This is a genomic window from Barnesiella sp. ET7, from assembly GCF_024733785.1.
Classification (GTDB): Bacteria; Bacteroidota; Bacteroidia; order Bacteroidales; family Barnesiellaceae; genus Barnesiella; species Barnesiella merdigallinarum.
Window position 1 is genome coordinate 1 of record NZ_JANRHM010000009.1, and the last position, 57,671, is coordinate 57,671.

Sequence of the window (57,671 nt, forward strand, 5' to 3'; positions counted from 1 at the left end):
CGGCTATATCGGTGAGTTGCGGTCTCTCGACCCGCAGCTTATTTTTTGGTCATCTCGGCAATTACGGCCATCACGCCGGCAGCAGCCTCTTCGGCCAATTCGGGTGTGCGGGCCTCGGAATAAACCCGGATAATCGGCTCGGTATTCGACTTGCGCAGGTGTACCCAGCTGTCGGGAAAGTCTATCTTCACACCGTCGATGTCGGTGATGTCGTACTGGGCATACTTGCTCTTCACGGCAGCCAGCAGGGCGTCCACGTCGATGTCGGGGGTAAGCTGTATCTTCTGTTTAGCAATGCTGTAAGCCGGATAGGTAGCTTTCAACTGGCTGACGGTTTTGCCCGATTTGGCCAGGTGCGAAAGGAACAGGGCGATACCTACCAACGCATCGCGACCGTAGTGGCTGGCGGGATAGATGACTCCACCGTTGCCCTCGCCGCCGATAACGGCTCCGGTCTGTTTCATCAGGGTAACTACATTCACCTCGCCCACGGCCGAGGCGTTGTATTGCTGTCCGTACGAACGGGTCACGTCGCGGAGAGCTCTCGACGAGCTGAGGTTCGACACCGTATTGCCGGGCGTGTGTTTCAGTACATAGTCGGCCACGGCAACCAGCGTATACTCCTCGACAAACATGTCGCCATTCTCGCAAACGATAGCCAGACGGTCTACATCGGGGTCAACTACGAAACCGACATCGGCACGACCCTCTTTCATCACCCCGGCTATCTGGGTGAGGTTCTCGGGCAGCGGCTCGGGATTGTGGGGGAATTTGCCATCGGGCGTGCAGTTCAGTTCGATGATATTCTTCACGCCCAGAGCCTTCAGCAAAGCGGGGATAACGATACCGCCCACCGAGTTGACGCAGTCGATGGCCACGGTAAAGTTGGCCTTGCGGATAGCATCGACATCGACCAGGTCGAGAGCCAGTACGCTCTCGATATGTTTCTGGGTGTAGGTATTGTTCACATACAGTTGGCCCAACTCGTCGACTTCGGCAAACTCGAAGTCCTCGGCCTCGGCGATGCGCAGCACCTCCTGTCCCTCGGCAGCATTCAGAAACTCGCCCTTCTCGTTAAGCAGCTTCAAGGCATTCCACTGCTTGGGGTTATGGCTGGCCGTCAGGATAATACCGCCGCAAGCCTTCTCCATGGTAACCGCAATTTCGGTGGTAGGCGTGGTGGCCAACCCGATGTTTACCACATCGAAGCCCATACCCATGAGGGTACCGATTACGGTGTGTTTTACCATTTCGCCGGAAATACGGGCATCGCGTCCTACTACAATCTTATTGGTCTTTACCGGTGAATTTTTACGAATAAAGGTAGCATAAGCTGCCGTAAACTTGACGATATCGAGCGGATTGAGCCCTTCGCCGGCTTTCCCTCCGATCGTACCGCGTATTCCTGAAATAGATTTAATAAGAGACATATAGCTTTATTATTTTGATTTATTGTATTGTACATAGTATAGATAAGGCATCACGGTCGAGGTCTCGGCAGTAAATCCGGCTTTGGCCCGGATGAGCAGATTGACCCGGCATTCATTCCCCAGGAAGTACATGGGGTACTGTATGCCCGTACCGTATTGAGTGGTCGACGACAGGGTAGTTTCGCCGAAGCGAATCGTAATGTAGTCGGAGGGGTTGGTATTCCCTACCGGCGAAGGATTGCTGCCGGCCACCAGCGCTTTCAGGTCGTAACGCAGGAAGCGCAGATTCACGTCGTTGCCCTTCTCGAAACGGTCGTTCATATCGCCCGGCTCGAGCACCTGCATGTAGACATTGCCGTCGGTATCGAGTTTGTAGTATGGTACCGCCAACGTGTCGTTGTTGGGGACATCCTGCAAGGAGATGAATACCGAGTCGGCCGGTATCTCGTTGATGACTATCTTGTCGGCCAGAAACGTTTTCACGGCCTTGTCTTCTTCTTTCAACAAGTCGGCATACGACTTGCCATCGTTACACGACGACAAAAGGGTTACGCCTGCGAACAAAACAATTAAAACTTGTGCTAACTTATTCATAATTTATCAATCGATTATTCTTTGTCTTTTGCCATATATTTGTCATAGAGGGGCAAGATGCTGCGCAGCAGAGCCTGAGCCTCTTCCATCGTTCCGTGAAATTCGCCGCCGGCCGCATTCAGGTGACCGCCGCCGTTGAAGTGTTCGGCTGCTACCTTGTTGACCGGGTAGAATCCCTTGGAGCGCATCGATACCTTGATATACTCCTTGTCTTCCCGCAGAAAGGTCGAGAAGCGGATACCCTCGATGCCCAGCGGCACATTGACCAGCCCCTCGCTGTCGCCCTTGTGGTAGTCGTATTTTTTCAACTCCTCACGAGTGAGCGAAATCAGAGCCGCCTTGTATTCGGGAAATATCTCCATCTTCTCACTCACGGCATAGCCGTTCAACCGTATCTTGTCGACCGTATTGGTATTGTAGACCAAGGCATAGATGCGGTCTTTGTTGATACCCAGTTTCACCAGTTCGGCAATGATGTAGTAAATTTCGGGAGTATTGGAGTTGTAGGTAAAGTTGCCGGTATCGGTCATCATGCCCGTATAGATGGCTTCGGCCGAGTAGAGGCTCATGCGGTCGAACATGCCCATGCGACAGATAAGGCGGAATATCAGCTCGCTGGTCGATGCCACCTCGGGATGCGAGATGGTGATGTCGCAAAACTCCTCGGGATTGAGGTGATGGTCGATGAGCACCTTCTTGGCTTCGGAGAGCGATACCGACTTTTGCAGGCGGTCGATGCGGTTGAGCGCATTGAAGTCGAGACAGAAAATGAGCTCGGCCTCGGTTATCAGTTTTTCGGCAAACTCGGGATAGCGCGTATAGACGACAATCTCTTTCGAACCCTTCAGAAAAAGCAGGTTCCTCGGCAACAGATCGGGAACGACCACGTTCACCTCCTTGCCCAGCCCATCGAGAAAATGATACAACCCCAACGAAGCTCCTATGGCATCGCCATCGGGAGAAACGTGGCAAGTAATGACGATCTTTTCTTTCTTCTCTATCAGTTTGCGTACTTGCTGTATTTTTTCTTCCGCAATTATTTTGTTAATCATCTATCGTTTTTAACGGGTTCTTACTCTTTTTATTTTGCACAAAGATAGCGCAAACGCCGACAATACCCAATAAAAAAACAGGCTATTCTGCCGGGTTCAGCTACATCTTTTCATTCAAGGCAAAGGTAAAAATTATTATCCACATATCGAATACTATTTTTGTTCATCTACATATTTTATCTATTATTACCCAAATCATATCGGTCAATCGGTTTTTCATTTGGCAGATAAAAGTTATCTTTGCCCCACTAAAACAGAGTTGTTATGAGAAAAAATTTGCTCCTATCGATTGTGAGCCTATTCCTCTGCATAGGCGTTCAGGCACAGATACTGGAACCGGTCAAATGGAAAGTCTCCCTGCAAGGCGAAGGCCAAGAGAAAGAAATCGTTTTTCACGCCTTTATCGAGGACGGATGGCATCTCTATGCCACCGACATTCCCCAGGGCGGACCTATCCCCACGTCGTTTTCGTTCGACGAACTGTCGCAGGTATCGCTGAAGGGTGAGGTGACACCGGCTCAACGTCCGCACGAAGAGTACAGCTCGCTGTTCGACATGAAGCTGGGATGGTACAACTCCAAAATCGATTTCAAACAGGCCCTTACCATCGACGACCCCGACAACTTCAAGATTACCGGCTATATCACCTACCAGGCCTGTAACGACGTGACCTGTCTGCCACCGACCAAATATGAATTTTCGTTTGGCGAAAGCCAGGCCGAGGCCGCTCCGGCCCCGGTCATGACGCCGGTCGCCTTCAACACCAAATCATCGTCGAGCCGGACCGACCAGCCGGGCTGGCAACCGGTTATCGAGCAGATTCAATCCATGGACAGCGACGGCGTACATCACTCCGACTCCCTCTGGTTCATCTTCCTGTCGGGTTTCGTAGGCGGTCTGCTGGCGCTGCTCACGCCCTGCGTATGGCCCATGATTCCGCTCACGGTGAGCTTCTTCCTCAAGAAACAGCAAAGCCGTCGTAAAGCCATCGGCGAGGCCATTCTCTACGGGCTCTCCATCATTGTCATCTACGTGGGTGTAGGGTTGCTCATCACCTTGCTGTTCGGAGCCAGCGCCTTGAACGACCTGGCCACCAACGCCCTCTTCAATATACTCTTCTTTGCTCTGCTGGTACTCTTTGCCGTCTCCTTCTTCGGAGCCTTCGAGATTACTCTGCCGGCATCGTGGAGTAACAAGCTCGACCGTAAGGCCGACACCGCTACCGGCATCATCGCCATCTTCTTCATGGCCTTTACGCTGGTTCTGGTCTCCTTCTCCTGCACGGGTCCCATCATCGGCACCCTGTTGGTCGAGGCTGCCTCGTGGGGTGGCAAGCTGGCCCCGGCTGTGGGTATGGGTGGTTTTGCCATCGCCCTGGCCATACCGTTTGCTCTCTTCGCCATGTTCCCCTCACTGATGAAACAGATGCCCAAATCGGGCGGCTGGTTGAATATGGTCAAAGTGGTGCTGGGTTTTCTGGAACTGGCCCTGTCGCTCAAATTCCTCTCGGTGGCCGACCTGGCCTATGGCTGGCACATCCTCGACCGTGAGACCTTCCTGGTACTCTGGATTGTCATCTTCGCCCTGCTGGGATTCTATCTGCTGGGCAAAATCAGTTTCTCGCACGACTCACCGGTAAAATATGTGTCGGTACCCCGGTTGTTCCTGGCTATCGTATCGCTGTCGTTCTCCATCTACATGATTCCCGGCCTGTGGGGTGCTCCGCTGAAAGCCATCAGCGCATTCGCTCCTCCCTTGTATACTCAGGACTTCAACCTCTACGATCAGGAGGTGCACGCCGCCTTCAACGATTACAACGAGGGTTTGGCTTATGCCCGCAAAGAGAAGAAACCGATTCTGATCGACTTCTCGGGCTATGGTTGCGTCAACTGCCGCAAGATGGAGGCTTCGGTCTGGACCGACCCGAAAGTAAAAGAGATTCTCGAAAAGCAGTATGTACTCATCACCCTCATGGTCGACGATAAGGAGAAACTGAGCAAACCTATCACCGTGACCGAAAACGGCAAGCAGGTGAAGCTGACCACCGTGGGCGAAAAATGGAGCTTCCTGCAACGCTACAAGTTCGGGGCTAATGCCCAACCCTACTACGTGATTATCGACGACAAGGGCGAACCGTTGGCAGCTCCTTACGGATATGACGAAAGCGTGCCTCGCTTCGTCAAATTCCTGCAAAGCGGATTGAAAGCATTCAATAAATAAAAAACGATTATGTCACACACCAGAGAAGAAAAGACAGAAGCATTCGGTCGCCTTATCGACATACTCGACATTTTACGCGAGAAATGCCCCTGGGACCACAAGCAGACCAACGAGAGTCTGCGACCCAACACCATAGAAGAGACCTACGAGTTGTGCGATGCCCTCATTCGTCACGACAACGAGGCTACCAAAAAAGAGCTGGGCGACGTGTTGCTGCACATTGCATTCTATGCCAAGATTGGCGAAGAGAACGGCACATTCGACATTGCCGACGTGTGCAATGCTCTTTGCGACAAACTCATCTACCGCCACCCGCATGTGTTCGGAACTACCCACGTCGAAGGTTCGAACGAGGTGGAGCAGAACTGGGAACAGTTGAAGCTGAAAGAGAAAGGCGGCAACAAAACGGTGCTCGAAGGGGTACCTTCGGCTCTGCCGGCCCTGATCAAGGCCTACCGCATACAAGACAAGGCCCGCAACGTGGGGTTCGACTGGGAAGAGCGGTCGCAAGTCTGGGACAAGGTCCACGAGGAGTTCGACGAGTTGAAAGAGGAAATCGACCACATGAATCCCGAGAATATGGAGAGTGAGTTCGGCGACCTCTTCTTCAGCCTGATTAACGCGGCCCGGCTCTACGGCATCAACCCCGAGAATGCCCTGGAGCACACCAACCAGAAATTTATCCGCCGGTTCAACTACCTCGAGCACGAAACGCTGCAAAAGGGACGAAATCTCAAGGATATGACACTTGCCGAGATGGATGCCATCTGGGACGAAGCCAAACAAAAAGGGCTCTAATCGGCCCCACGGGTGAACCTGTAAAGGCTCTCGTTTGTTTACTCGATACACACTTGTACGAATAAACGATGAGAGCTTTTTTATTACTCCTCCTCTCGCTGGGCTCGGCCTGGCTCCAGGCCGCCGAACATACCTGGATAGCCCCGGCGTGGACAGCCCGCAATACGCCGGTAGTTACCGTCGACAGTATCTTGCTGCGCGACACGTTGAGCCGACTCTACATCACCCTGAAACAACCCCCTCACACCACGCTTACCCTGCACGACGACTGGGTGATACAAGACAGTCTGGGCAACTTCACGGCCCGGATAAAAGATGTGGACGGGGTCGACTTCAACCGCATATTCCAGTTCGATGACGACAGTACCGTCGCTGTCGAGATGGATTTTCCACCCCTGCCGGCTTCGTGTAGCGAATTCGACCTGATAGGCAACAAACCATCGGGCGAGATACGAGTCATCGGCCTCTCACTCAATCGGCAGCAATCGCCCGTCGCCCTGCCGCCGCAACCGGCCACACGCCCCAGCCCACCACTGCCGGTCATCACCTTCGAACCCGACACCGCCTGGCTGCAAGGTCGCTTCATCGGGTACCACCGGCGGCTGAATTTGCCCGCCGGAAAGATTGTACTGACCGACCTGCTCACCCGGCAGCAAACTACCATCGAGGTTCCTGTTGCCGACGATGGCACTTTCGCCGTCCAGCTGCCCCTCTGCCATCCTGTGCAGCAAAAGTTGATTTTGGGCGACCGATACATCCCCTTCTATATCGAGCCAGACGACACGCTTTCTCTGCAAATCCCGCTTGATGAGCTGTTGGCCCCTTATCGAAATATCCGTGAAATAGAACAGAACTGTACCCACTTGATTTATCAGGGACGAAATGCACAAGCCAACTACGAGTTGCGGCAGATACGCCTGCAAGAGGCCGAGACAGACAGCAATTGGATGCAGGCACTACGTACGCTATCGCCCTCTCTCTACTACCGGTCTGAAGAGAATAAACTTAAAGTAAAACTTGAACGATTGAATCGTGACTGGCAGGCACAAAAACTCTCGAGTAAGGCCTACCTCCTCTCCATTCTCAACAATTACTATCTATTTATTTCGCATTTGATTGTATATAATACAATTAAAAATTTAAATACAGATAGCGAATACTCAAGATACAGAAAAATAGAAATATCATTCGCTACTATTTATCCCCTGAAAGAACCTCTCTCGGTGGTTTCGGAATACTATCTTCCTTTCATCACCCTGTTGGAGAACCAAGCCAACAGTACCACGCCCCCCGACTGGACGAGCGTCGAATTTATCGAAGCTCTCGAAGCCCGGAACGTCGACCTCTTGCCCGAGGAAAAAGAGGCGTTACGGCTTGCTTTAGATGGAAATACCGCTATCACCCCACAGACCCAAGCAGTAATTCAGCAACTGAACAACAGGTGTGAAAAGGAACAAATATCGATGCGGGAAGAGAAACTGAGGCAATGGAGCGAAGAGAGTTATCGGAACCGTTTCGGCTCGCCGGACGACTTCACCCGGCAACTGCTCGATGCTCGCCGGGTCGTCAGGCTCTGGCAATCGCTGCATCGGGCATTGACCATCCGGGAACAGTCGGAGTTTACGATTACAATCATCGACCCGCCGTTGAGGTTTGCCGTCAAACGCATCACCTCTCGACCCGACCGATAAAGGGAGGCGTGGAAAAGTCGAGGCCGAATGAAAATAAAAACGTACCTTTGCACTCGTTAAACTTCAAAAAGAAACGAGACCCATTATGAAAGTGTGCGTTGCCGAAAAGCCCAGTGTTGCCAAAGAGATTGCCGATATTGTAGGCGCCAAAAGCCGACACGACGGCTACTTCGAAGGCAATGGCTACCAGGTGACCTGGACCTACGGACACCTCTGCACCTTGAAAGAACCCCACGAATATACCGACCAGTGGAAGCAGTGGACCCTGCGGTCGCTCCCCATGATACCGGCCCGTTTCGGCATCAAGCTGATACCCGACCGGGGCATCGAAAAACAGTTCGGCATTATCGAGTCGCTCATGTCGAAAGCCGAGGTCGTGATAAACTGCGGCGATGCCGGCCAGGAGGGAGAGCTCATTCAACGGTGGGTCATGCAGAAAGCGGCCTGCAAATGCCCCGTATACCGGCTCTGGATTTCGTCGTTGACCGAAGAGTCCATCCGGGAGGGATTCCAGAATCTCAAACCGCAGGCCGAGTTCGACTCGCTCTACTATGCCGGCTTGTCACGGGCCATCGGCGACTGGCTGCTGGGCATGAATGCCACCCGGCTCTATACCCTCAAATACGGGCAGAACCGGCAGGTACTCTCCATCGGTCGGGTACAGACCCCTACGCTGGCCCTGATTGTCAACCGGCAACTCGAAATAGAGCATTTCGTTCCCCAGCCTTACTGGGAGTTGAAAACCGTCTACCGCGACACCACCTTCTCGGTAACCAAGGGGCGGTTCCAAAGCGAGGAGGAGGGAAAAGATTTCCTGCAGAAAATCGAGGGCTTCCCCTTTACCGTGACCGATGTCACCACCAAACAGGGGAAAGAGGCCCCACCGAGACTCTTCGACCTGACCAGCCTGCAGGTCGAGTGCAACAAGAAATTCTCCTATTCGGCTGAAAATACGCTGAAGATTATCCAGTCGCTCTACGAGAAGAAGGTAACCACCTATCCGCGTGTCGACACCACCTTCCTGAGCGACGACATCTACCCCAAAGTACCGGGCATACTGGCAGCCCTGGTCGACTACCAACCGTTGACAGCTCCTTTCCAGACCGGGAAGATCCCCAAGAGCAAGAAGGTGTTCGACAACTCCAAGGTGACCGACCACCACGCCATCATTCCCACCAACGTAAAGGCCGTGAACCTCACCACCGAAGAGCGTAAGGTCTACGATCTGGTGGCCCGCCGTTTTATTGCGGCATTCTACCCCGATTGCCTCATTGCCAATACCACCGTGCTGGGCGAAGTCAATCAGATTGAATTCAAGGCGACCGGCAAACAGATTCTTTCACCGGGTTGGCGCATCGTATTCGGGAAAGAGGAGGAGAACAGCGACGAGAACGAAAGCACCCTGCCCGCCTTCACCAAGGGCGAGACAGGGCCGCACACCCCTTCGCTGGCCGAGAAGTGGACACAACCGCCCAAGCTCTACACCGAGGCTACGCTGTTGCGGGCCATGGAGACTGCCGGAAAGCTGGTCGAGGACGAGGAGCTGCGCGATGCCCTCAAGGAGAACGGTATCGGACGTCCCTCGACCCGAGCCGCCATTATCGAGACGCTCTTCAAACGGCACTATATCCGCAAGGAGCGGAAGAACCTCATTGCCACACAAACGGGGATAGAGCTTATCGGGACCATCCGCGACGAACTGCTCAAGTCGGCCGAACTGACAGGAATCTGGGAAAACAAGCTACGCAAAATCGAGCGCAACGAGTACCGGGCCGCCGACTTTCTGGAAGAGCTGAAAAAGATGGTCGGCGAAATTGTGCTGCATGTGCTCAGCGACAATTCGGGGCGCATCACGGCAGCCACTCCTCCGGTAGAGCCCCCCAAGAAAGAGGCCAAGAAAAAAGCGGCCGCACCCGCCAAACCCCGCAAGAAGAAGGCGACCAAAGGCGACGAGACACAAACCCCGGCCCCGACCGACAAACAGCCCCTGATATGCCCGCTATGCCACAAGGGCGAAGTGATACAGGGCAAGGCGGCTTACGGTTGCAGCCGATGGCGCGAGGGTTGCGGCTTCAGACTGCCTTTCGGCGAGAATGGTCAACCGCTCGACGAAGCGACCTTGCAGCAACGGATTCAAGAGTACAAACCCAACCCCAATACAGAGAATCATGAGTAACGAAGAGTGGTTTCCCCTGATCGACGAACAGGGGAAGGTCATCGGGAAGGCTACCCGACGGGAGTGTCACAACGGTTCCAAGCTGCTGCACCCGGTCGTGCATCTGCACATACTCAACCCCGACGGCGAGCTGTACCTGCAAAAGCGCTCGATGAGCAAGGACATACAACCGGGCAAATGGGATACGGCCGTGGGCGGACACGTAGACTACGGCGAATCGATTGAGGAGGCGTTGACCCGCGAGGTGCGCGAAGAGCTGGGCATCACCCGCTTCACACCCCACCCGCTCATTACCTATATCTTCGAATCGGCTCGTGAGCGCGAGATGGTGAATGCCTTCTGCACCTGCTACGACGGCACCATCACCATCGATCCCGTCGAGATCGACGACGGTCGCTATTGGCCGCTCGACGAGATACACCGCACCCTGGGCCAAGGCATCTTCACCCCCAACTTCGAACAGGAGTTCCGGCACATCGAGCCGCAACTACTTCAGTTTCTCGGCGAAATCCAGAAGCGATAGTTCGGCGCTTAGTCAATCATATCGCCCACCTGAGCCGAAACAAAGCCAATCAGGTCGGCAGGAGCGATTTTGATTTGCAGGCCTCGCTGCCCGGCACTGATGTAGATATAGTCGTGCGAGAGGCAGCTCTCCTGGATATAGACGGGGAAATTCTTCTTCATGCCGATAGGTGAACAGCCGCCCCGAATATAGCCCGTAGTAGGCAACAACTCTTTCATAGCTATCATCTCGGCACTCTTGTTGCCCGACATCTTGGCCGCCTTCTTCAGGTCGACCTCCTTGTCGCCCGGAATCACACAGACGAATATGCCATGTTTGTCGCCCCGCAATACCAGCGTCTTGAATACCTGGGCAATATCCTCGCCCAACTGCTCGGCTACATGCGTGGCCGCCAGATTATTCTCGTCAACCTCATACGGTACCAGTTCGTAAGCAATCTTTCCCCGGTCGAGCAGCCGGGCCGCATTGGTCTTGTTTATCTTCATAAGTCATTTTCTCCTAACGGGTGGCAAAGGTAACTATTTTATTCCTCGGGTTGAACCGCGCAAACCTTTAATAAAAATAAACCCCGGGAGTTTTTTTTCGACTCCCGGGGTCTTGTATCGGTTTTCTGAGGAGCATCTCCTCCCCTCTTTCAAATTCAGATTTAGTCGTTCATCGACAGCAGCAGCTCTTCGTTCGACGAGGTGCGCTCCATGCGGTCGCGCATGAACTCCATGGCCTCGATCGAATTCATATCGGAGAGGTAACGACGCAGAATCCACATGCGGTTGAGGGTATCTTTAGGCAACAGCAGGTCGTCGCGACGCGTACTCGATGCCGTAATATCGACAGCCGGGAAGATGCGTTTGTTCGAGAGTTTCCGGTCGAGTTGCAACTCCATGTTGCCGGTACCTTTGAACTCCTCGAAAATCACCTCGTCCATCTTCGAGCCCGTCTCGGTCAGCGCCGTGGCAATGATGGTGAGGCTACCGCCGTTCTCGATATTACGGGCGGCACCGAAGAAGCGTTTGGGTTTGTGCAGGGCGTTGGCATCGACACCACCCGAGAGCACCTTGCCCGACGCCGGCGATACGGTGTTGTAGGCGCGAGCTAGGCGGGTGATGGAGTCGAGCAGTATCACTACGTCGTGACCGCACTCGACCATGCGTTTGGCCTTCTCCAGTACAATGCTGGCCACCTTCACGTGACGCTCGGCCGGCTCGTCGAAGGTCGACGAAATAACCTCGGCCTTTACGCTGCGGGCCATGTCGGTCACCTCCTCGGGACGTTCGTCGATCAGGAGGATAATCATGTACACCTCGGGGTGATTCTCCGAGATGGCATTGGCTATATCTTTCAGCAATACGGTTTTACCGGTTTTCGGGGGAGCCACAATCAAACCGCGCTGTCCTTTGCCGATGGGCGAGAACATATCGACTACACGGGTCGACAGGTTGCAATATTTGCCGCTGGTCAAGTCGAATTTCTCGTCGGGGAAGAGCGGCGTCAAATGGTCGAACGGAACCCGGTCGCGCACATATTCGGGGGTACGGCCGTTGATTTTCTCGACCTTTACCAGCGGGAAATATTTTTCTCCCTCTTTGGGCGGCCGGATGGGACCCTCGACCACGTCGCCCGTCTTCAGACCGAAGAGCTTGATTTGCGACTGCGAAACATACACGTCGTCGGGCGACGTGAGGTAGTTGTAGTCCGACGAGCGCAGGAACCCATAGCCATCGGGCATCATCTCGAGTACACCTACACCGGTGAGGATACCGTCGAAATCGTAGGCCTTCTCTACCGGTTTCGGCTCGGGAACCGGTTGCTGAGACTGGTTCTGTCCGTTGTTATTTTGATTGTTGGCGTTGTTTCGGTTTTGCGGTACAAAGGTACGCTGTCCGCGGGGAACGAAGCGTTGTTTTTCGCTATGCGGGAAGAAGGTTTGCAAGGTCGAGGGCTGCAACGGAGGTAATTGTTGTTGCTGGTGAGGTTGTGCCGATTGTTGAACCGGTTGCGGTTGGAATTGCTGCGGCTGGGCAGGCTGTTGCGGTTGAGTCTCGGCGGGTTTGCTTTCGGCTGTGGTCTGCGGAGCCGGCTGTTGTGTCAAAGGAAGCGCTGGCTGCTGAGGCTGAGATTCGTTGGCCGATTCCAATACGGGGATAGCCTTTTTCTGAATCCGCTTGCGTTGCTTGGGCTGTCCGCCCATCGGCTGATTGGGTTGAGCCTGCGGCTCGGTTGATTCCGCATCCGGTTTCTGTTTCGAGGGAGTAGCGGTACTCTCCTTCAAATTCTCGAACAACTCGGCAACCGGTTCTTTCAAGGCCGGGTGCGAAGCCAGGCCCGTCTCTTCGATAATGGCCGATATCTCTTTCACCTCTGGCGTCTCTGCCGATTCGGCTACCTTATCATCCGCATTGTTTCCTTTGGTGTCGTTTTTCTTCTTCCGACCCCTCTTTTTCGGTTCATTTGCATCGTCCGAGTCGGCCGGAGCGGCAGCTTTCGGCTCTGCATTGGATTTATTTTCTGCCTCCTTCGAGTTTTCGGAGGCCGATTTCTCTTTGTTCTTTTTAGGTTTAGGCCCTCTTTTCTTAGGAGCAGACGGACTGGCTGCAGCTTTGCTGGCCATATCGATAGCCTGCTGGTCCAAGATTTTATAGACAAGATCTTCCTTCTCGGTGCTGTCGATCTTCTCGATGCCCATCTCGGTGGCTATCGCTTTTAACTGGTCAAGAGTTTTAGCGCTTAATTCTAAAATATTATACATGTAGATATAAATATGATTTACACTTTGTATATTTATCAAGGCTCCTGTATGCCTGATACATACCGGCCGAAAAAACAAATATAACTATTGGATTTGGTTGAAATACGCTGCGTACAGAATTTCACTACGCAATTCAGTGAACAAATATACGGCTGATTTACCAAACAAAACAAAGATTGTAAAATTAAGTTTGGATTTTAACTATTTTTTATAATTAAATTCGATAACTCTTCTTGTTTTAGAGGTTACCCGATAGCCATCGGCTGCACGCTCGCCCAGAATCCATAGAATCGTATCGCCCGAGCACAGCAGCAACGCATGGGATTTGTCGACCAACGAATACTTTCGATCGCGGAAGTAGTCGCTCAACTTGCGACTCCCCTTCATTCCGAAAGGCCGAAAGCGATCGCCTATGCGCCACCGGCGAATAGTCAGCGGGAACTCGAGTTTATCCAAATCGAAACAGGCATGCGTCTTGTCGCGCGGCAATTCATATCCCTCTCCCTCGACACATCTGTACGACAAACAACCGTCGAGCAGCACCTCGCCCTCGCAAGGCGATGCAATCGTTGCCACAACATCCGACTGCGATTCGTCGACCTCCTGCCGTACCCATATCAATGTATCTCTATCCTTGACTACGCGGTGACCGGGAGCCAGAAATACACGACCAGACTCTCCGTTGCAAGCGGCCAGTATCTCGTCGATCTGGTCGGGTACAAAGCCACAGGGCGAAAGCAGTTCAAAGAGGAAAGCCCGCGGCGACGGAAGCGACATCAGCCGCTCGATAGAGATACGAGTCTCGCCCGCCTCACTCGTCAACACCTCGCTCCGTTGGCGCTCAATGGCATCGCGATAGACCCGTTCCACCTCGCGCAAATTCTGCATGGTGGTGTAGATGGAACGGTCGGCCGACGGGTTGATGGTGCGCAGCAACGGCAGTACCTCGAGCCGGATTTTATTTCGAACAAAAACAGTTTCGAGGTTGGTGTGGTCGACCACATGCGACAAATGCTGATCCTCGAGATAAGCCTCTATCTCCTGCCTCGAGACCGGCAGGAAGGGACGCACCACAAAACCGTTGCGGGGACGCATCGAGGTAAGGCCGGCAATGCCCGTGCCCCGCACCAGATTCAACAACAGGGTCTCCACACTGTCGTCGCGGTGATGCGCCACGGCTATCGCCTGGGCTCCGTATTCCCTGCGCTTCGTTTCGAACCAGTCGTAGCGCAGTTGGCGACAAGCCATCTCGATAGAGAGGCTTTGTTTGCGGGCATAGCGTTGCGTATCGAACGATATTTCATCGAACGGTACCCCGAATGCCCGAGCCGTCTCACAGGTAAAATTGCGGTCTCGCAGAGATTCGTCGCCTCGCAAATTGAAATTGCAATGACAGGCGATACACGAATAGCCCAACCGCGTAAGCACATGCAGCAGCGCCACCGAATCGGCACCGCCGCTTATCCCCACCACAACAGGGGCCGACTTGTCCAACAAGCGGTTATCGACAATAAACTTCTCGATCTGCTGCAAAAACGGAGGTACAGGCATGGGAACTCTTCTTGAAATATCGAGACAAAAGTAATAATAAAGAAAGATTTTCTTCCGTAGCCAATCTCTTTTTTACAGCTTGACAAAAATATTTCGGTCAAATCCACCCGGTGAGCCACCTTTTATTATTAAATTTGCATTTTGAATCTAAGAAGTTACAGGTATGATTGAAAAAATCCAACGTATCAGAGAAGAAATTGAAGCATTAAAGGTTTCTAAATCAGAAGATTTAGAGGCTATTCGTATAAAATACCTCAGTAAAAAAGGTGAAATCTCCCAACTGTTCAACGACTTCAGAAGCGTGGCTGCCGACCAGAAGCGCGAGGTGGGCAAACAGTTGAACGAGTTGAAAGAGCGGGCTATCGAAAGACTCAACGAACTGAAAAGCGAATTCGAAGAGACACACAGCGACGAGCAGAACATCGACCTCACCCGCACGGCCTACCCCATTCCGATGGGAACGAGACACCCGCTTTCGCTGGTTAAAAACGAAATTTGCGACATCTTCGCCCGGTTGGGTTTCTCGATTGCCGAAGGTCCCGAAATCGAGGACGACTGGCACGTGTTCTCGGCCCTGAACTTTGCCGAAGACCATCCCGCCCGCGACATGCAGGACACCTTCTTCATCCAACGCTCGCCCGACATCCTGCTGCGTACCCACACCTCGTCGGTACAAACCCGCACGATGGAGCACGCACAACCCCCTATCCGCATCATCTGCCCGGGGCGCGTGTATCGTAACGAGGCCATCTCGTATCGGGCTCACTGCTTCTTCCACCAGGTAGAGGCTCTATACATCGACAAGAACGTATCGTTTGCCGACCTGAAACAGGCACTGCTCTACTTTGCCAAAGAGATGTTCGGCAGCGAGACTCAAATACGGTTGCGTCCCTCCTACTTCCCCTTCACCGAGCCTTCGGCCGAGATGGACATCTCGTGCAACATCTGCGGGGGTAAAGGGTGCGCCTTCTGCAAGCACACCGGCTGGGTAGAGATTCTGGGCTGCGGCATGGTCGACCCCAACGTACTCGACGCCTGCGGCATCGACAGCAAGGTATACAGCGGTTATGCTCTGGGTATGGGTATCGAGCGAATCACCAACCTCAAGTACAAGGTGAAAGACCTGCGCATGTTCTCGGAGAACGACGTACGGTTCCTCGAAGAGTTCAAGTCGGCTCACTAAACACGGACTGCCGGTAACGCCATGACAACCAAGGAACGATACGCAGGGGTAATCCGGTGGTTTCAGGAAAACCGCCCGGTAGCCGAGACCGAGTTGCACTACCACGACCCGTTCCAGTTGCTCGTGGCCGTAATCCTTTCGGCCCAATGCACCGACAAGCGGGTGAACATGGTCACCCCGGCCCTTTTCGAGGCATACCCCACCCCGCAGGCCATGGCCCTGGCTACCCCCGACGAGGTGTTCGCCTACATCAAGAGCGTATCGTACCCTAACAACAAGTCGAAACATCTGGTGGGCATGGCCCGCACGCTTGTCGAAGAGTTCAACGGCGTAGTCCCCTCGGAGGTCGACGAGCTGCAAAAGCTACCCGGCGTAGGTCGCAAGACAGCCAACGTCGTAGCTTCGGTGGTTTTCCACAAAGAGGCTATGGCCGTCGACACCCACGTCTTCCGCGTTTCGAACCGCATCGGGCTCACCAACAACTCCAAGACTCCACTCGAGACCGAGAAGACCCTAGTCAAAAACATACCGGGCCACCTGCTGCCCATTGCCCACCACTGGCTCATCCTGCACGGCCGCTACGTCTGCACGGCCCGCAAGCCCAACTGCCTGGAGTGCGGCATACGCGAGTATTGCAAGTTCTACACCCGCGCCGGCAAAAAGAAAGAGGAGTAAGGATAATAATCAAAAACTTATATGATACAACGAAAAAGCCGAGGCACAAACCTCGGCTTTTCTGTTATACTCAAGATCCACAGCTTATTTTTGAGCCGGGATATAGCATTCGAGCAGTTTGGCAGGCGACTCGGCCTCGATGGTCACACTCTCGAGCGAGGCGGGAACCAACGAGGTTTGACCCTGATGCAGCGTGATGGTGTAACCGTTGTTGTCGGTCAGGCGCACTTTGCCGCCCATGCACATATAGATGACGAACGAATCGTGTGCGGCTACGGGACGTTTCACGCTCTTATCCACCTCGATGAGATTGGTCTCGAAGAAGGGGCACTCGACCAGCGTAACGGCGTCGTTGTTGCGGGCCTCGTACTGGGTGCGCAGATTGTCGTACATCTTGAAGTCGACAGCGGCAATCGACTGCTCTACGTGCAGCTCGCGCGGGTTGCCCTGGGCATCGCGACGGTCGTAATCGTAGATGCGGTAGGTGATGTCGGAGCTCTGTTGGATCTCGGCAATCAGGATACCCTTGCAGATGGCGTGGATACGGCCGGCCGGCAAGAAGAAGACATCGCCGCTCTTTACCTTATGGAACTGCAGCACGTCGGTGATGGTGTTGTTTTTGATACGCTCTACATACTCCTCGGGAGTAATCTGCTGCGAAAAGCCCGAATAGAGACCGGCTCCCGGTTTGGCATCGATAACATACCACATCTCGGTTTTACCGAACGAATTGTGACGGGCCATGGCCACCTCGTCGTTGGGGTGTACCTGAATCGAAAGGTTGTCGTGGGCATCGATAAACTTGATGAGCAACGGGAATTTCTCGCCATAGCGCTCGGCCACATGTTTGCCCAGCAGAGCGGCACCGTCGCGTTTAATCAGTTCGGTCAGGTTCTTGCCCTTGTCGGCACCTTCGCTTACAACCGACACGCGGTCGCCTACCTGGGAAATCTCCCAACTCTCACCCACCCCAGGATGAATCTCGGGCAGCTGTTTGAATCGGCTAATCTCTTCTCCTCCCCAAATGATCGGACGGAGGATGTCTTCAAATTTCAAAGGATACATAGCTTCTTTATTTTTTATGTGAATACAGTTTTATCTCATACTTTTCCGGCTCGACCGTCGGGCTGTGCCACACGGCCGGGATACTCTCGTTGCCATAGCGGTCACGAGCCACTACGGCATAGCAACGATACGAGCCCGGCAATATCCACTCGCTCGCCGTGCGGGGTAACACAACGGCTATCTGCTCGCCCGCCTCGACCTGCAACGAATCGTCGGTGGCATAGACCACATAGGTGAATGCCGCATCGACCGGCTGCCACGACAGCCGCGTACTCCCCGCCACCATCTCACCCCGAAGGCCTCCAGGCGCCACAACCGTCTGCACGGGAGCCCCTACCGGGCGAGGGGTCAAAGCCGGATAGCGGTAGAACCACGCCGTGAGCCACTGCTCCAACGCGGTGTGCCTGTGCAGATTGCCGTAACGGAAATAGGCTTGCCCTACCCCCACCTGCCGGGTCGTTTCAATCTGACGTTTTATCTCGTCGAGACTCCAGTTTCCATTCTCCCGGTCGAGCCGGTAGACACCGATACCACTGGCCACGCTCCCGGCCGGACAGCTCTCGGCCCAATCGTGCAGAAACGGGAAATAGTTCTCTTCCTTGAAATACATCATCGGGGCGATAAAATCGAGCTTCCCCTCCTGCAACCACCGTTTGGGGTCTTGATGCACCGCCTCCCGACAGCTCCACCAGGCCGGGAAGCCCGGTAACGAGGCGTAACGGCCTAGCGGCGAACTACTCACCTTGACCCACGGCTTCAACTGCTTCACCTTGTCGTAGATGGCCGAAACGGTAGCCGTGATGTTATCCTCCCGCCAGTTCATCAGCGAGGTGGCACCTCGCCCCCATTTCCGATACGAATCGGCATCGGGAAACCGACGGGCATCGTCGGAGTAGCGCACATAGTCGAGGTGAATGCCATCGACATCGTATTTCGTCACAATCTCGTCGACCACCCCGACCAGATAATCCCGTACCTCGGGATTCCCCGGGTCGAGAAACCATTCGCCTGCCAGCTGCTTGCACCACGACCGGTGACGGGCTACGACCGACTGATTGCCCTGACGCTTTACCTGCCGGTTGGAACCGACCGGAAAGGTGACCAACCACGCGTGGCACTCCATGGCCCGCTTGTGACACTCGTCGACAACCAGAGCCAACGGGTCGTAACCGGGATTGCGGCCGCCGCTCAACACGAAAGCCCACGGCTCGTATTGCGAGGGATAAAAAACCTCGCCACGAATACGAGCTTGAAAAAAGACGGTATTGATACCCAACGCCTGCAGGCGGTCGAGTATCTCGACAAGCTCCTGTTGCTGCCGACGGGCATCGGACGGCGTGCGCATCGGACGCGACGGCCAGTCCAGCCCCCAGTTTGTCGTGAGCCATACGGCCCGCATCTCGTATTTGGGAGACGAAGCCAGAAGAGTGAGACCAGCAAAACAAACGGAGAAGAACAGTAGCAGCCGTTTTTTCATTCCAAATGATTTATGGAGACAAAGGTACACTTTTATTCTCATAAAAATTCTTCACAATACTTATTTCATGCGACAAAAACATAGAGCCGACAAAAAGCATTGAATCTCACAAAAAATAGTAACTTTGCATTCTTATAGGGAAAATGTTATGAATACGACCTTTGCCACCATACTGGAGATTGTAGGAACACTGGCCTTTGCCATCAGCGGCATCAGACTGGCCGCTGCCAAGCGTTTCGACTGGTTCGGCGCCTATGCCGTAGGATTGGTTACCGCCATCGGCGGCGGTACCACCCGCGATGTACTGCTCAATGCCACCCCCTTCTGGATGATCAACGGCAGCTACCTCACTGTCACCGCCATAGCCCTCATATTCGTGATTATTTTCAAACAGTATCTGGTGAAACTCGAGAATACTTTCTTTATTTTCGACACCATCGGGTTGGCTCTGTTTGTGGTAGTGGGCGTAGAGAAGAGCCTCATGTTCGGCTTCCCCTTCTGGGTCGCCATCGTCATGGGTACGATTACCGGCTCGGTGGGCAGCATCATACGCGACATACTCATCAACGAAGAGCCGCTCCTGTTCCGCAAGGATATTTATGCCCTGGCCTGTGTGGCGGGTGGCATTATGTTCTATCTGGGGCAGAAGATGGGTTTCAACAGTATTACCAATCAGTCGATTTGCGGTATTTCGGTCGTAGCGGTCAGACTGCTGGCGGTGAAATTCCACTGGTCTCTGCCCGCCTTGAAAGACGAAAACGACAACCCGACTAAAAAAGAATAACCTTGCTCCCATGTTGGATTCTCTGAAGAAATACGATAAAAATACCCTGTGGCAGCTCATCCGGTTCGGCATCGTCGGGGTCATCAACACGCTCATTACCCTGATTGTCATCTATGTATTGCAAGAGTTGCTGCACATCAAATATACGATTGCCAATCTGGCTGGCTATATAGCCGGCGTCATCAACAGTTTCTTTTGGAGCAAACTGTGGGTATTTAAGAAATTAAATAGTAACTTTATGCGCGAAGCCGTGCTGTTTCTCGTCAGCTTCGGGATCTGTTACGGCATACAGTTCGTAGCGCTGCTTGTTCTGGTAGAGGTGTTGCACCTGGCCGACACCTGGGCCCAACTGGTGAGCATGGTGGTATACACGCTGTGCAACTTTACTCTGAACAAGTGTATTACGTTTAAAAAATAAGAGAGATAGGCCATGAAAGTATCTGTCATCATTCCCTGCTATAACGAAGAGGAGGTACTCCCTTTGTCGCACAGGCGCTTCTCCCAGGTCATGGGCAGTATACCCTACGACTATGAGCTTATTTTCATCAACGACGGCAGCAAGGACCGCACCGAGGAGCTGTTGATGGGCTTTGCCCAGAACGACCCGCACACCAAGGTGCTGTCGTTCTCGCGCAACTTCGGCCACCAGAATGCCGTAAGTGCCGGTCTGCACAACTGCACGGGCGATGTGGCCGTCATCATCGACGTCGACCTGCAAGACCCGCCCGAGGTAATACCCCAAATGATCGAGACCCACCTGCGGGAGGGCAGCAACGTAGTCTATGCCGTGCGCAACAAGCGCGAAGGCGAAACCTTCATGAAAAAGTTTACGGCCAAGCTCTACTACCGCATGCTCAATTCGCTGTCGGACTATACCTTTCCCGTCGATACAGGCGACTTCAGGCTCGTCGACCGCAAGGTGCTCGAGGCCTTCAAGCAATTCCCCGAGAAACACAAGTACCTGCGAGGGCTCTTCAGTTGGATGGGATTCAAACAGACCCCCTTCTATTACGACCGCAACGAACGAGCTGCCGGAAAGACCAAATACTCGGTGCGCAAGATGTTTGCCCTCGCCTCGGCCGGTATCTTCGGCTTCTCCAAGAAGCCCCTCAAATTGGCCATTTCGCTGGGTACGCTATCGATTTTCATCGCCCTGGCCTTTGCCATCTGGGTCTTCGTCATGTACCTGTCGGGCAAAGAGTCTATCGTGCCCGGGTGGTCTTCGACCATCATCACCATCGTATTTCTGGGTGGCGTACAGCTGTTTACGATAGGTATTCTCGGCGAATATATAGGCAATATCTTCGACGAGACCAAGAACCGCCCCGAATACATCATCGACAAAAAAATCAATTTCGACTCCTCCAACTCACAAACGCTTTAAGACTGCTCGATTATGAACATGCCTAAGATGAGTTCACGATTTTCATTGTTCTTGTTATTGCTGATTATCAGCTCACTCACCATCGTGCCCTACCTGGGGTTGACCAACTTCCACACCAAGGGCGAACCCCGCGAAGCCATCGTGGCCGTGAGCATGCTGCAAAACGACAACTGGATATTGCCCGTCAACAACGGGAGCGACATAGCCTACAAGCCCCCCTTTTTCCACTGGTGCATTGCCGCACTCTCCCTGCCCACAGGCGAGGTGACCGAGTTTACCTCGCGGCTGCCGTCGGCTCTGGCCTTAATCGTCATGTCGGCCATGTGCTTTCTCTTCTTTGCCAAGCGCAGCCGCAACGACCTGGCCTTTCTGGCCTCGCTGCTACTGCTCTCGGGCTTCGAAGTACACCGGGCGGCCATGGCCTCGCGGGTAGACATGGTGCTCACCTGCTTTATCGTGCTGGCCCTGCTGCAACTCTACCGGTGGTGGGAACACCACTTGCGGGGTATCCCCGTTTGGGCCGTTCTCTTTATGAGCATCGCCACCCTCACCAAAGGCCCGGTGGGCATCATTCTGCCGTGCGCCGTCATCGGGGTATTCCTGTTGCTCCAAAAGGTATCGCTCTGGCGTACCATCTATAAAGTCCTGCCGCTGGCTCTGCTGGCCTGCATTCTGCCCCTGCTGTGGTACTTTGCCGCCTATCAGCAGGGAGGCGACACTTTCTTGCAACTGGTATTGGAAGAGAACTTCGGCCGATTCCTGGGCAAGATGTCGTACGAGTCGCACGAACAGCCCGTCATCTACTACTTCTACATCACCCTGGCCGGCTGGCTGCCGTGGTCGTTGCTGGTCATCATGTCGCTGTTTGTGCTGAAATACAAACGACCGCACGGTACGGTGAAAACATACTGGGAACGGTTCAAAGCGTACATCACCCACATGGACCGCATGCGGCTCTTCAGCCTCCTGGCTATCGTCATCATCTTTGTATTCTACTGCATACCCAAGAGCAAACGGTCGGTATACATCCTGCCCATCTACCCCTTCATCGCCTACTTCCTGGCCGAGTACATGCTCTATCTGCTCAAACAGAAGCCCAAGGTGTGGCGGGTATTTTCGATATTCATCGCTTCGGTAGGAACCTTGCTGCTGATTATTCTGCTCCTTGTCAAGAGCGGAGTCGGCGACCACTATCGGGCAATATTGCCCGACGACCTTGGTTACTACATGACCGCCCTGGCCGAGTCGTGGAACATCGTGTCGATTATCTCGGGCATATTCATCGTCTTCCTCATTTACGACATCTACAAGAGTAAGCGCTACCTGACCTACAACAACCGGTATGTCTACTCGGTCGTGGCGCTCTTCTTCGGTATACAACTCATGCTCGACGCCTCCACGCTGCCGGTCATACTCAATGCCAAGTCGATGAAACCCTTTGCCGATAAAGTCGTAGCCGAAGTACCCGAGGGGAAGATATACTCTTACGTATCGGTACCCATGCTTCACTTCTTCATCATCAACTTCTACACGCAAGACCGGGTAGTCGAGTTTGAAAAAGAGAACCCCGAAGCAGGCTACCTGCTCGTGGGCGAACGCGATTTCCAGTACATACAGGAGAAATATGGCCGGCAATACGACTTCTCTCCCGTCATGCGAAGCGACCGCAAAGGCAACGATGTGAAGGATTTTGTCCTGCTGCTCGATTTCCAGAAGCGCGATTCGGACGCAGATTGAAAATAGGGCTCGATTGTCACACCGTTGAAATATCTATTTCTCAATTTTGCAGCATCAAAAAAACCGAGAACTATGACCAATTACAAGATTTTAGTTGTAGACGACGAAGAGGATTTGTGCGAAATTCTGAAATTCAACCTCGAAGTAGAAGGGTATGAAGTCGACACGGCCAACTCGGCCGAAGAGGCTCTGCAAATGAACCTGAGCGATTACAACCTGCTGCTGCTCGATGTGATGATGGGCGAAATGAACGGCTTCAAAATGGCCTCGCTGCTGCGCAAGAACGAAAAGCTCAAACACATTCCCATCATCTTCCTCACGGCCAAGGATACCGAAGACGACAAACTGATGGGCTTCAATATCGGAGCCGACGACTACATATCCAAACCCTTCTCCATCCGCGAGGTCATTGCCCGTGTCAAGGCCGTGCTTCGCCGCAGCTCCGAAAAGGAGACCCCCGAAATCCTGCAATTCGAAAATCTGTATATCGACCCGACCAAAAAGCGGGCCTTCATCGACCAGAACGAGTTGCCGCTCACAAAAAAAGAGTTTGAGATCCTTTCGCTCCTGCTCTCCCACCCGGGTCAGGTCTTTTCGCGTGAAGAGATTCTTTCGAAAATCTGGACCGACGAGGTATATGTGCTCGACCGCACAATCGACGTAAACATCACCCGCCTGCGGAAAAAAATCGGAGAGTACGGGAAACACATCGTCACCCGGCTTGGATACGGATATTGTTTCGAAACTGCCTGATTTTGACCTATGACTATCGAAAAGCGTGCTCAGTTTATGACCTTCGACCGAAAACTGTTCTTTTCCATCGGGTCGCTGTTTGTCGTCTTTATTGCCATCATCCTGCTCTTCGAATACCAGCTCGAAAAGGAGAACCGGCAACAGTCGTTGAATGCCCTTTTGCAAGACTATAACGGACTCTTGTATGCCCAAATCAAAAACCAGGACATCGACCACATCTCTATCGACTCGATTATCCGCAACATGACCAGCCGCGACTTGAGGGTAACCGTCATCTCGGCCCAAAACGGCGATGTGATACTCGAGAGCCAGTCGGGAAAAGAGAGCGACACGGTTGCCGACAATCACCTGACCCGGCCCGAAATACAACAGGCCCTGAAGGGAAAAGAGGGCTATGCCATTCGATACTCGCAAACCCACAAGAAAAACTACTTCTACTCGACCCGGCGGTATGGCGACTGGGTGGTACGCTCGTCGATTCCCTTCGAGCGGGAGAACCTCTCCATACTCAATCCCAACAAAGAGTTTATCTACTTCATGGTGGGCATATCGATTTTCGCAATCCTGTTGCTCTACTATTTCTGCCGTAGCCTGGGCAAATCGATTGCCGCCCTTAGCCAACTGGCCCAACAAGCCGAACAAGAGAAGCCCATACACATCACCATCAAATCGGGCGTCGACGACATCGGCAATATTACCCAGAGTCTTACCCATATCTACGACAACCTGTTGCGTACCAAAGAGAAATTGTCGATCGAACAGGAAAAGCTGTTCAAACACCTGCAATTCTCCAAAGAGGGCCTGGCCTTCTTCTCCAAAGACAAACGGATAATCATGGCCAACAACCTCTTTATCCAGTATCTCAGCCTCATTACCGACAATACGGTGTCTCCGGCCGACTATCTGTTCAAAGAGGAAAATCTGAAAAAAATCAACGATTTCATATCGCAGAAACTCTACGACCCCAATGTGCGCGAAGAGTTCATCTCCGAGTCGATGACCCTCGACAAAGGGAGCCGCACCTTCCTTGTCGAGTGCATCATCTTCCAGGACCACACCTTCGAAATCGCCATCAACGACATCACCCAACAGGAGCAGGAGAGCCGGTTGAAACGGCAGTTGACCCAGAATATCGCCCACGAGCTGAAGACCCCGGTGAGCAGCATCAGGGGATATATGGAGACCATCCTCTCTACCCAGATGGACGAAGCGCGCAAAAAAATGTTCATGGAGCGCTGCTACGCCCAATCGAAGCGGCTCACCGACCTGTTGCGCGACATCTCTATGCTCAACCGCCTCGACGAGTCGAAAGACCTCTACGACACCGACAACACCGACTTGCAGAAGATTATCACCGAGGTCATCAACGAATCGCAAGCCGCACTTACCGAGCGTAATATGACCGTAGAGATGCGAAACCTCCACGACAAGATGACGTTGAACGGCAACTACTCGCTGCTCTACTCGATATTCCGAAATCTCACCGACAACGCCATCGCGTACGCCGGACAAGGTACCCGAATCACCATCGACTGCTATCTCGAGGACGACAAGTATTACTACTTCTCCTTCTCCGACAACGGCGTGGGGGTACCCGAAGAGCATCTGAACCGCCTCTTCGAGCGTTTCTATCGGGTAGACAAAGGACGCTCCCGCAAACTCGGCGGCACCGGTCTGGGACTGGCCATCGTCAAAAACGCTGTTCTCTTCCACAAAGGTGAAATATGGGTTAAAAACGAACCCTCGGGTGGCCTGAATATCCTTTTTTCTCTGAGAAAAAACTAAATAAACTTTCAACTGCCCCCGAAATGGGGTGGCGAAATTAGGATTTCTCGCGGAATCTTGTAATTTTGTAAAATCATGACCCGTAAAATTTTGATTTTATGAATTACGAGAGCTTTAATAAATACATCGAACGAGCCATTAAAGAGAACTGGGAACGTATCGCCTTGAGCGACTTCGACGGTGTCTCTTACCACTACAAAGACATTGCCCGCAAAATTGCCAAAATACACCTGCTGCTCGAGAGCGCGGGCATCGAACACGGCGACAAGGTGGCCATCTGCGGCAAGAATTCGGCACACTGGGCCGTGGCCTTCTTTGCCACCATCACCTACGGGGCCGTGCCCGTCCCTATCCTGCACGAGTTCAAGGCCGACAACATCCACCACATCGTCAACCACTCCGAAGCCAAACTGCTCTTTGTGGGCGACGGGGTATGGGAAAACCTGAACGAGAACCTGATGAAGGATTTGCGGGGCATTCTCCTGCTCAACGACTTCTCTCTGCTCAAGTCGAACAGCGAACGGCTCATCGATACCCGCAACCGGCTGAACGAATACTTCGGCCGTAAATACCCCTCGCGCTTTACCCCCGAAGCGGTGAGTTACTACGAGGATTCGCCCGAAGAGCTGGCCGTCATCAACTACACCTCAGGCTCTACCGGATTCTCCAAAGGAGTCATGCTCCCCTACCGCAGCCTGTGGTCCAATGTCGAGTTCTGCCTCGAGCACCTGCCCTTCCTCACGGCCGGCGACGGCATCGTGTGCATGCTGCCCATGGCCCACATGTATGGCATGGTCATCGAGATGATACACCCCTTTACCAAGGGGTGCCATCTGCACTTCCTCACCCGGGTGCCCTCGCCCAAGATCATTATGGATGCCTTTGCCACCGTAAAGCCCAAACTGATTATTGCCGTCCCGCTCATTATCGAGAAGATTATCAAAACCAAGGTATTCCCCTTGCTCGAAAAGCCCTTGATGAAGGTGATGCTGAAGGTGCCCTTCCTCGACAGCCAGCTGCTGGCCAAAATCAACGACCGTCTCTACGAAACCTTTGGCGGCAATCTGGTGCAGATGATTATCGGCGGGGCCGCCCTCAACCGAGAGGTCGAGCTCTTTTTGCGTCGTATCGGCTTCCCCTTCACCGTAGGCTATGGCATGACCGAGTGCGGCCCGCTCATCTCGTATGCGCCCTGGGACGAGACCCGCATAGGCTCCTGCGGACGAATTGTCGACCGCATGGAGGGTCGCGTCGACTCACCCGACCCCGAGCACACCGTGGGCGAACTGCAGGTAAAGGGAGCCAACACCATGCTCGGCTATTACAAAAACGAAGAGGCCACCCAAGCCATATTCACTCCCGATGGTTGGATGAAAACCGGCGACCTATGCACCATCGATGCCGATGGATTCGTCTACTTGAGAGGACGCAACAAGAATATGATTCTGGGCCCCTCGGGACAAAACATCTACCCCGAAGAGATTGAAGACCGCCTGAACAACATGCCCTATGTGTGCGAGTCGCTCATCGTCGAGCAGGAGGGAAAACTGGTGGCTCTCGTCTACCCCGACATCGAGAATGCCCAACGCTCCAACCTGACGGGACATGCCCTCGAAGCACAGATGGAGGAGGACATCACCTCACTCAACAAGGAGCTGCCCGCTTACAGCCAGATAAGCCGGTTGAAAATCTATTACGAGGAGTTTGAGAAGACTCCCAAACGCAGCATCAAGCGCTACCTCTACCAGAGCAACTAACAGACCGATATAGATAAACTATCTCTGAAAGCCGGCAGGCCGAACGTAAGCAAACGACCGTTTGGAACTGTCGGTTTTCAGAGTTTTGCAAGAGAGCATCGTCCCGTATCGACGACTACTTCAATTTGGAATGCTTGATATTTATCCACTTTCATCAAGAGAAATTACGGGCAGACTCGGCACTATTTAAAAACTCTGTTTTTCATTTGCCTTTGCGCTCTCCTTTTCCTAACTTTGCAACCCCATGAGAAAGGTCGGCCTATTCATATTACTCGTGTTTTTCTGCGTACTCGCATCGGAGGGCAAGAAAAAACAGAACATACCTGCACCTTATGCCTGGAGCATCACCCAACCGTTAGGGTTGCGTTACGATGTTCCCATGGATACGCTCATGCACAATTTTTACAGCACCGACATCCCCTCGAGCTACTCGACCGCCTACGGTACGACGGGCAATCTGGGAGGTGCCGCCTTCTCCAAGATATTTTTCGACCGAGGCATTCCCTCGGAGTTTTTCTTCAAGGACCCCTTCATCCACTGGATACAAACGGCATCGACCTGGAAATTCTACAACACGCATATCCCCTTCACCCAGCTCTCCTACCTCACCGGCGGTTCGAAGCAGACAGCTCAAGACGACTTGAAGGCCGTATTTTCGGGAAACATAAACCCTCGGTTGGCTCTGGGCGGTAGCGTGAACTACATCCTGTCGCGGGGTAATTACCAGCATCAGGCTACCAAAGATTTGGCATACAGCATCTTCGGCAGTTATCTGGGCGACCGGTACGACATCCAGTTCTTCCTCAATACCTACAACTTTGTCAATCAAGAGAATGGCGGTATTACCGACGATACCTACATACTCAATCCCGAAGAGGTGCAGGGCGGACAAGCGAGCGTCGATACCCGTACCATCCCTACCAACCTGAGCGATGCCTACAACCGCATACGAGGCAAAGAATACTATGCCACCCAACGCTACAAATTCGGATTTTACCAGGAAGAGCAGCAAGACACTACAGTCATACGCACCTTTGTCCCGGTAACCAGCATTATCCATACTATCGAATATAACGAAAACAAGCACCGGTTTGTCAACCAGTCGGCCACCGAAGATACCACGTTCTTTGCCAATACCTACATGGGACTGGGGGGTACCAACGAAGAGACCACCTACCAGTCGCTGCGAAACACGGTGGGCATATCGTTGCTCGAGGGCTTCAACAAATACGCCAAGATGGGGCTGGCCGCTTACCTTACCTATGAATATCGTCACTATTCCATGCCGCGCGATACCCTCTCGGCAGGAACCGTCATCGAAGGCCTCACGCCGCGACCCGACTTCTCCATACCGCGCAACCACAGCGAGAACCTGTTGTGGGTAGGCGGAGAACTGTCGAAACAAAAGGGCGAACTGCTCACCTACAACGTAAACGGCAAATTCGGTCTGGCGGGGGCTGTCATCGGTGACATCGATGTGACGGCCGACGTACGCAGCCGATTCCGCCTGTGGAAAGACACCGTGCAGCTCCAAGCCTACGGATTCTTCAAGAACATAGAGCCCTCCTATTTTTATAAACGATATGCTTCGAACCACTTCATGTGGAACAACAGTTTCGGGAAGACCCGGCGCATGCGCGTGGGCGGCGAACTCAGCGTGAAGCGATGGGGTACCAAGCTGAACGTAGGGGTCGAGAACATACAGAACTACATCTACTTCGACAACAATTGCCTGCCCCAACAAGAGGGCTCCATCATACAGGTGTTTCAAGCCCGTCTCGACCAGAACTTCCGGCTCGGTATTCTCAACTGGGAAAACGAGGTAGTCTATCAAAAGACCAGCAAACCCTCGATTATCCCCTTGCCCGAGTTGAGTGTATACAGCAACCTCTACCTGCTCTTCCGCATTGCCAAGGTACTGCACGTGCAACTGGGCGTCGACTGCCGCTACTACACCAAGTACAAAAGCGAGACCTTCCAGCCGGCCACACTCACCTTCCACACCCAAGACCAAATCGAGGTGGGGAACTATCCCTTTATGAATGCCTACATCAACATGAAGCTGAAGCAGACCCGCTTCTTCGTGATGATGTCGCACGTAAACCAAGGTCTGTTTGGCGGGAACAACTACTTCTCGCTGCCACATTATCCGTTAAACCCGAGAATGTTCCAAATGGGACTCTCCATCGATTTTTCCAATTAGCCTATGAAACTCAAGCATCACCTGTATATATACATTGCCCTGCTGGTGATTGTGGTAGGAGTCATGGCATGGCTGCGGACAAAAAGTTCGGAAGTTCATCCCCGCAGTTTCGAGGAGATTCGCACCGACGGTGTGCTGCGCATCGTAACCGACTATACCCCCCTCTCCTATTATCTGCAAGGCGACAGCCTCTCGGGCTTCGACTATGAACTGGCCCGTATGATAGGCGAGCGGAGTGGACTCTCGATAGAGATTACTCCCGAAGTAAACCTGAGCAAAAGTATCGAAGGACTGGAGTCGGGGCAATACGACATCATCGCCCGGCAGCTGCCCGTTACCTCGGAGATTAAGGAAGAACTCGCCTTCACCGTTCCCCTCCAGCTCAACAAGCAGGTACTTGTACAGCGGAAGCCTGCCGAGGAGGGCAAGAAGCTTATTCGCAACCAGCTCGACCTGGCCGGCAAGACGCTCTACATCGTGAGCGATGCTCCCACCCGGCTGCGCATCAACAACCTGGCCCGCGAGATAGGCGACACCATCTACATTCAGGAAGAGAAGACCTACGGAGCCGAACAGCTCATCATGATGGTGGCTACCGGCGAAATCGAATTTGCCGTGTGCGACAAGGCAATTGCCCAGCAAATGAGCAAAGACTATCCCCAACTCGACTGTAATACCGACATCAGTTTCACCCAGTTTCAATCGTGGGCACTCCGGAAAAACGACTCGACATTACTCGACAGTCTGAATAAATGGATTACCGATATTCAGCAAGAGGATAGATATAAAAAACTGTACGACTCCTATTTCTGACGAAATACCGTAGCCGCAAGAAAAAGAGGCCGCTGCCCTGCCCGCTTACCGCCGGACAGAGACCCCGTGAAAAACAAAGAAAGAGGATTGGATAGCGAACATGAAAGAGCCTGACATAGAACACGAAGGTATTGTGACGGGAGTGACCGATTCGCACATACTGGTGCGCATCCTGCAACAGTCGGCCTGTGCCGGTTGCCATGCCGCCGGCGTGTGCTCGACAGCCGACCAGAAAGAGAAAATCATCGAGGTAAAACGTGACCGCACCCCGGTACAGATTGGCGACAAGGTGGTGGTAACCCTCGCCGCCAAGGCTGGACACAAGGCCCTGTGGCTCACGGCTGTACTGCCGCTTCTGCTCATCATCCTCTCATTGATAGCTACTACTCTGACTCTCGCGAGCGAACTCGTCACCGGGCTCTGTGCGCTGGCCGTACCGGCAGTTTACTACACCATCCTCTATGGCTATCGCGACCGGCTGAAAAAACAGTTTACATTCTTTTTGAAAAAAACATTTGTCTCATAACTTATGGTAACATCGATCATCATATTAAGTATTATCGGATTGGTCAGTGCGACCCTGCTTTATGTCATCTCCCGCAAATTCCACGTCGAGGAAGACCCGCGTATCGACGAAATCGAGGCGGTGCTCCCGGGAGCCAACTGTGGCGGCTGCGGCTTTGCCGGCTGTCGCAACTTTGCGGAACAATGTGCCAAAGCAACCTCGCTCGACAATCTGCTGTGTCCCGTGGGAGGCAATGCAGTCATGCAGAAGATTGCCCCCATCGTGGGAATGGAAGCCGTGGAACAGGCACCCCGCATTGCGGTAGTGCGCTGCAACGGCTCGTGTGAAAACCGGCCCCGAACCAGCCACTACGAGGGAGCCCACAGCTGTGCGGTAGAAGCCGCCCTCTACTCGGGCGAAAGCAACTGCAACTACGGCTGTCTGGGCGAAGGCGACTGTGCCGCCGCTTGCGACTTCGGGGGCATCACCATGGACCCCGTCACCCGGCTGCCCATCGTCGACCCCAATATCTGTATTGCCTGCGGGTCGTGCGTGAAAGCCTGCCCCCGCAACATCATCGAGTTGCGCAAGCGGCAAGAACCCCGCGTCTACGTAGCCTGCAACAACCGCGACAAGGGCATCATCGCCCGCAAAGTCTGCTCGGTAGCCTGCATCGGCTGCGGCAAGTGCGCCAAGAGCTGTCCCAACGGAGCCATCGCCATTACCGACAACCTGGCCTACATCGACAACACGCTCTGCCTCTCGTGCCAGGCCTGCGTCGAAGGGTGCCCCACCCACGCCATACATGTGGTTTGTGAAACTGAAAAAGAGAAAGTATCAACCAACGAAAAGGAATCTGCTATATGTTAAAGACATTTCGCATAGGAGGCATACATCCGAATGAACACAAACTGACGGCCCACTGCCCCGTGACACCGGTAGCCGTACCCCGGCAAGTTGCCATCATGCTCAACCAGCACATAGGCGCACCGGCCAACTGCATCGTGAAGAAGGGCGACACCGTAAAGGTGGGTACACTCATTGCCGAAGCCGGCGGATTCGTTTCGGCCAATATTCACTCGCCCGTATCGGGCACGGTCTCCAAGGTAGACAAGGCGGCCAATGCCTTTGGCCAATATGGCACCACCATCATCATCGACACCGAGGGCGACGAGTGGGAGGAGAGCATCGACCGCTCGCCCGAACTGAAGGAGGAGATTACCCTCACCTCGCAAGAGATTATCAAAAAGATAGCCGAGGCCGGCATCGTGGGTCTGGGAGGTGCCACCTTCCCCACCCACGTCAAGCTGATGCCGCCCAAGGAGTTCAAGCCCACGGTGCTCATCGTCAACGCTACCGAGTGCGAACCCTACCTGACCGACGACCACGCCCTCATGCTCGAGTCGCCCGACCAGATTCTCGTCGGCTGCCGCATTCTGATGAAGGCCATCAACGTGGAGCAGGCCTATATTGGCATCGAAAACAACAAGCCCGATGCCATTGCCCTGCTGCAGCAACACGCCACCCGCTATCCCGGCATCACCATCGTACCGCTGCGTACCCGCTATCCGCAAGGGGGCGAAAAACAGCTCATCGACGCTATCCTGCACAAGCAGGTGGCCAACGGTGCCCTGCCCGTGTCGACCGGTGCCATCGTGCAGAACGTGGGTACGGCCTTCGCCGTCTACGAAGCGGTGCAGAAGAACAAACCGCTCGTCGACCGCATAGTAACCGTCACGGGCGACCACATAGCCAAGCCGGGCAATTACCGGATAAGGCTGGGCATGTCGATGCACGAACTGATTGACATGGCTGGAGGCCTGCCCGACGACTGTGCCAAAGTGATACTGGGCGGCCCCATGATGGGCAAAGCGGTGTCGAACATCGACTCGCCCATATCCAAAGGCTGTTCGGGCATTGTGATACTGGACGAGAAGCATGCACACCGCGGAGCCATAGAGCCCTGCATACGGTGTGGCAAATGCGTATCGGCCTGCCCCATGGGACTCGAACCCTTCCTGCTGGCCAAACTGTCACAGAACCATCTGTTCGACCGGGCCGAGCGGGAGCTCATCACCTCGTGCCTCGAGTGTGGTTGCTGCTCATACAGCTGCCCGTCGAACCGCCCGATTCTCGACTATATACGAGTCGGCAAAAATGCCGTAAACCGAATTATACGATCCAGAAAACAATCCTAATCTACGCTTTTCGAAATGGAACTAACCGTATCACCTGCTCCTCACATACACGGTCGCCTGTCGGCCTCGCAGTGTATGTACAGCGTCATCATTGCCCTGTTGCCGGCATTCGCTGTATCGCTCTATTTCTTTGGAGTCGGAGCCTTAATCGTCACCCTCACGTCGATACTTTCGTGTGTCGTCGTCGAATACCTCATACAAAAATTTCTGCTGAAAGTGAAACCCACCATCGGCGACGGCTCGGCCATTCTCACCGGGTTGCTGCTGGGTTTCAACCTGCCCTCCAACCTGCCGGTCTGGATTGTCATCATCGGCTCGATTGCGGCGATAGGCATCACCAAGATGGCTTTCGGCGGACTGGGCAACAACCTCTTCAACCCCGCGCTGGTCGGTCGGGTATTCCTGCTTATCTCCTTCCCCACCTACATGACACAGTGGCCTGTGCCGAGTGCTTCGCGCTGGAGCTATACCGACGCCGAAACCGGTGCCACGCTGCTCTCTAAACTGAAAGAGGAAGGGAGCCAATGGGTAAGCCAGGTCAATATCTCGGACCTGTGGATAGGCAACCAGGGCGGAAGCCTGGGCGAAGTGGGCGCCATCGCCCTGCTCATCGGGTTTGCCTTTTTGCTCTACCGCCGCATCATCAGTTGGCACATCCCCGTGTCGATACTGGCCACGGTATTCGTGTTCAGCTTTGCCCTGGGTCTGGGCGAAGAGTTGAGCGCACAAGCCTCGGGTGCCTGGCAACATGCCTTCGACTTTGCCCTCATCCAACTGCTTTCGGGCGGACTTCTGCTGGGTGCCATCTACATGGCTACCGACTATGTGACCTCGCCCATGACCTCGCGGGGCATGATCATCTACGGCATCGGTATCGGCATCCTCACCGTCGTTATCCGCCAGTGGGGCGGCTACCCCGAGGGGGTGTCGTTCGCTATCCTCATTATGAACGCGTTTACTCCGCTCATCAACAACTATGTGAAACCTAAACGATTCGGGAGGGCATAACCATGAAGAAGAAAGAATCTACATTGTGGAACATGCTTTGGTCGCTCACCCTCATTACGGCCATTGCCGGTGGTCTGCTGGGCTACACCTACCAACTCACCGAAGAACCGATAGCCCGGGCCTCCAAAGCCAGCCGGGAGAAAGCCATACAACAGGTGATACCGACCTATGACAACTCGCCGCTGGACGAGCAGATGACCTACACCGTACATAACGAATACGGCGAAACCACCGCCACCATATACCCCGCCAAACTGGGCGGCAAGCTCGCAGGGGCTGCCGTCGAGTGCAGCAACAACACCGGCTACGGCGGCGAGATTCGCATTATCGTAGGGTTCGAAGCCGACGGTACCATCAAAGACTATCAGGTGTTGAAACATCAGGAGACCCCCGGCCTGGGTGCCAAGATGGGCGACTGGTTCCGCACCGACAAAAACAACCAGAGCATCATCGGGAAATCGCCCGAAGAGTGCAATCTTCACGTAACGAAAGACTCGGGCGACATCGACGCCATCACCGCCGCCACCATCACCTCGCGGGCGTTCCTGGCTGCCGTGCGTACGGCATACGCTGCCTACACCGAATCGCTGAAAGGAGGCAACCATGAATAAGACGAAAATCCTTTTGAACGGGCTCATCAAAGAGAACCCCACCTTTGTACTGCTGCTGGGCATGTGCCCCACGCTGGGAACCACCACCTCGGCCATGGGTGGCCTGGGCATGGGACTCTCTACCCTGTTTGTGCTCATCTGCTCCAACGTCGTCATCTCGATGGTCAAGAGCATTATTCCCGACAAGGTGCGCATCCCCGCCTTCATCGTCATCATCGCCACATTCGTGACCATTCTGCAACTCTGCATGCAGGCCTACCTGCCCGAGCTCTATGCCACGCTGGGACTCTTCATCCCGCTCATCGTGGTCAACTGCATCCTGCTGGGTCGTGCCGAGGCATTTGCCGCCAAGCATACACCGGGCGAATCGTTCTTCGACGGACTGGGTATCGGGCTGGGATTTACCGTAGCCCTTACCCTGCTGGGTTGTGTGCGCGAATTTTTGGGCACGGGTCACATCTTCGGGCTGCCCATCTATCCCGAGGAGTATGGCTCGCTCATCTTCATTTTGGCCCCCGGTGCCTTCATTGTTCTGGGATTCTTAATTGCCATTATCCACTCCATTAAAACCCGATAATCATGCTCACCTATATATCTATATTTATTACTGCGATATTCGTCAACAATATCGTGCTCTCGCAGTTCCTGGGTATCTGCCCCTTCCTGGGCGTATCCAAACGCATCGACTCGGCGCTGGGTATGGGTGCGGCCGTCACCTTCGTCATGACGCTGTCGACCATCGTCACCTACCTGCTGCAAACCTATCTGCTCATGCCGCTGGGGCTCGACTACATGCAGACCATCGTCTTCATCCTGGTCATTGCCGCTCTGGTGCAACTGCTCGAAATCATCATCAAGAAAATTGCCCCTGCACTCTACCAGGCACTGGGCGTATTCCTGCCGCTTATCACAACCAACTGTACCATATTGGGTGTGGCCCTGATTGTGATTCAAAAAAACATGACCCTGCTCGAGTCTACCGTCTATGCCATATCGACGGCGCTGGGTTTCACGCTGGCCCTCGTGCTCTTTGCCGGCATGCGCGAACAGATGAGTCTTTCGAGCATCCCCAAGGCCATGCAGGGTACTCCCATCGCACTCGTAGCCGCCGGACTGTTGGCCATGGCTTTCATGGGATTTTCGGGCATAAAAATAGGCTAACTTTCAAATCGTAAGTCATATAACAATCTACTCTATGTTATAAAACATATTTCAAAGAAATTATAACGATTTATTATATTTTAGTTGATTTTCGTATCAATCCATTAGTTTGAAAGTCAACCTTTTATACAGATAGGTAGTTTTGAGAAAAAACTACCTATTTTGCTATCAATTTAAAAATATATTTTTTATATTTGTGAAACTAAAAACAATAACATATGGCTAAAATCAAAGGCGCTGTCGTCGTTAACAAAGAACGTTGCAAAGGCTGCGAACTATGCGTGGTCGCCTGTCCCAGTCAGGTTCTCGCATTACAGCCTACCGAAGTTAATGATCGAGGTTATCATTATGCTTTCATGCAAAATCCCGACGCATGTATCGGGTGTGCAAGTTGCGGACTCGTATGTCCCGACGGGTGTATCACCGTATATAAAGTAAAATTGTAACCGGTTCATTCCGATAAATCCGTTAATTATGAAAGAAGAGATAAAACTGATGAAGGGTAACGAAGCCATAGCCCATGCAGCTATACGCTATGGAGCCGATGGTTATTTCGGATACCCCATTACTCCCCAGTCGGAGGTGATGGAAACGCTCATGGAAGAGCAACCGTGGGAAACGACCGGTATGGTTGTATTGCAAGCCGAGAGCGAAGTGGCTGCCATCAACATGGTGTATGGCGGTGCCAGTTGCGGCAAGGCCGTGATGACGACCTCGTCGAGCCCCGGTGTAAGTTTGATGCAGGAGGGTATCTCCTACCTGGCAGGTGCCGAGTTGCCCTGCTTGATTGTCAACGTCATGCGAGGAGGCCCGGGTCTGGGTACCATCCAGCCGAGTCAGGCCGACTACTTCCAGGCTACCAAAGGCGGCGGTCACGGCGACTACCACCTCATTACGCTGGCTCCCGCATCGGTACAGGAGATGGCCGATTTCGTGGCACTGGGTTTCGACCTGGCCTTCAAATACCGTAACCCTGCTATTCTGCTGGCCGACGGTGTTATCGGGCAGATGATGGAAAAGGTGGTTTTGCCTCCCTTCCGCAAACGCCGCACCGAAGAAGAGATACGCCAGCAAAATCCGTGGGCTACACTGGGAAAACCCAAAGACCGCAAACGGAACGTAGTTACCTCGCTCGAACTCGACCCCGCCATCATGGAGCAGAACAACATCCGCTTCCAGGCCACCTACAAACGCATTGCCGAAAACGAGGTCCGCTACGAAGAGATCAACTGTGAAAACGCCGACTACCTGATAGTTGCCTTCGGTTCCATGTCGCGTATCTGCCAGAAGACCATCGAACTGGCTGCCGAAGAGGGTATCAAGATAGGTCTGTTGCGACCCATCACGCTGTGGCCCTTCCCCACGGAAGCCATCGCCCGCCAGGCCGATCATGTGAAAGGCATCCTTTCGGCCGAGCTCAATGCCGGACAAATGGTAGAAGATGTTCGTCTGGCCGTCAACGGAAAAGTACGGGTAGAACACTTCGGCCGTCTGGGAGGTATCGTTCCCACGCCCGACGAAGTTCTGACCGCACTGAAAGAAAAACTAATGTAAATACCCGAACCTGAAGGTGGTTCATAACTCATACGCATTATGGATATCAACGAAATTATAAAGCCCGAGAACCTGGTTTACACGAAACCTCGGCTCATGAACGATAATCCCATGCACTACTGCCCGGGTTGTAGCCATGGCGTAGTACATAAACTCATTGCCGAAGTCATCGACGAAATGGGTATTGAAGAAGAGACAATAGGTGTAGCCCCCGTAGGGTGTGCCGTATTTGCCTACAACTATATCGACGTCGACTGGATCGAAGCCGCTCACGGTCGTGCACCGGCCATCGCCACTGCCGTAAAACGACTCAACCCCAAGAAGATGGTATTCACCTACCAAGGCGACGGCGACCTGGCTGCCATCGGTACGGCCGAGACCATCCACGCCTGCAACCGTGGCGAAAACATTGCCATCATATTCATCAATAACGGTATATATGGTATGACCGGTGGTCAGATGGCCCCCACGACCCTCGAGGGCATGAAGACCTCGACCTGCCCCTATGGCCGTAACGTAGCCTTGAACGGATACCCCCTGCGCATTGCCGAACTGGTGGAACGCGTCGACGGTACCTGCTATGTAACCCGCCAGAGCGTGCACACTCCCGCCGCCATACGTAAAGCCAAGAAAGCCATCCGTCTGGCCTTCGAAAACTCGATGGCCGGCAAAGGCACCTCGATGGTCGAAATCGTATCGACCTGTAACTCGGGTTGGAAAATGTCTCCCGTCAAATCCAACCAATGGATGGAGGAACACATGTTTGCCAAATACCCGCTGGGAGACCTCAAAAACGTATAATCAAAAAACACGACCGACATGAAAGAAGAAATTATCATAGCTGGATTCGGCGGACAAGGCGTGCTCTCGATGGGTAAGATACTCGCCTACTCCGGACTGATGGAAGGCAAAGAGGTTACCTGGATGCCTTCGTACGGACCCGAACAACGAGGCGGTACGGCCAACGTGACGGTAATCCTCAGCGACGAGCGCATCAGCTCGCCGGTATTGAACTCGTTCGACGTGGCTGTCATCCTGAACCAACCCTCGCTCGAGAAGTTTGAAAACAAGGTAAAACCGGGTGGCATTCTCATCTACGACGGTTACGGAATACACCACCCCCCTACGCGTACCGACATCAACGTCTATCGCATCAACGCCATGGAGGCTGCTATCGAAATGAACAACACCAAAGCCCTGAACATGATTGTATTGGGAGGTTTGCTCAAGTTGAAACCGATGGTAAGCATGGAGAATGTGCTGAAGGGACTTAAGAAATCGCTCCCCGAACGCCACCACAACCTCATTCCGTTGAACGAGAAAGCCATCTTGAAAGGCATGGAAATTATTCAAAAGGCTTAAACAAGCTCTTGAAAATAAGTATACCATAGAGAACGAGAGAAAAGAATCACACTTTTCTCTCGTTTTTTTTTTATTTTCTTTGTAACATATTCCCGGATTGTTCGTCCTCTATATGAAAACCGAAGATAAAGCGCTTATCACCCGGAATCAGAATGAAGGACCTAATAAAAAAATGAATAAGATGAAAACCCGAATCTTCCTCACCGCATTGCTCCTGCTGGGCTGCTCGTCGGCCATCGTAGCCGGGAACTGTATCGACAACCTGTCACGCTCGATTGCCCGACTGCCCGAAGCACAAACCGTCAACATAAACCCGTTTGTCATGAACTTGATCAAACCCTTCTCGTCCGAAATGAAAGGGGTGAAATCGATGAACATAGTCAGTGCCGAAGATATTTCGACTGCCGACTATACCCGGCTGAAAAAGCTGATAGAGGATTGCCAGAGCGAAGGCTACGAGACGATTATCTCGTCGAATGAAGATGGAGAGATAGCCCGCATACTGATGAAGATGGAGAAAGACAAGATCAGAGAAATCGTCATTCTCTCTCTCGAAGAGGACGAGGCAAACCTCATACGCATCAAAGGCGCAATAGATCCTAAACAACTGAACGAAATTATCGAAAACAACAAATAATACCTCCAGCCATGAAAACAAGAATCTTTACACTCTCCATCTTGCTGCTCTCGGCCTTGACAGTCTTGGCCGGGAACAAGATAGACAAACTGTTCGATCAGGTAAAGGACCTGCCCAACGCCGAGTATACCCACGAAAAGATAAGCAAAACAGAGAAAAAGGGAGTAATCGATGGCATCAAGAACCTGGAAGCCGTCGAAGCTGCCATCGACGAAAGCACTTACCAAACTCTGCGAAAGACGATTGTAAAGGGGGATTACAAGCCCTACGAAATGCTCATCGATACCCATGACGATGACGAAGTGGTGAAAATCCTTATGAAACGCAATAAGAAGAAGATTACCGAAGTCGTCATCATCGACCTCGAAAAAGATGAAATCAATCTGGTAAGATTCAAAGGGAATCTGAAATCGGAGCTCCTGAACAAAACGATAGAATAGTCGATCGATATGACTCACGCGGAGTTTAAAGCGAGATTCCTGCCCTACTACCAAAAGCTCTACCGCATCGCCTACCGATACGTGGGCAATGCGTGCGACGCCGAGGATATGGTACAGAGCACCTACCTGAAGCTGTGGGAGAAGCAGGATTTTCTCGAGCATGTCGAAAGCGACGAAGCCTATGCCGTCACCACCTTGAAGCACATGTGCCTCGACAAGTTGAAGGCTCCGCTCGTCCAGACCGACGACGAATCGGGACTGGTTGGCGAGAGTTCGCCGGAACCGCCACCCGACCAGGCACTCGAGCAGAAAGAAGAGATGAAGATAGTGCTGCACATCATCTCCGAGTTGCCCGAACAGCAACGGCAGGTTGTACTGCTGAGGCATTTCGAAGAGAAGAGCACAGAAGAAATAGAACGCGAAACCGGCCTGAGCAACGCCAACATACGGGTGTTGCTCTCGCGGGCCCGAAAAACGATTAAAGAACTATTTACACAAACGATATGACCACACAAGAGTTACGAAAACAAATAGACTCCTTCTTTGAAGGCAATCTGTCGGAGGCCGACGAACAAGCGTTGAGAGACTATTTGGCCACTCACGAGGTTCCACAGGAATTTCTCGCCGAGAAGCGCATCGTCCTCGCACTCGTGCCCCACACGGTCGAAATTCCCGAGGGGCTGGAAGAGCGGCTGTCGTCATTTATCGACCGGCTGCCGGCCCGCAAAAAAGCGATGCGCATCGCTCCCGTCTGGCGATGGGTAAGCGGTATTGCCGCTATCGTGGTTCTGGCCTCGGCTGCCGCACTCTATTTCGCCCGACAACCGGCCTCGCCCCAACTTAACGCCCAAGAGATGTATGCCTGCGCCGAGGCTCAACGAGCCTTGCTGCTCGTCTCTCAGAAACTGAACAAAGGTACCCAGCAGTGGCAACAGGCCCAACAGGAGATTATCAAGACCAACCGAATCATCAACAAACATTTCAAATACGAATAAACTATGAAACGACTTATTTATACGCTGTTATGGATGGCTCTCGGGCTGTTCTCGGCCCAGGCTCAAAACTCCTCCATATTCGACCAATTCTCCAACGAGAAAAACGTCACCTATGTCAACATATCCAAAGCACTGCTGAACATGATGCCCGCGGGGCAGCTGGAGGTCGATGCCCTCGACCTGAAAAGCGTCATCAACGACCTCGACCGCATCCAGATTCTTACTTGTGAAGAGGATGCCAACCTGATCAAGCGCATTCGCAAGGCCAGCTCGGCCTACTTCAAGAAAGCCCCCTATGAGGAGTTGATGCAGGTAAAGGACGACGAAGAGTCGGTTGTCATCTACATCTATCCCAAGCCTCAGAAAAAAATCAAGGAACTGGTGATGCTGGTCGACGACGGCAGCGAAGAGTTTGTGCTCATACAGCTCACCGGCGATATCTCCATCAGTCAGCTCCAGAGTCTGACCAAAAACATACAATAACGAACAGCACACGATTTTCTCATACGAACGAAGCGGCTACCGGGCATTCATCCCCGATAGCCGCTTCACTTTTTCTTGAGTCATATCTCTCCGCTCAATAGCAGAGCCCTATCAAATAGCGGCAGAGTATATCACCGCCAAAGATACCGATGATAAAGACCAGCCACAGGTTTCGCCCCTTCAGATTACAAGCGACCGATATGGCCCTAAACATCCAGTACAATACCCATATCGTAAGCAACAGGCTCACGGCACCGAGCCACACAACTGCCAGCAGCCAAGTCGTGTCGGAGAGCAGCCGGTCGGCCGCCTGCAACGACTGTATTTTCACGATCTCGTGCATCGGGGGTAATGCCATGAAGAGCGAGAGCAGCACAAAGGGCAGTTGGGCAAAGGCGACGGTTCCCAACACATCGACGGGCCGCACATGCGAACGGCTGCAAAACAAGGCCAAAAGATAAATCAACACCGAGGGTACCAGCCAAACGGCCAAATGCTCGACCACAAAGCACCACCACGCCCCGTTGGGAGCACCGCCATAGTGCAGCAGGCCATGAAAATGAACTCCGCCCACAAATGCGATAGCCGTAGCCACCACGATACCTGCCACACCCCACACGAGCGAGGTGTAACCGGCTACCCTGTAAAAGGGATTTTTCAAAAATGCCAAAACCGTTTTCATCATGCCTCCATATTATTCAGTTTCTCAATCAAATCGTCCAGATAGTTGCGCACCGTAGGGTAGCTCACCCCCATCTGCTTGGCCATATCCTTCAGGCTTCCGCTCGCTTTTACAAACTCGAGCATGAAGCGTTGCTCCTCTTCGGTCAGCCGGGTCAGAACCGGCAGGTCAAACACGCCCGACACTTCGGTGCCACACTGGTCGCAAACCATCTTGGCGACCTTCAACGGAGCCTCACACGCCGGGCAGCGCAGCGGCAATCGTTTTTTCGTTTCGTTTTGATTCATGGCTTTATAAATTTTTCGATTACGTTCAACAACTCCTCTACGACCGGCAGGTCGGGATTGGTATAGGTAGCCTGCTGCACTCCGGCATCGACCGTGTCGCACGACTTCAATACGTGATTCATGTTCTCGATGAGATGCAACTCGGCCTGAAGCTGAGCCGCCTTCAACGCTTCGGCATCCCCTACCGATACCTGTATATCCTTATCGCCCTGGACCAACAGCACCGGCTGCTCCAAACGGGCCACTACCTCCCGCGGATCGTACCGATACCACGACATCAGATAGGGTTGCACCGAGGGGCGATACAGCGCCATCAATCCCACAGGTACGTCGTTCACAGCCTTTCCGGCCCGCAACGAGTCGTTAATGTTCTTCACCAACTGGCGCACCTCGGCCGGCTGGTTGCTCATCTGAGTCTCGATAATCTCATAAGCCGGATGTCCCGCACCAGCTATGGAGACGAAACCTTTTACTTTCGCATTCCCTTCACTGGCCAGCATGCCTATCAACGACCCCTCGCTATGCCCCACGACAAAGATGCCCGAAAAACGGCTATCCTCACTCAACAGCTCTATCCACCCCCGGGCATCGGCCACATAATCGTCGAATCGCAAATCCTTCTCCTCCTTACCGGCCGCGGCACTCGAGGCAATGCCCCGCTTGTCGTAACGCAGCGAGGCGATACCCCGCCGGGCCAACCCTTCGGCCAGCAGTTTCAACGAATTGTTTTTAAGGGTGACGGCTCCCAGCAGCGAATTGCCATCCATATCGGTAGGACCCGACCCGGCAATAATCAGAACTACCGGCGGACGTTCGACATCGGGCAACATCACCCTTCCCTGGATTTCACCCGTAGGAGTACCGAGCGAAATCGGTTGCTCCCCGGCAGCCCAGCAAAGCATCGGGAACAAGGCTGCCAGCATCATCAGTTTTACGTTTTTCCGTTTCATCGCTATACTTTTATCGGTTAATTTTCTTCTACAAATATAGTATTACTTTCCCATAAATAAAACAAATGTTCAATTTTATTTATATAGAAATAAAATTTATTCAATTCTTGCTCTACAAATAGCAGTTGTATTCCGATATTTTTTTTCGTACATTTGTTTCAGAAAAGAGAGGGAGGCTCACTACCAATCAGAGGGTCTTCTATACAGTACACGACATTCAACTAAAACAAACTGTTATGGAAAAGTCAAAGGTATTTTTCACCAATCTGCACACCACCCCCTCGAGCAACCTGCTCGACAAGATGGAGCGGTTAATCAAACGGGCCGGTATCGAGACCATCGATTTCAAGGACCAGTTTGTAGCTATAAAAATCCACTTCGGGGAGCCGGGCAACCTGGCCTACCTGCGGCCCAACTATGCCGCCCGACTGGCCAATCTGCTCCGTTCGTGGGGTGCCAAACCCTTCCTCACCGACTGCAATACGCTCTACTCGGGCCGACGTGCCAATGCCGTAGACCACCTGCAAAGCGCCATGGAAAACGGCTATAACCCCATCTCGGCCCAATGCCAGGTAATCATTGCCGATGGTCTGAAAGGGACCGAATACCGCGAAATACCCCTGAATGGCGAATATTGCAAAGCGCCTAAAATCGGGGCTGCCTTGGCCGATGCCGACATCGTTATCTCGATGACCCATTTCAAGGGGCACGAGCAGGCCGGATTTGGCGGAGCCTTGAAAAACCTGGGTATGGGTGGTGCCAGCGTGGGCGGCAAACTGGAGCTGCACTGCAACTCGCAACCCCGTATCGATATTGACAACTGCAAGGGGTGCAACGTATGCGTGAAACACTGTGCCCACGACGCCATACACCTCAATGCCGACCACAAGGCCGTAATCGACTACGACAAATGCGTAGGTTGCGGACAGTGCGTAGCCTTGTGCCAACACGATGCAGTCGTCATGGGCGAAAGCGATACCTCGGAACGGCTCAATTACAAGATTGCCGAATACACGCAAGCCATCTTGAAAGATAAACCCAACTTCCACATCAGTTTCATCATGAACGTGTCGCCCGAGTGCGACTGCTGGAATCACAACGATGCCGCCATCGTGCCCGACCTGGGTATCCTGGCCTCGTTCGACCCCGTAGCTCTCGACAAGGCTTGTGCCGATCTGGTGATTGCCGCTCCGGCCATCGACGGCAGCCGTCTGGTCGAGAAGCATCCTCACGAACATCTCGAAGGTGCCGACAAGTTCCACCTGATGCACCCCGACACCAACTGGCAAGCCGGTCTCGAACATGCCGAAAAGATAGGATTAGGTACCATGCAATATGAACTGATTACCGTCTGACCGACGGCAACCGGTTCATCATCTTTCCCCGACTGCACTCCCGATGCGACGATGCGCTCAAATATGATACGAGAACATCAGACGAAATTCAAACGTATCGGAACGCACGTCGGGGAAATATTTATAATGGGTTTTACGTCGATACCAGGCCGTCTCGGCTGCAATAGAGAGCTGAGGAGCTATGGCAAACGAGGCTCTGAAGTTCAAACGCTGTAACCGGGCATTGCCCACATCGCCCTGCGCATTGAGGTAGTTCTGGTCTATATGCTCATAATCTTTCTGTTCATAGCCTTTCCAGGTGAAAATGTGGTAATTCTCAAAAGCCAGATAGAGCCCCAGCTTTTGCCGCAGCGAAAAGAGCCCGTTGACCCGCACGCTATACCCGCTGCCCATATTGTAGTCCCGGTCGTGAAACTGAAAGTAGTCACTCAACGAACCACCTAACACAATGCCCGACAGAAAGCCATTCAGCGACAGGCTATTGTTGCCTTGAAACCGGGCCCGATACAACAAACCGGGGCCGTATGAGACCGTCTCGGCTATGCGGAACGGTGTGTATGACGATTCATCCGAAAAGCTCTCACTGTCGTAATAGTTATAATTCTGGAAGATACCGGCAAACAGCTCGTTGCCATTGGCATAGTCGTGTGCCCTACCCCATATCGAGGCACAGATACTGGCCTCACCGATAACCGGCTGACGAGAAAAGAGATTCAACAACATACGTGCCGTAAAATGCTCGAACGGCTCATTCCCCTCGATCTCGAACGGATCGTTATAAACCATATTAAATCCAATGAAACCGATATGTCGGCTGCGATTGGGCTGTGAGTCAAAACAGTTGAGCACCCGATAGCCGACATCGAACTGAAAATAGAAGGGCACGGTGGCCATACGATCGACATAACGAGGGCCCACGCGCCAGGCCTCGCCGGTCATCAATCGATTGACTCCACGCACCGGGTTAAGTATCAAGCCCACCGCCTCGTGTGCAAAGCGATTCCACCCCCGAGCCTGCCCGTTGAGCGCAAGCGACGACAAGCGATAGCTCACCTCGCCCAGCGCCATACCGCCCAGGGTAGTAGAAATAATATCGTTGGTCGAAGGTGGCTGCAACTCCAGAAACAACTCCCAGATGGAGCTGCCAAACAAGGCATAGGGAGCCGATTCCCAGAAGTTCAAACCGTTGGAGCGTGCACAGTTGAAATACAATCCTCCCTGATAGGGATGAAAAAAGAGGTTGGTGTTGAACTTGTCGTTATCCCACAAGAACCCCGTCTTAAAATTGTTTTTAATCGACGACCAGGTAATCTGTGCATAGTCTTCGTGAATGATATAACGGGTAATAATGTGAAACAGCGCATTGGTTCCCACCACCTCTACCCCCGACAACCATGGCCGTTTGCGAGGAGGGGCTGCTATATCCCAATCGGGATTACTTATCTCTTGGGGTACCTGAAAAGCGGTATCGACACGACTGCTGTCGACTCGGGCCTCCATACCCAACGAATCAATTGCAACTGCAGGCAGAGAAGATAAGGTACGGCTCACGATACCACTATCCATGCCTACTTCTATCTTTTCTCTCCGATATATCGAATCGGGCTCCATAGCCGAGACACCCGAAACGAAAAAAGGGAGGTTCACACCTACCCATACACCTAAAATCTTTTTACCTATTTCCATCCTTTCTTGTTAATGAAGCGCCAAGATAAGGAATAAACCAATACGAAAATCGGCTATGCGAGTTATCGAAAAGCGATACCGCATTTTGGAACAATCATTCCCAGGCTTCACCTCCGAGAGACATCTACACCGCACCCATATATAAACCGGCCGGGCGATACGGAAAGAGGCCACCCCGTAACCCGAGGCGGCCTCTTCTTTAATCTATGTTCGTACGAATCGACCCGATTAACGTACAATACACTTTTGACCATTTACAAAATAGACACCGGCCGGCAACTCGATTACTTCACGTCCGGCAAATTTGCCCGTAGCATAGCAAGCGCCGTTGACATGAACTACCGAATAGTCAACCTCCTCGTTGCTGAGCAGCTCGATTTGGTTTTCACCGGCAATCACTCTCAAGCCGTCATTCTCCGACTCCTGGATACCTACCGATTTGTTTTCGAACAAGATTGTGATGGCAACATCGCCGTCGATATATTCGGCCGGGATTGTAATCAAGCCATCTTCGCTAAGCTCCATATTATCGACTTTCCACTGGCGGTTACCGAACAGATACTCTTCGCCCTCGTGGTTGTAGCCGTGCTTGATTTCGAGACCGGTAATGTCGTAGTTGTCGTCCATGGCAATGTTGAACGAGAAGTCTTCGCCAAAGGGAATCTCAGCAGGCAGAGCCGAACCGTCGGCGGCAGTCACTTCGCACATTCTGGCTACTACATTCAAAGCCACATTGTCGCGGTGTACATTGGCCAGGTAATCGACAATACCACCACCATTGGCTACAACCGAGTTGTCGGAAGCCGGGTTACCGGCAGCCACCGAGCTATCCCAGTCGACCTTGCAACGGATACGGTAGAAGCCCGGCGCCATGTCGGAAGCAAGCGTAAATGCAGGAGGATCGAGGCTTGTATCGTTCGAAGCCGATGCACCGGTACTGTTATAGCCCGACAAATAAGAATAGGCGACCAAATCGCTGCTGGCGGTAGGAACATTGTTCTGAATATCTACATCGAAACGTCCGTCATTGCCTTTATCGATGTATACATATCGGTGCATCCAGCTACCGGTGTAGGTAAATTCTACATTGACGGTCTCGCCCACCTTCAATTCGATGGGATCGGCCGAAGTCTTATCGACATATACGGTTCTTTCGCTTGCGATATCCGACTCATACGAAGCGCCCATATCACCCGAGAATGCAAGGCCCTCGAGAGCACGGTCATTACGAGTTTTCTCTTGCGTGGCATCGAAGTTCAAAGGATAGGGATCGAACGTAAAGCGCTGTTGCGAATCGTCGTTGATGAGAATATCATCGAAATAGGCCACGTAATCGGTTTCGGTAGCCAGGTGCGAATCTACATCGGGCACAATGACAATGCTATGCAGCTCGGCAGCATCGTTGCCATATACACTGAATACGGCATCGACCCACTTGTTGGCGTCGATCTCCTTGGTTGCAGCCGTCACAAACTGTACGGTCGTAGCCGGCTGGTCGGCCCAGTCGTTACGTTTACCGAGTCCGACAAGAGCTACACGACCGGCCACAGGTTTATACATCAGTACATGGATGTATTGCGGTGTGGGCGACAAAGCAATAGGCGAAGTCAAATCGATGCGGGCACCGTACAAGTGGCTGCCATATCGCGAACGCTGGAAAGCCAGCACCTTGGCCGACCCGTTTATATCGTCGGATACCGGGTTGTCTACCACCTCAATCTGACCGGTCAGCAAGCCGGTATTGAACGGAGACTGGTCCCAATAATCATAGGTGGAGATTGCGCTGTAATCAACTTCCTCAAACTGGCACAAAGTAGTTTCGGCATATCCACCAAATGCCCAAAGCAACGAAACGGCACCAATGAGGTTCTTATATATTCTTTTCATCTTTTACAATTTTAGATAGGATTGATTTGTTAGAAAACCGAAACGGTACTGATGAGCGGACAGGCTTTGCTGTCGGTTATCTTCACACGGATATAACGGGCCTGCGTACCACTGCCATACGAGGTAGTGTCGTCGTTCTTGGCCATGATGCGTTTGTAACCGATTGTGGTACCGGTAGCAAACGAATCCCACGAACCGTTGTCCTGGCTGGTTTCAATAGTAAAGCCCTTTACGCGTTGTCCCAGCGCGATATACTCTTGCAGGGTAACGTAGTGAATCGTTTTCAGCTCGCCCAAATCTATAACGAAAGTACCCGTAGTTTCGTCGTCGTTGGTAGCCCAGTAGGTAGTCTTGTCGCCATCGGTCATGTTCGAAGCGGAAAAATTACCCGGGGTACGGGTCTGCTCGGCCGTTACATTGGCGTGCAAGGCCATGTCGTTGCTCAAACGCTCGGTGAGCAATGTACCCAGACCGCTGAGGCTCGTGCGTACGTTGTCGGGCATTTTCCCGTCGCTGTTGGGGGCACAGTTCATAATCAGCGTAGCATTGCGGCCTACACTCTCGAGATAGATTTTGAAGAGTTGCTCGGCCGACTTGGCTTGTTCCGACGAGGTCCAGAACCACTTTGACGTCGTTCTTACATCGACCTCAGAGGGCATGAACAGCAGACCGTCTTCGGCACCTACATTATTGGTGGTTTCGCTATTGACTGCGTTTACGTCGAAATTGGACCAGCAGGTCTTGCCCGAATAACCGTCTTCGTTACCGCACCAGCGGAACTCACGTCCCCATACGACACAATTGGGCTGCATTTCGTGAATACGTTGCGTGAGGTTATCCCAATCGTAATAGGTCTTTTTGTCGATTGTACGGGTTGTCAGGTAAGATCCGCCATAGTAACCGCTACCGCCGTTGGCACCGTCGAACCAGATTTCGAACAATTCACCGTAATTGGTACAAAGCTCGGTAATCTGTTTCAAGAACACGTCGGTCACATAGGTGCTCGAGGCATAGTATTCGTTGCTGGCATCCCACGGCGACAGATATACACCGAATTTCATACCATATTTTTTACAGGCTTCGGAGAAGAGTTTGGGAATATCGACCTGCGCACTTACCCCGCCACCGTTCGTCACACAGAAATCGGTGCTCTCGGTAGGCCACAGACAGAAACCATCGTGGTGCTTGCAGATAACCACGGCCCCTTTCATACCGGCAGCGTGCATCGATTCTACCCATTGGTCGCAATCGGGAATCGTCTGCGGTGCATACTCTTTAGGATTGGGCCGGCGATCATTTCCCCACTCGGTACCCATAAAGGTATTGGGTCCATAATGCGAGAATCCATAAAACTCGGTCTCCATCCAGTTTAATTGTCTCTCGGTAGGTACCGGAAAAACAGGAGCCGGAATATTATCGGGATTCGAGAGGTTTTGCTCCGTAAAATCTTGCGATTTCACAGAAAAAGTCATACTTGTCATTCCTATGACAAGCGAGGCTAATGTTAATCTTTTACAGATATGTCTCATAATATTATATATTTAACCTTACAAAGGTAAAATCCACATCGGAATAAAGCAAATACAATTTATATTTTATATAGCATTGTTAATTCATAATCGCTTCACTCCTCCTTGGCCGGGTATAGATACAGCGAAGAGGGGAAACCGTCGGTATAACCGATCGGGTTCCCCTCTTCTGAATATCAGCTACGGGTACATTGTACCTCTGTATTCTCTGCTACAACATCGATTACTTGCCGCTTCCGTACTGTTTCTCGATTAGCTTCTCGGCCTCTTCCTTCAAGTTCTGGGCCTGCTTCTCGGCCTCCTCGACCAGCTTCTTGCCGGCTGCCTGAGCAGCTATCTTGGCCAACGGATTCGAGGCTTTTTCCACCAGTTTCTCACTCTCGGACTGGGCGGTTGCAATCAGTTTGTTTCCGACATCCTCGGCCTGTTTGCGAATAGCGGCCTTCTGGGCCTCCACATCCTCAGCATCGACACCCAGCACTTTCGAAGCGACCGTACTGGTCACCACATTCTTCACCACCTCCTCGGTATTCAGCTTAATCGAAGGCTTCGTAAAGGTTCCCCCGATGGTAGCCGATACGTTGCTCAAGGCGCCGGCTCCAGGAATATTGATTTTGGCCGTGTAGTCGATAGTCTGGTCGAGCCCGGTGACACCCGAGAGGTTCATGGTGATGTTGCCCATCTTGATGTCGAAAGGCGAAGTCTTCACCTTGCCGTCGGCTATGGCAAAGGAGATTTTCAAATCCTTGGCCTCGATGTTGCGCAACTTGTCGTTCTTCAACAGGGTTGCCAACTGGCTGAACACCTCGATATTCTGCAACTGTATATCGTTCGACTGGATAACACCTTGAGCCGTCAAAGTATTCAGGTCGGGCGACATCTGGCTGTCGAGGGCCGACTTCAAATCGAATTGAACCGAATAGGTTCCGCCCGTTTTGGCAAATATGGGAACAATCTGCTTCACCATATCGAGTTGATCGAACGTCTTCTCGAACGAGGCTTTCTGTATATCGAGGTCGAAGTTGACTTGCGGCTGCAATGCGTTCTGGGCCGTCGAATAGGTACCGTTGGCCACCATCGTACCGCCGAAGGCTTTCAAGCTGAGCGGAGTCATGCGCACGGCCCCGTCGGCTACGACCAGTTTGCCCTTCACCTGCTCGAGCACCATCTTCTGGAACAGAATCTTGTTGAACGAAGCGTTCAGGGTCATGTCGATATTCTTGGGCACCTCGATGGCCGAGAGGGCTGTCGTATCGGCCTCGGCCGTCGGCTCTTCGGTCGTTTCGCTCTCGCCCATCAGTTCGTTCAAATCGAGCAGCGACGAGGTAACCGTTAGGGTACCCTTTATCGTCTCGTCCTTCAATACATAAGCCAGATAGTTGGTGAGTGAGCCTTGGGCCTGCAGGTCGCTCTGCCCTACCTTCACATCAAGTTGCGAGAGCGACATGGCCTTGGCCGAAATCGAGGCTTGAGCCTTCTTCACCGCTACGGCAGGCATTCCCTTCATGGTCAGGTCCATGTCGGCAATCGAGAAGGTACCTTCGCCCTGTATCTTTTCGTAGTTCTCTTTTTCAATATCCGACATGCGTCCGGCCAGGCGCAAATCGGCAGTAACGATACCGCTCAGACTGATTGAGTCGCCCAGCGGATAAATATCCTTGACTTTACCCAGATGTACCGTACCTTTAGCCGTAGCCTTGAAATTCAAATCGGAGATGGGCGTGGCGGCATAGAGCGTAGCCTGGAAGGGATTGCCGGCCATATTGAGCCGGAAGTCCGACAAATCGATGATTGTCTTGTCCAACACACCGCCGGGATTGCTCACGGTAGCGGCTATCTGAATACCGTTGACCGAGGCAGGCATCCCTTCGTAGCTGAAAGTGGCATCTTTCACACCCAGCGTAAGGCCGAATTGCGGTACCGTATCACCCACCATGCGGCCCTTGGCAAAGGCTGTGAGCGACATGTTGCCCGTGGTGCGCAACTTGTCGAAATTGTTTTGGTAGATGGCCGGTATCAACGACAATATCTCTTTGAAGTTGATTTCGGGCGTGTTTATCTTCAGGTCCATATCCATGGCCCCGTTGTCGAGCATGGCCACCCAACCGTCCAGGTTCAAAGTAATTGCATTGAGGCTCAACGAATTTTCCTTCAAAGTAAACTTGCTGTTCTTCAAATCGGCCGATACCGTCAACTTGGCTTCGGCCCGGGCCTGTTTCAGATAAGAGGCACCGCCCATGGCAAAATAGATATTCTCGCACGAGAGCTTGCTGTCTATATCGGTCACGTCGGCACTCATGTCGCCCGAGAGTTTCAGGTTCAACTTGTCGGTATAGAACTGCATCTGGGTCGAATCGTCCAGATAGACAAGGGTGGCATCGATAATCTTGAAGTGTTTCAGTTTCAGCCTGAAAGCCGACGAACTCTCCTCCTCGACCGTATCCTCCTCGGCCACGGTATCGGGTTTCATGATATCCCAGTTTACCCGCCCGTCGGCCAGCTTCACAGCCTTGACGGACGGCCGGTCGAGCACGATGTAGTTCACATCGAAACCCTCGTCGCCGAAAAGGCTCATCACATTGACAGCCACATCGATAGAGCGAGCCGATACCAACGTATCGCCCTCGAAGTCGCCTACGCCCGAGAGGGAGAGCCCATTCAACTCGATCGAGGCACTGGGGAAATGCGAGAAGAGGCTGATGTGAAGCGACTCGAAGTCGAGCCGGGCATTCAACATCTCGTTGGCCTCCTTCTTTACAATGTTCATCACTTTGTCTTGGAAAGCAAAGGGCAAGACAAACATCAATACCAAAATTGCCGCCAGGGTTATGCCGGTAATTTTCAAACCTTTTTTCAGACTTTTGTTCATCATGGTCGCTATTATTGGTTGTTCTGTTGTCGTTTCTCACGCAGCTCCTCGGCTATGGCCCAGTGGCGGGCAGCCATGTCGGGCATATCGAGTTTGATAAAGGTATCGCCCAGGCGGTCGTGTGCCGTGGCATGGCCCGGTTTCTGCTTCACGGCCTTGGCAAAATCGGAGAGTGCCGAGTCGTAATCGCCCTGCTTGTAGCGCAACTTGCCCCGGTTGTAGAGGGCCTTGAAGTTGAGCGGGCTCAACCGCACGGCCTCGTTGTAACAGGCCATGGCCTCGTGCTCGTCGCCGCTGTCCTCGAGCGTAATGCCCTTGCGCACCCAGGCATCGACCATCGTCGGGTCGAGCGACAATGCCTTGTCGAAGTTGGCCAAAGCCGCCCGCACATCCTTCGCTTTGGTGATGCACTCGTTGCCCAGCAGATAGTACTCCCGGGCATATTGGCGCAGCACCGCATCCTTATCGGCCAAAGCCTGTTGCAATTCGCGATTCCGGGCCCTCAACTGATTTATCACATCCAACTTGCGGCGGATATAGCGCTGGATTACCGGCTTCTCAATGTCGTACCGGGTGTGAATGGCTTTGAAAAACGATTGCAGCATGAGGTCGAAATCGCCTTCGTCGAAGGCTTTCACCGTATCGGCATACAGGCGGTCGGCCTGGGCCAGCTTGAGCGACTGCTCGATGAGCGCCGGGTTGTTGAACTCCCGGCTGAACCGCACAATATCGGAGTTGACAAAGATGTCGCGGTGCATGATAGGCTTCTTCAGGACAATCCCCTCCAACGACTTGCATCGGCTCAACGCCACATAAGTCTGCCCGCCGGCAAAGGCTCCGCCGGTAAAGTCGACAACCACCTTGTTGAAGGTCAACCCCTGGCTCTTGTGCACCGTAATGGCCCAGGCCAGCCGGATGGGAAACTGCACGAAAGTACCCAGCACATTCTCCTCGATACTCTTCTCTTTCTCGTTATAGGTATACTTGATATTCTCCCACACACAACGCTCCAACTCATACAGTTCGCCCGACTCGAGCACGACCTCGATTTTCTCGTCGGGGGTAATGTCCGACACGATGCCTATCGTGCCATTCACCCACCGGCGTTCGGGATCGTTTTTGATAAACATGACCTGAGCCCCCTTCTTGAGGACCAAATCGAGCAGCGTGGGCAAACTTCCTTCCGGGAAATCGCCTTTGATTTCACCGTGAAAAGTATGCTCCTCGCCCGGCAGACGAGCCAGCCGGTTTTCGTTGATATAGTCGACCTGGTCGCGACGGGTTGCCAGGGTAATCGAGAAATCATCCTGATTGCCATCGTATTGCGGTATATAGCGGCTGTTCAGTGTTGTGAGCTCTTCGCGAGTAGCCGTGTTGTTGCGTATCTTGTCCAGAATCTCGACAAAGCGGCTGTCCTGCTGGCGGTAGACCGTCTGCAACTCGATAGGCACCAGGGCCATCTCGTGGAACACCCGGGCCGAAAAGAAATAGGCATTGGGATAGAAGCGGCCCAGAATATCGCGCATGTCGGCCGTCACCACCGGCTCCAACTGATAGACGTCGCCCACCAGCAGCAACTGCTTGCCACCGAACGGCAGGCGCATGTTGCCCGAATAGACGCGCAATACCCGGTCGATGAAATCGATCATATCGGCCCGCACCATCGAAATTTCATCGATGATAATCAGCTCGACCTCACGCAAGAGCTGGCGTTGCTTTTTGTTGTACTTGAGCAGGTCGTAGATGCGACCGCCGGTCAGACTCAAGTCGGGATCGTCGGGCAGCATGGGCCGGAACGGCATCTTGAAAAACGAATGGATGGTGCTGCCGCCCACATTGATGGCGGCCACTCCCGTAGGAGCCAGCACAACATGCTTCTTCTTCACATGCTCGCACACATACTTCAAAAAGGTAGACTTGCCTGTGCCGGCTTTTCCGGTAAGGAATACCGACTGATGCGTATAGCGAATAAGGCTCAAGGCATCTTGAAACTCTTTATTCGTTGTATCTATGGTGGGCTGCTTGTCCATGAGGGCATTTCTGTTTTTCGACTCTTTTTCAAAAGTAATAAATGGCAGAGAGACAAAGGGAGACTTCCGTTTTTCATTCGTCCATACCCTGCCAACTACGACCTTCTATCCAAAGGTAGCGATTTCTTTTTATATAAAAAAATTATTGCCGTCCGATAAATCAGAACTGCACAGACCTTTAAACACAAAGGGAAAGTGGAGTATATACTGCTCGTTGAAGAATACAAGAAAAAAGGGAGAATCGTTCGGCATCGAGTCGATAGATTTTTCCTTTTTATATTCTCTCTGTTCTTTTTTATTGTTGTAGTTAGAGAGCAAGGCTGAGAATTGGATATTACAGATTTGCAGATGGTTTAAGCAATGCTCAACGGAATAAATTATATATTCCTTTGCTTATAACTAAATAGGACATAATCCGTATATTTGCGATAAACAAAAGAAAACATAATATGAACATGAATACACACGCATTTGGACTTCTTCTGCTGATCACTTTCTTTGCCACAAGTTGTAGTCATCAAGGCACGGGCCATCATCGTGAAAACGGCTGGTATCGCATTATAGACGGACAAACAGACAGTATCGCTTCCACTCCTATCATTACGGTAAAAGAATTTACCGATTTGAGATTGGACGAAGATTATTTTGGGAAAAGCGTGATAATAGGAAATGTAAGTAAACATAAATTGCAAGCGTGGTCCGATTCGACAGAACAGCTGGTAGACAAGCGAATGGGATTTGTATTCAATGATTCCGTAATTACCGCGCCTCGTATAAATATGAGATTGGAAAGTGGCACATTCCAAATAGCGACAAATAAGAATTATGATATGAAGTCACTATACAGAAGTCTGTTAAAAGAGAAGAAAGATTCTTTGGATGCTTTGTTCAAAAACAAAGGCTGGGAAATAGACACCCTTTTTTACAACCGCTTGGGACAGGTTGAACAGGATTCAATCATAAACTCTTTGGATTATAATGATGCTTGTGCCATCATAGTGGGCTTTGAGAGATAATTGGTCAGTAAGTTTCTGGAACTTAACTTATTTGTGCTGACATTTAGCGTATGCAACGCATTGTTCCCGTCTGGACGGGCCGTTGAAGAATATAGACTTCTGTTTAAGAATACAATAAAGGGAGAATCTTTCGGTATCGGACCGGAGGGTTCTCCCTTTAATCAATTTGAAATATTTAGAGGGAATATTTCAGCTCTTCTATTCTTTACAGTCTATATTCATCCATATTGAAATCTCGGGCGCATCATATTCTACATCTTTCTCTTTACCTCCGAAGTTTAATAGCAATTGGTCTCATGTAACGTATAACAACCACACGAATTTCTATTACTCATTAAAGAAAAAGGGATATATTTTGATGGTTAATAAATAGATATATAGCCTCTTCAGGTCCTGAATTTTAGTTGATTTTCGACTATTGATTCGTATAAACACTTATTGCTAACCCTCAAAAAAACGAAAGGACGCTTCAAAACGAAACGTCCTTTCAAAAACTGTTTTTCTGCCGGTCAGAACTTCACTCCCATCGTCAAGGCAAACGAATTGTTGTGGTCGGTTAGCGTTGATATTTGAGGCGAAATAGCCAACGCCTGATTGATGACACCGGGATCGAAGAGGTCGTCGGAACCCGAAGGCAGCGGAGAGAAGGGGAAAAGCTCGCTGCGACGATAACGGTGCATATAGGCAACATCGACATAGACATTGGCAAAACGGTACCCAAGCCCTACGGTAAAGTAGTTGGTCTCCCGGTCGAGGGTAAACATGGTCAGGGTCCCGGCAGTAGGAATCTCATGTCCCGACCTGTACTCCGATTTCACAGGAGACGTTTGGTAGGCATAGCCCAACCGAGCACTAAACTGCGGAGTAATGCGATATTCGCCACCCACCTTGAAAGTATGCACGGGAGAGAGCATCTCGGAAATTTCGTTGTTTGTATTGTAAAACATGTCAATTGTATAGGGATCGTCGAACGACATGTTGTTATTGGCCGTATACTCGTAGTCGAAACTCAGAATACCACCCTGCCCAAACACGTAGGCAGCACTGGCAATCATGCGCCAAGGCGACTCAAACTCGTAGCTGTAACTTCCGTTAGGCGTCTCGGCCAAATCGTTATACGAGGTCCCGCTACGGTCGAAATTATATTTTACGGCAGCCGAATAGGTATCGGTCATTTTGTAATAGTTGGGGGTATGGAAAGCAAAACCCAACCGGAAGTTATTGGTTGCCCGCATAATCACACCCAAGTTGGCCTTGATACCCGAGCCGTTGGTGTGCAAGGCATTCTGCATGAGATACCAGCCATTGGTATTGGCGCTGCTCACCGAGCCGTTATCGTCGGGCAGATAGCCCCCGGTAAAGTTCTCGCCATATCCGCTCTGTATGTCATACGAAAAGTCGGTAACCGCAACTCCGATACCCCAGTAGAAGACATCGTAGATATTACCGCCGATGTTGAAGTTGTACTCGTCAATCGAGCCTTTCTCCCGCACATACAGGTCGCCGGTAGCCGAAGTCCCGCTACCCACGACACTGCTCCAGGTATTTGAGCTCTTTGGGTTAATCAGGTACGACTGATAGCCCAGCACATTGAGCCAGGGGCTGCTGTCGTAAGGGTCGAAACTGGAATTGTTGCTCGACGCCAGATTGTCGACCGAGATTCCATCGGAGAGTTTGGCGATATACCCCGACAGCGAATTGGCACCCGAGATATTGGCATAGCTGGTTTTGTATGAGCGGTCGAACGACTTCTGCTTGTTGTAGGCAAAGCCGAAATTCAGATTCTTCAGGGCCTCCTGATTGAAACGAACGGTCCAGACAAAACCGAAATTGTTGCACGAGAATTTGAACTTACTGTCGGAGTAGTTATTACCGGCAGTATTCACCGTGCTCACCTGATTCGAAAAGTCGATGGTGGCGGCAATGTCGGAGTTTCTATAGACACCGATACCGGCCGGATTCTGGCCCAAGGTCGTTATATCGCCGCCTAATGCGCCGAAGGCTCCGGCCATGCCCATATACCGGGCCG

General features: G+C 52.4%; 51 protein-coding genes (1 of these 51 running past the window's edge). 34 read left to right on the top strand and 17 right to left on the bottom strand.

Annotation, left to right across the window (positions count from 1 at the left end; genetic code table 11):
* Window positions 1–38: 38 nt before the first annotated feature.
* From glmM to NW211_RS07210, 3 genes are read right to left on the bottom strand one after another with little or no spacing between them, the layout of a single operon-like run.
* Window positions 39–1,430: a phosphoglucosamine mutase gene (glmM, locus tag NW211_RS07200; RefSeq protein WP_258327410.1), complete on the bottom strand. Its 1,392-nt coding sequence runs from the start codon at window positions 1,428–1,430 to the stop codon at window positions 39–41.
* Between the two features lie 9 nt (window positions 1,431–1,439).
* On the bottom strand, window positions 1,440–2,024 hold the full coding sequence (locus NW211_RS07205; protein WP_087407406.1) for a DUF4827 family protein: 585 nt from the start codon (window positions 2,022–2,024) through the stop codon (window positions 1,440–1,442).
* 14 nt (window positions 2,025–2,038) lie between these two features.
* Window positions 2,039–3,076 carry a bifunctional oligoribonuclease/PAP phosphatase NrnA gene (locus NW211_RS07210; protein WP_087407405.1) on the bottom strand — a complete coding sequence of 346 codons (1,038 nt, stop codon included), beginning with the start codon at window positions 3,074–3,076 and terminating at the stop codon, window positions 2,039–2,041.
* A gap of 264 nt (window positions 3,077–3,340) precedes the next feature.
* On the opposite strand from NW211_RS07210, the gene NW211_RS07215 reads away from it, so the two are divergent.
* The 5 genes from NW211_RS07215 (at window position 3,341) to NW211_RS07235 (ending at window position 10,484) form a co-directional block, all read left to right on the top strand.
* Window positions 3,341–5,296, top strand: a complete 1,956-nt coding sequence (locus NW211_RS07215) for a thioredoxin family protein (protein ID WP_258327411.1) — start codon at window positions 3,341–3,343, stop codon at window positions 5,294–5,296.
* A gap of 9 nt (window positions 5,297–5,305) precedes the next feature.
* On the top strand, window positions 5,306–6,094 hold the full coding sequence (mazG, locus tag NW211_RS07220) for a nucleoside triphosphate pyrophosphohydrolase (RefSeq protein WP_258327412.1): 789 nt from the start codon (window positions 5,306–5,308) through the stop codon (window positions 6,092–6,094).
* Window positions 6,095–6,162: 68 nt separating this feature from the next.
* On the top strand, window positions 6,163–7,785 hold the full coding sequence (locus NW211_RS07225) for a hypothetical protein (RefSeq protein WP_258327413.1): 1,623 nt from the start codon (window positions 6,163–6,165) through the stop codon (window positions 7,783–7,785).
* 85 nt (window positions 7,786–7,870) lie between these two features.
* Window positions 7,871–9,961, top strand: coding sequence for a DNA topoisomerase 3 (locus NW211_RS07230; protein WP_258327414.1), 2,091 nt, complete (start codon window positions 7,871–7,873; stop codon window positions 9,959–9,961).
* Window positions 9,954–10,484 (top strand): NUDIX domain-containing protein, encoded by a 531-nt coding sequence (locus NW211_RS07235; protein WP_258327415.1) that lies wholly within the window; start codon window positions 9,954–9,956, stop codon window positions 10,482–10,484. The genes NW211_RS07230 and NW211_RS07235 overlap by 8 nt, the downstream gene beginning before the upstream one ends.
* Window positions 10,485–10,492: 8 nt before the next feature.
* Here NW211_RS07235 and ybaK read toward each other — a convergent pair whose 3' ends face one another.
* The 3 genes from ybaK to tilS form a co-directional block, all read right to left on the bottom strand.
* On the bottom strand, window positions 10,493–10,969 hold the full coding sequence (ybaK, locus tag NW211_RS07240; RefSeq protein WP_087407399.1) for a Cys-tRNA(Pro) deacylase: 477 nt from the start codon (window positions 10,967–10,969) through the stop codon (window positions 10,493–10,495).
* A 161-nt stretch (window positions 10,970–11,130) separates the two neighbouring features.
* Window positions 11,131–13,230: a transcription termination factor Rho gene (rho, locus tag NW211_RS07245; protein ID WP_258327416.1), complete on the bottom strand. Its 2,100-nt coding sequence runs from the start codon at window positions 13,228–13,230 to the stop codon at window positions 11,131–11,133.
* A 201-nt stretch (window positions 13,231–13,431) separates the two neighbouring features.
* Window positions 13,432–14,781 (bottom strand): tRNA lysidine(34) synthetase TilS, encoded by a 1,350-nt coding sequence (gene tilS, locus NW211_RS07250; protein WP_258327417.1) that lies wholly within the window; start codon window positions 14,779–14,781, stop codon window positions 13,432–13,434.
* A 163-nt stretch (window positions 14,782–14,944) separates the two neighbouring features.
* On the opposite strand from tilS, the gene pheS reads away from it, so the two are divergent.
* The gene (pheS, locus tag NW211_RS07255; protein WP_258327418.1) at window positions 14,945–15,964 is read left to right on the top strand and encodes a phenylalanine--tRNA ligase subunit alpha; all 1,020 of its coding nucleotides are present in this window, start codon (window positions 14,945–14,947) and stop codon (window positions 15,962–15,964) included.
* 21 nt (window positions 15,965–15,985) lie between these two features.
* On the top strand, window positions 15,986–16,639 hold the full coding sequence (nth, locus tag NW211_RS07260) for an endonuclease III (RefSeq protein ID WP_258327419.1): 654 nt from the start codon (window positions 15,986–15,988) through the stop codon (window positions 16,637–16,639).
* Window positions 16,640–16,723: 84 nt separating this feature from the next.
* On the opposite strand, the gene NW211_RS07265 is transcribed toward nth, so the two are convergent.
* Complete coding sequence (locus tag NW211_RS07265; protein WP_258327420.1) at window positions 16,724–17,704, bottom strand: type I phosphomannose isomerase catalytic subunit; 981 nt, start codon at window positions 17,702–17,704, stop codon at window positions 16,724–16,726.
* A 7-nt stretch (window positions 17,705–17,711) separates the two neighbouring features.
* Window positions 17,712–19,181 carry a glycoside hydrolase family 10 protein gene (locus NW211_RS07270; protein WP_258327421.1) on the bottom strand — a complete coding sequence of 490 codons (1,470 nt, stop codon included), beginning with the start codon at window positions 19,179–19,181 and terminating at the stop codon, window positions 17,712–17,714.
* Window positions 19,182–19,329: 148 nt separating this feature from the next.
* Here NW211_RS07270 and NW211_RS07275 point away from each other — a divergent pair, with 148 nt between their 5' ends.
* From NW211_RS07275 to NW211_RS07395, 25 genes are all read left to right on the top strand, one after another.
* A complete protein-coding gene (locus NW211_RS07275) occupies window positions 19,330–19,965 on the top strand; it encodes a trimeric intracellular cation channel family protein (RefSeq protein WP_258327422.1) in 636 nt (211 codons plus the stop codon).
* A 10-nt stretch (window positions 19,966–19,975) separates the two neighbouring features.
* Window positions 19,976–20,383 (top strand): GtrA family protein, encoded by a 408-nt coding sequence (locus NW211_RS07280; protein WP_087407390.1) that lies wholly within the window; start codon window positions 19,976–19,978, stop codon window positions 20,381–20,383.
* A 12-nt stretch (window positions 20,384–20,395) separates the two neighbouring features.
* Window positions 20,396–21,349, top strand: a complete 954-nt coding sequence (locus NW211_RS07285; RefSeq protein ID WP_087407389.1) for a glycosyltransferase family 2 protein — start codon at window positions 20,396–20,398, stop codon at window positions 21,347–21,349.
* A gap of 12 nt (window positions 21,350–21,361) precedes the next feature.
* A complete protein-coding gene (locus NW211_RS07290; RefSeq protein WP_258327423.1) occupies window positions 21,362–23,086 on the top strand; it encodes a glycosyltransferase family 39 protein in 1,725 nt (574 codons plus the stop codon).
* Window positions 23,087–23,158: 72 nt separating this feature from the next.
* Window positions 23,159–23,839 carry a response regulator transcription factor gene (locus NW211_RS07295; RefSeq protein WP_087407387.1) on the top strand — a complete coding sequence of 227 codons (681 nt, stop codon included), beginning with the start codon at window positions 23,159–23,161 and terminating at the stop codon, window positions 23,837–23,839.
* A 9-nt stretch (window positions 23,840–23,848) separates the two neighbouring features.
* Entirely contained in the window at window positions 23,849–25,624 is a 1,776-nt protein-coding gene (locus tag NW211_RS07300) for a cell wall metabolism sensor histidine kinase WalK (RefSeq protein ID WP_258327424.1), read from the top strand.
* A 98-nt stretch (window positions 25,625–25,722) separates the two neighbouring features.
* Complete coding sequence (locus tag NW211_RS07305; protein ID WP_258327425.1) at window positions 25,723–27,381, top strand: AMP-binding protein; 1,659 nt, start codon at window positions 25,723–25,725, stop codon at window positions 27,379–27,381.
* Window positions 27,382–27,625: 244 nt separating this feature from the next.
* Window positions 27,626–29,584: a putative porin gene (locus tag NW211_RS07310; protein ID WP_258327426.1), complete on the top strand. Its 1,959-nt coding sequence runs from the start codon at window positions 27,626–27,628 to the stop codon at window positions 29,582–29,584.
* Between the two features lie 3 nt (window positions 29,585–29,587).
* On the top strand, window positions 29,588–30,397 hold the full coding sequence (locus NW211_RS07315; RefSeq protein WP_087407383.1) for a transporter substrate-binding domain-containing protein: 810 nt from the start codon (window positions 29,588–29,590) through the stop codon (window positions 30,395–30,397).
* 100 nt (window positions 30,398–30,497) lie between these two features.
* Complete coding sequence (locus NW211_RS07320; RefSeq protein WP_258327427.1) at window positions 30,498–30,923, top strand: SoxR reducing system RseC family protein; 426 nt, start codon at window positions 30,498–30,500, stop codon at window positions 30,921–30,923.
* 3 nt (window positions 30,924–30,926) lie between these two features.
* Window positions 30,927–31,772, top strand: coding sequence for an RnfABCDGE type electron transport complex subunit B (locus NW211_RS07325; protein ID WP_258327428.1), 846 nt, complete (start codon window positions 30,927–30,929; stop codon window positions 31,770–31,772).
* Window positions 31,766–33,100, top strand: a complete 1,335-nt coding sequence (gene rsxC, locus NW211_RS07330; RefSeq protein WP_258327429.1) for an electron transport complex subunit RsxC — start codon at window positions 31,766–31,768, stop codon at window positions 33,098–33,100. The genes NW211_RS07325 and rsxC overlap by 7 nt, the downstream gene beginning before the upstream one ends.
* Window positions 33,101–33,115: 15 nt before the next feature.
* On the top strand, window positions 33,116–34,108 hold the full coding sequence (locus NW211_RS07335) for an RnfABCDGE type electron transport complex subunit D (protein ID WP_087407379.1): 993 nt from the start codon (window positions 33,116–33,118) through the stop codon (window positions 34,106–34,108).
* Between the two features lie 2 nt (window positions 34,109–34,110).
* Entirely contained in the window at window positions 34,111–34,719 is a 609-nt protein-coding gene (locus NW211_RS07340) for an RnfABCDGE type electron transport complex subunit G (RefSeq protein ID WP_258327430.1), read from the top strand.
* Window positions 34,712–35,296, top strand: coding sequence for an electron transport complex subunit RsxE (gene rsxE / locus NW211_RS07345; protein ID WP_258327431.1), 585 nt, complete (start codon window positions 34,712–34,714; stop codon window positions 35,294–35,296). The genes NW211_RS07340 and rsxE overlap by 8 nt, the downstream gene beginning before the upstream one ends.
* Before the next feature lie 2 nt (window positions 35,297–35,298).
* Window positions 35,299–35,880 carry an electron transport complex subunit RsxA gene (gene rsxA, locus NW211_RS07350; protein WP_087407376.1) on the top strand — a complete coding sequence of 194 codons (582 nt, stop codon included), beginning with the start codon at window positions 35,299–35,301 and terminating at the stop codon, window positions 35,878–35,880.
* Window positions 35,881–36,098: 218 nt separating this feature from the next.
* Window positions 36,099–36,326, top strand: coding sequence for a 4Fe-4S binding protein (locus NW211_RS07355; protein ID WP_084546950.1), 228 nt, complete (start codon window positions 36,099–36,101; stop codon window positions 36,324–36,326).
* A 28-nt stretch (window positions 36,327–36,354) separates the two neighbouring features.
* A complete protein-coding gene (locus NW211_RS07360; protein WP_258327432.1) occupies window positions 36,355–37,434 on the top strand; it encodes a 3-methyl-2-oxobutanoate dehydrogenase subunit VorB in 1,080 nt (359 codons plus the stop codon).
* A gap of 39 nt (window positions 37,435–37,473) precedes the next feature.
* Window positions 37,474–38,235 (top strand): thiamine pyrophosphate-dependent enzyme, encoded by a 762-nt coding sequence (locus tag NW211_RS07365; RefSeq protein WP_087407374.1) that lies wholly within the window; start codon window positions 37,474–37,476, stop codon window positions 38,233–38,235.
* An 18-nt stretch (window positions 38,236–38,253) separates the two neighbouring features.
* Entirely contained in the window at window positions 38,254–38,796 is a 543-nt protein-coding gene (locus tag NW211_RS07370; protein WP_087407373.1) for a 2-oxoacid:acceptor oxidoreductase family protein, read from the top strand.
* A 181-nt stretch (window positions 38,797–38,977) separates the two neighbouring features.
* Window positions 38,978–39,433, top strand: coding sequence for a DUF4252 domain-containing protein (locus NW211_RS07375; RefSeq protein WP_258327433.1), 456 nt, complete (start codon window positions 38,978–38,980; stop codon window positions 39,431–39,433).
* An 11-nt stretch (window positions 39,434–39,444) separates the two neighbouring features.
* On the top strand, window positions 39,445–39,873 hold the full coding sequence (locus NW211_RS07380) for a DUF4252 domain-containing protein (RefSeq protein ID WP_087407371.1): 429 nt from the start codon (window positions 39,445–39,447) through the stop codon (window positions 39,871–39,873).
* A 9-nt stretch (window positions 39,874–39,882) separates the two neighbouring features.
* The gene (locus NW211_RS07385) at window positions 39,883–40,380 is read left to right on the top strand and encodes an RNA polymerase sigma factor (RefSeq protein ID WP_258327434.1); all 498 of its coding nucleotides are present in this window, start codon (window positions 39,883–39,885) and stop codon (window positions 40,378–40,380) included.
* Complete coding sequence (locus NW211_RS07390) at window positions 40,377–40,868, top strand: hypothetical protein (protein ID WP_258327435.1); 492 nt, start codon at window positions 40,377–40,379, stop codon at window positions 40,866–40,868. The genes NW211_RS07385 and NW211_RS07390 overlap by 4 nt, the downstream gene beginning before the upstream one ends.
* A gap of 3 nt (window positions 40,869–40,871) precedes the next feature.
* Window positions 40,872–41,351, top strand: a complete 480-nt coding sequence (locus NW211_RS07395; protein WP_087407368.1) for a DUF4252 domain-containing protein — start codon at window positions 40,872–40,874, stop codon at window positions 41,349–41,351.
* Between the two features lie 94 nt (window positions 41,352–41,445).
* On the opposite strand, the gene NW211_RS07400 is transcribed toward NW211_RS07395, so the two are convergent.
* Genes NW211_RS07400 through NW211_RS07410 form a run of 3 tightly spaced genes read right to left on the bottom strand, consistent with a single transcriptional unit; the run spans window position 41,446 to window position 43,270 of the window.
* A complete protein-coding gene (locus NW211_RS07400; RefSeq protein ID WP_087407367.1) occupies window positions 41,446–42,036 on the bottom strand; it encodes a hypothetical protein in 591 nt (196 codons plus the stop codon).
* Window positions 42,033–42,320 (bottom strand): DUF2089 family protein, encoded by a 288-nt coding sequence (locus NW211_RS07405; protein ID WP_087407366.1) that lies wholly within the window; start codon window positions 42,318–42,320, stop codon window positions 42,033–42,035. The genes NW211_RS07400 and NW211_RS07405 overlap by 4 nt, the downstream gene beginning before the upstream one ends.
* The gene (locus NW211_RS07410) at window positions 42,317–43,270 is read right to left on the bottom strand and encodes an alpha/beta hydrolase (RefSeq protein ID WP_375379581.1); all 954 of its coding nucleotides are present in this window, start codon (window positions 43,268–43,270) and stop codon (window positions 42,317–42,319) included. Before NW211_RS07410 ends, NW211_RS07405 begins: the two co-directional genes overlap by 4 nt.
* A gap of 236 nt (window positions 43,271–43,506) precedes the next feature.
* On the opposite strand from NW211_RS07410, the gene NW211_RS07415 reads away from it, so the two are divergent.
* Entirely contained in the window at window positions 43,507–44,625 is a 1,119-nt protein-coding gene (locus NW211_RS07415; protein ID WP_258327436.1) for a DUF362 domain-containing protein, read from the top strand.
* A gap of 57 nt (window positions 44,626–44,682) precedes the next feature.
* Here NW211_RS07415 and NW211_RS07420 read toward each other — a convergent pair whose 3' ends face one another.
* From NW211_RS07420 to NW211_RS07440, 5 genes are all read right to left on the bottom strand, one after another.
* On the bottom strand, window positions 44,683–46,311 hold the full coding sequence (locus tag NW211_RS07420; protein ID WP_258327437.1) for a DUF3943 domain-containing protein: 1,629 nt from the start codon (window positions 46,309–46,311) through the stop codon (window positions 44,683–44,685).
* Between the two features lie 228 nt (window positions 46,312–46,539).
* Window positions 46,540–48,198 carry a hypothetical protein gene (locus NW211_RS07425; protein ID WP_258327438.1) on the bottom strand — a complete coding sequence of 553 codons (1,659 nt, stop codon included), beginning with the start codon at window positions 48,196–48,198 and terminating at the stop codon, window positions 46,540–46,542.
* 29 nt (window positions 48,199–48,227) lie between these two features.
* Window positions 48,228–49,562, bottom strand: a complete 1,335-nt coding sequence (locus NW211_RS07430) for an alpha-L-fucosidase (protein ID WP_258327439.1) — start codon at window positions 49,560–49,562, stop codon at window positions 48,228–48,230.
* Window positions 49,563–49,950: 388 nt separating this feature from the next.
* Window positions 49,951–52,599, bottom strand: coding sequence for an AsmA-like C-terminal region-containing protein (locus NW211_RS07435; protein ID WP_258327440.1), 2,649 nt, complete (start codon window positions 52,597–52,599; stop codon window positions 49,951–49,953).
* Window positions 52,600–52,607: 8 nt separating this feature from the next.
* Complete coding sequence (locus NW211_RS07440; protein ID WP_258327441.1) at window positions 52,608–54,626, bottom strand: tetratricopeptide repeat protein; 2,019 nt, start codon at window positions 54,624–54,626, stop codon at window positions 52,608–52,610.
* A 449-nt stretch (window positions 54,627–55,075) separates the two neighbouring features.
* On the opposite strand from NW211_RS07440, the gene NW211_RS07445 reads away from it, so the two are divergent.
* Complete coding sequence (locus NW211_RS07445; protein ID WP_258327442.1) at window positions 55,076–55,642, top strand: hypothetical protein; 567 nt, start codon at window positions 55,076–55,078, stop codon at window positions 55,640–55,642.
* A gap of 509 nt (window positions 55,643–56,151) precedes the next feature.
* Here NW211_RS07445 and NW211_RS07450 read toward each other — a convergent pair.
* Window positions 56,152–57,671, bottom strand: the 3' portion of a protein-coding gene (locus tag NW211_RS07450) for an OmpP1/FadL family transporter (protein WP_258327443.1). It continues 112 nt past the right edge of the window; 1,520 of the gene's 1,632 nt are visible here — the last part of the coding sequence; its start codon lies off the right edge, out of view; it ends in the stop codon at window positions 56,152–56,154.

What these genes read in the sequence shown, in the direction of transcription:
- glmM (WP_258327410.1), bottom strand. Translation starts at nt 1,430, where the DNA reads ATGTCTCTTATTAAATCTATTTCAGGAATACGCGGTACGATCGGAGGG.
- NW211_RS07205 (WP_087407406.1), bottom strand. Translation starts at nt 2,024, where the DNA reads ATGAATAAGTTAGCACAAGTTTTAATTGTTTTGTTCGCAGGCGTAACC.
- NW211_RS07210 (WP_087407405.1), bottom strand. Translation starts at nt 3,076, where the DNA reads ATGATTAACAAAATAATTGCGGAAGAAAAAATACAGCAAGTACGCAAA.
- NW211_RS07215 (WP_258327411.1), top strand. Translation starts at nt 3,341, where the DNA reads ATGAGAAAAAATTTGCTCCTATCGATTGTGAGCCTATTCCTCTGCATA.
- mazG (WP_258327412.1), top strand. Translation starts at nt 5,306, where the DNA reads ATGTCACACACCAGAGAAGAAAAGACAGAAGCATTCGGTCGCCTTATC.
- NW211_RS07225 (WP_258327413.1), top strand. Translation starts at nt 6,163, where the DNA reads ATGAGAGCTTTTTTATTACTCCTCCTCTCGCTGGGCTCGGCCTGGCTC.
- NW211_RS07230 (WP_258327414.1), top strand. Translation starts at nt 7,871, where the DNA reads ATGAAAGTGTGCGTTGCCGAAAAGCCCAGTGTTGCCAAAGAGATTGCC.
- NW211_RS07235 (WP_258327415.1), top strand. Translation starts at nt 9,954, where the DNA reads ATGAGTAACGAAGAGTGGTTTCCCCTGATCGACGAACAGGGGAAGGTC.
- ybaK (WP_087407399.1), bottom strand. Translation starts at nt 10,969, where the DNA reads ATGAAGATAAACAAGACCAATGCGGCCCGGCTGCTCGACCGGGGAAAG.
- rho (WP_258327416.1), bottom strand. Translation starts at nt 13,230, where the DNA reads ATGTATAATATTTTAGAATTAAGCGCTAAAACTCTTGACCAGTTAAAA.
- tilS (WP_258327417.1), bottom strand. Translation starts at nt 14,781, where the DNA reads ATGCCTGTACCTCCGTTTTTGCAGCAGATCGAGAAGTTTATTGTCGAT.
- pheS (WP_258327418.1), top strand. Translation starts at nt 14,945, where the DNA reads ATGATTGAAAAAATCCAACGTATCAGAGAAGAAATTGAAGCATTAAAG.
- nth (WP_258327419.1), top strand. Translation starts at nt 15,986, where the DNA reads ATGACAACCAAGGAACGATACGCAGGGGTAATCCGGTGGTTTCAGGAA.
- NW211_RS07265 (WP_258327420.1), bottom strand. Translation starts at nt 17,704, where the DNA reads ATGTATCCTTTGAAATTTGAAGACATCCTCCGTCCGATCATTTGGGGA.
- NW211_RS07270 (WP_258327421.1), bottom strand. Translation starts at nt 19,181, where the DNA reads ATGAAAAAACGGCTGCTACTGTTCTTCTCCGTTTGTTTTGCTGGTCTC.
- NW211_RS07275 (WP_258327422.1), top strand. Translation starts at nt 19,330, where the DNA reads ATGAATACGACCTTTGCCACCATACTGGAGATTGTAGGAACACTGGCC.
- NW211_RS07280 (WP_087407390.1), top strand. Translation starts at nt 19,976, where the DNA reads ATGTTGGATTCTCTGAAGAAATACGATAAAAATACCCTGTGGCAGCTC.
- NW211_RS07285 (WP_087407389.1), top strand. Translation starts at nt 20,396, where the DNA reads ATGAAAGTATCTGTCATCATTCCCTGCTATAACGAAGAGGAGGTACTC.
- NW211_RS07290 (WP_258327423.1), top strand. Translation starts at nt 21,362, where the DNA reads ATGAACATGCCTAAGATGAGTTCACGATTTTCATTGTTCTTGTTATTG.
- NW211_RS07295 (WP_087407387.1), top strand. Translation starts at nt 23,159, where the DNA reads ATGACCAATTACAAGATTTTAGTTGTAGACGACGAAGAGGATTTGTGC.
- NW211_RS07300 (WP_258327424.1), top strand. Translation starts at nt 23,849, where the DNA reads ATGACTATCGAAAAGCGTGCTCAGTTTATGACCTTCGACCGAAAACTG.
- NW211_RS07305 (WP_258327425.1), top strand. Translation starts at nt 25,723, where the DNA reads ATGAATTACGAGAGCTTTAATAAATACATCGAACGAGCCATTAAAGAG.
- NW211_RS07310 (WP_258327426.1), top strand. Translation starts at nt 27,626, where the DNA reads ATGAGAAAGGTCGGCCTATTCATATTACTCGTGTTTTTCTGCGTACTC.
- NW211_RS07315 (WP_087407383.1), top strand. Translation starts at nt 29,588, where the DNA reads ATGAAACTCAAGCATCACCTGTATATATACATTGCCCTGCTGGTGATT.
- NW211_RS07320 (WP_258327427.1), top strand. Translation starts at nt 30,498, where the DNA reads ATGAAAGAGCCTGACATAGAACACGAAGGTATTGTGACGGGAGTGACC.
- NW211_RS07325 (WP_258327428.1), top strand. Translation starts at nt 30,927, where the DNA reads ATGGTAACATCGATCATCATATTAAGTATTATCGGATTGGTCAGTGCG.
- rsxC (WP_258327429.1), top strand. Translation starts at nt 31,766, where the DNA reads ATGTTAAAGACATTTCGCATAGGAGGCATACATCCGAATGAACACAAA.
- NW211_RS07335 (WP_087407379.1), top strand. Translation starts at nt 33,116, where the DNA reads ATGGAACTAACCGTATCACCTGCTCCTCACATACACGGTCGCCTGTCG.
- NW211_RS07340 (WP_258327430.1), top strand. Translation starts at nt 34,111, where the DNA reads ATGAAGAAGAAAGAATCTACATTGTGGAACATGCTTTGGTCGCTCACC.
- rsxE (WP_258327431.1), top strand. Translation starts at nt 34,712, where the DNA reads ATGAATAAGACGAAAATCCTTTTGAACGGGCTCATCAAAGAGAACCCC.
- rsxA (WP_087407376.1), top strand. Translation starts at nt 35,299, where the DNA reads ATGCTCACCTATATATCTATATTTATTACTGCGATATTCGTCAACAAT.
- NW211_RS07355 (WP_084546950.1), top strand. Translation starts at nt 36,099, where the DNA reads ATGGCTAAAATCAAAGGCGCTGTCGTCGTTAACAAAGAACGTTGCAAA.
- NW211_RS07360 (WP_258327432.1), top strand. Translation starts at nt 36,355, where the DNA reads ATGAAAGAAGAGATAAAACTGATGAAGGGTAACGAAGCCATAGCCCAT.
- NW211_RS07365 (WP_087407374.1), top strand. Translation starts at nt 37,474, where the DNA reads ATGGATATCAACGAAATTATAAAGCCCGAGAACCTGGTTTACACGAAA.
- NW211_RS07370 (WP_087407373.1), top strand. Translation starts at nt 38,254, where the DNA reads ATGAAAGAAGAAATTATCATAGCTGGATTCGGCGGACAAGGCGTGCTC.
- NW211_RS07375 (WP_258327433.1), top strand. Translation starts at nt 38,978, where the DNA reads ATGAAAACCCGAATCTTCCTCACCGCATTGCTCCTGCTGGGCTGCTCG.
- NW211_RS07380 (WP_087407371.1), top strand. Translation starts at nt 39,445, where the DNA reads ATGAAAACAAGAATCTTTACACTCTCCATCTTGCTGCTCTCGGCCTTG.
- NW211_RS07385 (WP_258327434.1), top strand. Translation starts at nt 39,883, where the DNA reads ATGACTCACGCGGAGTTTAAAGCGAGATTCCTGCCCTACTACCAAAAG.
- NW211_RS07390 (WP_258327435.1), top strand. Translation starts at nt 40,377, where the DNA reads ATGACCACACAAGAGTTACGAAAACAAATAGACTCCTTCTTTGAAGGC.
- NW211_RS07395 (WP_087407368.1), top strand. Translation starts at nt 40,872, where the DNA reads ATGAAACGACTTATTTATACGCTGTTATGGATGGCTCTCGGGCTGTTC.
- NW211_RS07400 (WP_087407367.1), bottom strand. Translation starts at nt 42,036, where the DNA reads ATGATGAAAACGGTTTTGGCATTTTTGAAAAATCCCTTTTACAGGGTA.
- NW211_RS07405 (WP_087407366.1), bottom strand. Translation starts at nt 42,320, where the DNA reads ATGAATCAAAACGAAACGAAAAAACGATTGCCGCTGCGCTGCCCGGCG.
- NW211_RS07410 (WP_375379581.1), bottom strand. Translation starts at nt 43,270, where the DNA reads ATGAAACGGAAAAACGTAAAACTGATGATGCTGGCAGCCTTGTTCCCG.
- NW211_RS07415 (WP_258327436.1), top strand. Translation starts at nt 43,507, where the DNA reads ATGGAAAAGTCAAAGGTATTTTTCACCAATCTGCACACCACCCCCTCG.
- NW211_RS07420 (WP_258327437.1), bottom strand. Translation starts at nt 46,311, where the DNA reads ATGGAAATAGGTAAAAAGATTTTAGGTGTATGGGTAGGTGTGAACCTC.
- NW211_RS07425 (WP_258327438.1), bottom strand. Translation starts at nt 48,198, where the DNA reads ATGAAAAGAATATATAAGAACCTCATTGGTGCCGTTTCGTTGCTTTGG.
- NW211_RS07430 (WP_258327439.1), bottom strand. Translation starts at nt 49,562, where the DNA reads ATGGAGACCGAGTTTTATGGATTCTCGCATTATGGACCCAATACCTTT.
- NW211_RS07435 (WP_258327440.1), bottom strand. Translation starts at nt 52,599, where the DNA reads ATGATGAACAAAAGTCTGAAAAAAGGTTTGAAAATTACCGGCATAACC.
- NW211_RS07440 (WP_258327441.1), bottom strand. Translation starts at nt 54,626, where the DNA reads ATGGACAAGCAGCCCACCATAGATACAACGAATAAAGAGTTTCAAGAT.
- NW211_RS07445 (WP_258327442.1), top strand. Translation starts at nt 55,076, where the DNA reads ATGAACATGAATACACACGCATTTGGACTTCTTCTGCTGATCACTTTC.